At 41.0% G+C, this 57,671-nt stretch carries 38 protein-coding genes, 1 other RNA gene and 1 pseudogene (1 of these 40 running past the window's edge); 23 read left to right on the top strand and 17 right to left on the bottom strand.

Annotated elements, in window-relative coordinates:
- The 10 genes and pseudogenes from BGP78_RS22940 to BGP78_RS14270 form a co-directional block, all read left to right on the top strand.
- Positions 1-148: pseudogene (locus BGP78_RS22940) on the top strand (IS5/IS1182 family transposase); the annotation flags it as partial.
- 474 nt (positions 149-622) lie between these two features.
- Positions 623-1,891, top strand: coding sequence for a DEAD/DEAH box helicase (locus BGP78_RS14230; protein ID WP_119861994.1), 1,269 nt, complete (start codon positions 623-625; stop codon positions 1,889-1,891).
- A gap of 267 nt (positions 1,892-2,158) precedes the next feature.
- The gene (locus BGP78_RS14235; RefSeq protein ID WP_119861995.1) at positions 2,159-2,539 is read left to right on the top strand and encodes a BlaI/MecI/CopY family transcriptional regulator; all 381 of its coding nucleotides are present in this window, start codon (positions 2,159-2,161) and stop codon (positions 2,537-2,539) included.
- A gap of 42 nt (positions 2,540-2,581) precedes the next feature.
- Positions 2,582-4,141, top strand: coding sequence for a M56 family metallopeptidase (locus BGP78_RS14240; protein ID WP_119861996.1), 1,560 nt, complete (start codon positions 2,582-2,584; stop codon positions 4,139-4,141).
- Between the two features lie 200 nt (positions 4,142-4,341).
- Positions 4,342-5,754 (top strand): MBOAT family protein, encoded by a 1,413-nt coding sequence (locus tag BGP78_RS14245; RefSeq protein ID WP_119861997.1) that lies wholly within the window; start codon positions 4,342-4,344, stop codon positions 5,752-5,754.
- Positions 5,729-6,958, top strand: coding sequence for a hypothetical protein (locus BGP78_RS14250; RefSeq protein WP_119861998.1), 1,230 nt, complete (start codon positions 5,729-5,731; stop codon positions 6,956-6,958). Before BGP78_RS14245 ends, BGP78_RS14250 begins: the two co-directional genes overlap by 26 nt.
- A gap of 198 nt (positions 6,959-7,156) precedes the next feature.
- Positions 7,157-9,289, top strand: a complete 2,133-nt coding sequence (locus BGP78_RS14255; protein ID WP_119861999.1) for a calcium-binding protein — start codon at positions 7,157-7,159, stop codon at positions 9,287-9,289.
- Positions 9,290-9,838: 549 nt separating this feature from the next.
- The gene (locus BGP78_RS14260) at positions 9,839-10,663 is read left to right on the top strand and encodes a hypothetical protein (protein ID WP_119862000.1); all 825 of its coding nucleotides are present in this window, start codon (positions 9,839-9,841) and stop codon (positions 10,661-10,663) included.
- A 34-nt stretch (positions 10,664-10,697) separates the two neighbouring features.
- Positions 10,698-11,492 carry a hypothetical protein gene (locus BGP78_RS14265; RefSeq protein WP_119862001.1) on the top strand — a complete coding sequence of 265 codons (795 nt, stop codon included), beginning with the start codon at positions 10,698-10,700 and terminating at the stop codon, positions 11,490-11,492.
- 34 nt (positions 11,493-11,526) lie between these two features.
- Positions 11,527-12,375 carry a hypothetical protein gene (locus BGP78_RS14270; protein WP_119862002.1) on the top strand — a complete coding sequence of 283 codons (849 nt, stop codon included), beginning with the start codon at positions 11,527-11,529 and terminating at the stop codon, positions 12,373-12,375.
- A 60-nt stretch (positions 12,376-12,435) separates the two neighbouring features.
- Here BGP78_RS14270 and BGP78_RS14275 read toward each other — a convergent pair whose 3' ends face one another.
- Positions 12,436-13,473, bottom strand: a complete 1,038-nt coding sequence (locus BGP78_RS14275) for an AraC family transcriptional regulator (RefSeq protein WP_119862003.1) — start codon at positions 13,471-13,473, stop codon at positions 12,436-12,438.
- 692 nt (positions 13,474-14,165) lie between these two features.
- Here BGP78_RS14275 and BGP78_RS14280 point away from each other — a divergent pair.
- From BGP78_RS14280 to BGP78_RS14300, 5 genes are read left to right on the top strand one after another with little or no spacing between them, the layout of a single operon-like run.
- Positions 14,166-14,999: an alpha/beta hydrolase gene (locus tag BGP78_RS14280; protein ID WP_119862004.1), complete on the top strand. Its 834-nt coding sequence runs from the start codon at positions 14,166-14,168 to the stop codon at positions 14,997-14,999.
- 23 nt (positions 15,000-15,022) lie between these two features.
- The gene (locus BGP78_RS14285) at positions 15,023-16,516 is read left to right on the top strand and encodes an FAD-dependent oxidoreductase (protein WP_119862005.1); all 1,494 of its coding nucleotides are present in this window, start codon (positions 15,023-15,025) and stop codon (positions 16,514-16,516) included.
- Between the two features lie 12 nt (positions 16,517-16,528).
- Complete coding sequence (locus BGP78_RS14290; protein ID WP_119862006.1) at positions 16,529-18,223, top strand: thiamine pyrophosphate-binding protein; 1,695 nt, start codon at positions 16,529-16,531, stop codon at positions 18,221-18,223.
- Positions 18,224-18,269: 46 nt separating this feature from the next.
- On the top strand, positions 18,270-19,199 hold the full coding sequence (locus tag BGP78_RS14295; RefSeq protein ID WP_119862007.1) for a twin-arginine translocation signal domain-containing protein: 930 nt from the start codon (positions 18,270-18,272) through the stop codon (positions 19,197-19,199).
- Positions 19,200-19,205: 6 nt separating this feature from the next.
- Complete coding sequence (locus BGP78_RS14300; protein ID WP_119862008.1) at positions 19,206-20,216, top strand: twin-arginine translocation signal domain-containing protein; 1,011 nt, start codon at positions 19,206-19,208, stop codon at positions 20,214-20,216.
- 240 nt (positions 20,217-20,456) lie between these two features.
- Here BGP78_RS14300 and BGP78_RS14305 read toward each other — a convergent pair whose 3' ends face one another.
- The 7 genes from BGP78_RS14305 to BGP78_RS14335 form a co-directional block, all read right to left on the bottom strand.
- Positions 20,457-23,219 (bottom strand): ankyrin repeat domain-containing protein, encoded by a 2,763-nt coding sequence (locus tag BGP78_RS14305; protein ID WP_119862009.1) that lies wholly within the window; start codon positions 23,217-23,219, stop codon positions 20,457-20,459.
- A gap of 171 nt (positions 23,220-23,390) precedes the next feature.
- The gene (locus tag BGP78_RS14310) at positions 23,391-24,767 is read right to left on the bottom strand and encodes a DUF3526 domain-containing protein (RefSeq protein WP_119862010.1); all 1,377 of its coding nucleotides are present in this window, start codon (positions 24,765-24,767) and stop codon (positions 23,391-23,393) included.
- Positions 24,754-26,196: a DUF3526 domain-containing protein gene (locus tag BGP78_RS14315; RefSeq protein WP_119862011.1), complete on the bottom strand. Its 1,443-nt coding sequence runs from the start codon at positions 26,194-26,196 to the stop codon at positions 24,754-24,756. Before BGP78_RS14315 ends, BGP78_RS14310 begins: the two co-directional genes overlap by 14 nt.
- Positions 26,197-26,255: 59 nt before the next feature.
- Positions 26,256-26,978 (bottom strand): ABC transporter ATP-binding protein, encoded by a 723-nt coding sequence (locus BGP78_RS14320; protein ID WP_119862012.1) that lies wholly within the window; start codon positions 26,976-26,978, stop codon positions 26,256-26,258.
- Between the two features lie 157 nt (positions 26,979-27,135).
- Positions 27,136-27,588: a hypothetical protein gene (locus BGP78_RS14325; RefSeq protein WP_010361667.1), complete on the bottom strand. Its 453-nt coding sequence runs from the start codon at positions 27,586-27,588 to the stop codon at positions 27,136-27,138.
- 15 nt (positions 27,589-27,603) lie between these two features.
- Entirely contained in the window at positions 27,604-28,866 is a 1,263-nt protein-coding gene (locus tag BGP78_RS14330) for an MFS transporter (protein WP_119862013.1), read from the bottom strand.
- Between the two features lie 5 nt (positions 28,867-28,871).
- The gene (locus BGP78_RS14335; RefSeq protein ID WP_119862014.1) at positions 28,872-29,693 is read right to left on the bottom strand and encodes a nicotianamine synthase family protein; all 822 of its coding nucleotides are present in this window, start codon (positions 29,691-29,693) and stop codon (positions 28,872-28,874) included.
- A gap of 165 nt (positions 29,694-29,858) precedes the next feature.
- Here BGP78_RS14335 and BGP78_RS14340 point away from each other — a divergent pair, with 165 nt between their 5' ends.
- Positions 29,859-31,028 carry an efflux RND transporter periplasmic adaptor subunit gene (locus BGP78_RS14340; protein WP_119862015.1) on the top strand — a complete coding sequence of 390 codons (1,170 nt, stop codon included), beginning with the start codon at positions 29,859-29,861 and terminating at the stop codon, positions 31,026-31,028.
- Positions 31,025-34,129 carry an efflux RND transporter permease subunit gene (locus BGP78_RS14345; protein ID WP_119862016.1) on the top strand — a complete coding sequence of 1,035 codons (3,105 nt, stop codon included), beginning with the start codon at positions 31,025-31,027 and terminating at the stop codon, positions 34,127-34,129. Before BGP78_RS14340 ends, BGP78_RS14345 begins: the two co-directional genes overlap by 4 nt.
- Before the next feature lie 180 nt (positions 34,130-34,309).
- Here the strand turns inward: BGP78_RS14345 and BGP78_RS14350 are convergent, their stop codons facing one another.
- Positions 34,310-36,448 (bottom strand): TonB-dependent siderophore receptor, encoded by a 2,139-nt coding sequence (locus tag BGP78_RS14350; protein WP_119862017.1) that lies wholly within the window; start codon positions 36,446-36,448, stop codon positions 34,310-34,312.
- A gap of 363 nt (positions 36,449-36,811) precedes the next feature.
- Between BGP78_RS14350 and BGP78_RS14355 the strand changes: the two genes are divergently transcribed.
- From BGP78_RS14355 to BGP78_RS14370, 4 genes are all read left to right on the top strand, one after another.
- Entirely contained in the window at positions 36,812-38,182 is a 1,371-nt protein-coding gene (locus BGP78_RS14355) for a hypothetical protein (protein ID WP_119862018.1), read from the top strand.
- Between the two features lie 260 nt (positions 38,183-38,442).
- Positions 38,443-40,329, top strand: a complete 1,887-nt coding sequence (locus BGP78_RS14360; RefSeq protein WP_119862019.1) for a PKD domain-containing protein — start codon at positions 38,443-38,445, stop codon at positions 40,327-40,329.
- A gap of 535 nt (positions 40,330-40,864) precedes the next feature.
- Complete coding sequence (locus tag BGP78_RS14365; RefSeq protein ID WP_119862020.1) at positions 40,865-42,658, top strand: immunoglobulin-like domain-containing protein; 1,794 nt, start codon at positions 40,865-40,867, stop codon at positions 42,656-42,658.
- A gap of 146 nt (positions 42,659-42,804) precedes the next feature.
- Complete coding sequence (locus BGP78_RS14370; RefSeq protein WP_119862021.1) at positions 42,805-43,065, top strand: carbohydrate-binding protein; 261 nt, start codon at positions 42,805-42,807, stop codon at positions 43,063-43,065.
- A 329-nt stretch (positions 43,066-43,394) separates the two neighbouring features.
- On the opposite strand, the gene BGP78_RS14375 is transcribed toward BGP78_RS14370, so the two are convergent.
- From BGP78_RS14375 to BGP78_RS14400, 5 genes are all read right to left on the bottom strand, one after another.
- Positions 43,395-46,478: an efflux RND transporter permease subunit gene (locus BGP78_RS14375; protein ID WP_119862022.1), complete on the bottom strand. Its 3,084-nt coding sequence runs from the start codon at positions 46,476-46,478 to the stop codon at positions 43,395-43,397.
- A complete protein-coding gene (locus tag BGP78_RS14380) occupies positions 46,475-47,530 on the bottom strand; it encodes an efflux RND transporter periplasmic adaptor subunit (RefSeq protein ID WP_119862023.1) in 1,056 nt (351 codons plus the stop codon). The genes BGP78_RS14375 and BGP78_RS14380 overlap by 4 nt, the downstream gene beginning before the upstream one ends.
- 753 nt (positions 47,531-48,283) lie before the next feature.
- The gene (locus BGP78_RS14385; RefSeq protein ID WP_119862024.1) at positions 48,284-49,420 is read right to left on the bottom strand and encodes an alpha/beta hydrolase; all 1,137 of its coding nucleotides are present in this window, start codon (positions 49,418-49,420) and stop codon (positions 48,284-48,286) included.
- A gap of 1,460 nt (positions 49,421-50,880) precedes the next feature.
- An RNA gene (gene ffs / locus BGP78_RS14395) (signal recognition particle sRNA small type) lies at positions 50,881-50,977 on the bottom strand.
- A gap of 122 nt (positions 50,978-51,099) precedes the next feature.
- Positions 51,100-52,047 (bottom strand): DUF3014 domain-containing protein, encoded by a 948-nt coding sequence (locus BGP78_RS14400; protein WP_119862025.1) that lies wholly within the window; start codon positions 52,045-52,047, stop codon positions 51,100-51,102.
- A gap of 152 nt (positions 52,048-52,199) precedes the next feature.
- Here BGP78_RS14400 and BGP78_RS14405 point away from each other — a divergent pair, with 152 nt between their 5' ends.
- Positions 52,200-53,345, top strand: coding sequence for a patatin-like phospholipase family protein (locus BGP78_RS14405; protein ID WP_119862026.1), 1,146 nt, complete (start codon positions 52,200-52,202; stop codon positions 53,343-53,345).
- A gap of 36 nt (positions 53,346-53,381) precedes the next feature.
- Here BGP78_RS14405 and BGP78_RS14410 read toward each other — a convergent pair whose 3' ends face one another.
- The gene (locus BGP78_RS14410) at positions 53,382-55,355 is read right to left on the bottom strand and encodes a monovalent cation:proton antiporter family protein (RefSeq protein ID WP_119862027.1); all 1,974 of its coding nucleotides are present in this window, start codon (positions 55,353-55,355) and stop codon (positions 53,382-53,384) included.
- A 143-nt stretch (positions 55,356-55,498) separates the two neighbouring features.
- Here BGP78_RS14410 and BGP78_RS14415 point away from each other — a divergent pair, with 143 nt between their 5' ends.
- Entirely contained in the window at positions 55,499-56,395 is an 897-nt protein-coding gene (locus tag BGP78_RS14415; protein ID WP_119862028.1) for a GGDEF domain-containing protein, read from the top strand.
- A gap of 54 nt (positions 56,396-56,449) precedes the next feature.
- Here BGP78_RS14415 and BGP78_RS14420 read toward each other — a convergent pair whose 3' ends face one another.
- Both BGP78_RS14420 and tilS read right to left on the bottom strand, forming a co-directional pair.
- Positions 56,450-56,797, bottom strand: a complete 348-nt coding sequence (locus tag BGP78_RS14420) for a hypothetical protein (protein ID WP_119862029.1) — start codon at positions 56,795-56,797, stop codon at positions 56,450-56,452.
- A protein-coding gene (gene tilS / locus BGP78_RS14425; RefSeq protein WP_119862030.1) for a tRNA lysidine(34) synthetase TilS crosses the window boundary here: on the bottom strand, positions 56,787-57,671 show its 3' portion. It continues 441 nt past the right edge of the window; the window shows 885 of its 1,326 coding nt (coding positions 442-1,326); its start codon lies beyond the right edge, outside the window — the gene reads right to left on this strand; the stop codon is at positions 56,787-56,789. The genes BGP78_RS14420 and tilS overlap by 11 nt, the downstream gene beginning before the upstream one ends.

Here is a 57,671-nt window from a genome sequence, read left to right on the forward strand (position 1 = left end):
GACAGCGATGTATCGTTTTAAACAATTAATGGGTGATAAGCTAAAAAGTCGTCAATTCAATAGTCAGCATACTGAAACGATGATTAAAGTGAAGGCAATAAATAAAATGACTGGGCTAGGTATGCCCAAATATCAGCAACAGAGTTAAAACTGAGAAGTTGATTAGGAGTTAGCTATTTGATCAACAAGGCCACTCGTATCTTAAAAAACGATGAAATTTAGGTAGTTAGGCAAACAAAAACCTGCATACATTCACGATTTTCAAGGGAAATACATACCGGGGTCAATGCTAACTATCCGCAAGTAGTAAGCTGTTATGTAAAAATAAACAGCTGGCCTAATTCAAAGAGTGATTTTGAAGCAGAATCGCTAAGTACTCTATTAGTGAGAAATGGCTGTTGGTACACCGACTGTTCCGCTATCATAAGGCTAATATTTCGTTGCAAGTTCTGTGCTGTTCACACATGGTTTTCACCTCACATTAAGCCACTTCGCGTAGTTAAAATATCAAAGTGTTGTCTTAGGTTTGTTTTGATGAAACCCTATACCCACTTTGCTTCTTGTATACACTGTTACTCTACTAACCAACTGATCCCTTACTCAGTTCAAGGAATTTATCGCTATGTCATTTAGTTCTTTAGGCCTATGTACCGCATTGCTCAAAGCTATTTCTGAACAAGGCTACACAACACCATCACGAATACAGCAAAAGGCAATCCCAGCAATACTTGATTTAAATGACGTTATGGCAGTAGCACAAACGGGCACAGGTAAAACTGCGGGGTTCACATTGCCCGTCATACAACGCTTATCTGGTGGCTCCCAAGCACAAGCAAATCACGTCCGCGCATTGATCATTGCCCCAACCCGAGAACTTGCAGCCCAAGTTGCCGAAAGTGTTGAAAATTACAGCAGCCATATAAATTTAAGCTCTGCAGCGGTATTTGGTGGCGTGAGAATTGAGCCACAAATTGCAGCACTGCAAACGGGGTTAGATATTCTTGTTGCCACACCTGGTCGACTGATTGATTTATACAACCAAAACGCCATTAATTTTGCACAACTGGAAGTGTTGGTATTGGATGAAGCCGATCGTATGCTCGACTTAGGGTTCATCGAAGACATTACGCATATTGCATCTTTATTGCCAAAAAAACGCCAAACTTTGATGTTTTCTGCCACCTTTTCTGAAGAAATTAAAACACTGGCAAGTGGCATGTTAAGTAATCCCCAACTCGTTGAAGTCACTGCCGTAAACAGTACCGTCGATACAATCAGGCAGAAGGTATACTCGGTCGATAAAGCACGTAAAAGTGAAATGCTGGTCCACCTAATAAAAACGAACAACTGGCGTCAAATCTTAGTATTTAGTCGTACCAAAAAAGGCGCTGATGAGCTGGTATCACAATTAGAGCGTGCAAACATTCCCGCCGCATCTATTCACGCCAATCGAACGCAGCATGCTCGAACTCATGCATTAGAAGGGTTTAAAAGCGATAAAATTAAAGTCCTAGTTGCGACCGATATCGCCTCACGAGGCATTGATATTGACCAACTTCCTTGTGTCATAAACTACGACCTTCCTGATATTGCTGAAGATTATGTGCATCGTATTGGTCGTACCGGCCGTGCAGGTACCAAAGGGCTTGCGATTTCATTAGTAAGTACCAGTGAAGCAAAACAACTACTCGCCATTGAACGTATGATTAACCGAACATTTAGCCAAGAAGTTATTCCTGGGTTTACACCCACTAAAAAAGCCACGGTCGCTAAATATGACGATGATGAATATGGTAATTTCGAAGCAGACCCTGCGCCTCGCCGCAATGGAAAATCTTCTGGCCGTAAGAGCCGCTCAAATATCACATCGAGCCGTAAGCGCAGAAAATAAGACCGTTGTAAGTTTGGCTTTCTTAGCAGCCTTTTGATCAATCGCGTAAACACCACTTTCATGAACTCATACTGACTTAAACAGTATGAGTTTATTGTACCTCGGTCACCTTTGAACTCGCCTTCCCTGAGCATTTATTAAACAGCTTGCTAAAAGAGTCTTCACTCCCCTCATACTTTTCCTCTCAAAGTAAAAACTAATTAATTAGTTGATAAACTTTTGAACTGTCGCTATAGTATTTAAAACTAATTAATTAGTAGGAAAAATATGGCCCGTAAAAAATCGACTCAACTCACCGACAGTGAGCAAAGCATCATGGAGGTACTCTGGCAAAAGGAGCACGCCTCAGTACGTGAAATTGCAGAGATACTCAGTGAAGAAAAAGCCACGGCTTACACGACCGTGCAAACAATGTGTAAAATTTTAGCAGATAAAGGCTATGTCGACTTTCGTAAAGAGGGAAAAGCCTTTATTTACACGCCTAAGATATCTCAAAAAGAAGCTCGAAAAGGCGCTCTTACATCCTTGTTGAACAAGTTCTTTGGTGGCTCGCCTGAAGTACTCGCTCAGCACTTAATTCAGGAAACTGACATTGAATTAGATGATTTGGCTGAATTGCAAAAACGAATAGATCGTGCCGATGATTAATCAGTTTTGCATTAAATATAGAGCTAAATAAAGGACTTTCAGATGATAGCGCAGTACACCCTATTAACTACATTAGCATTACATCATATCGTTATTGGTAGCCTATTAATCAGTATACTGTTCGTGCTGAACAAAGTGCTGCGCTCTAGCGCAGAAATGCGCAGTTGGGTCTTAATGAGCGCATTTATCACCGCTACAATTGTGCCTATTACTTTACTATCTAACAGCTCATCAGCTAACAACAAAGTTATCAATGAACCAACCTCCATAAATGCAAATACCAGCCCAGTCACTAATTTACTCAATAACGACGCAGCTACATCAACAAGCACCATGTCCTCACCGTGGCATATACCCAGTAAAATTGTTTTTCAATTCAGTACAATACTAACGCTGTTAATTTACATGTGGCTGGCAGGATGTATATGGCGCAGCATTTCGGTATTAAGCGCTTTTATACGTACTCGTCGACTGATCAAAACATGTAAAAGCATAGAACACGCTCGCGTGTGTGAGTTAATCCACAACACACGAGTTGAACTCTGCAGCTCAGAGCAAGCAACTTCACCTATGGTTGTGGGCCTAATAAAGCCAAAAATCATTATTCCTAAAAATATTGTGACTCAATTATCAGCTGAGCAGCTCAGCCCCATCATCTTACATGAGCTTGCACATATTCAACGTAACGACATATGGTTTAACCACCTTCAAGAATTTATCGCCATCGTTTTTTGGTGGAGCCCCGTCATTCGCATACTAAATAAACGTATTCACATTGACCGAGAATTAGCGTGTGATTTACGCGCAGTAAAACAACTTAATAACAATAAACAATATGCACAATCCCTGATTGATTGCGCAAAATTAATGATAACCCAAAACAGGAGTATCTTAGCTATGGGATTATTTAGTCAGAAAAAAGAACTCAACAAACGAGTTAATGCGGTACTTCAAAGTAAGTCTATGAGGATGCCTAACATCCTCAGTATTCTAACTGTTTGCTTTGTTGTATCAGCATCAACTATCAAGGTATCACAAGCATTTGTCCCGCAAGTGAGCATTAATGACACACGACAAAACGCATTGCATTATTCATTACTGCCCCCCAGTGAAGGTGAGCAATTAATCGCCGCAGTTATGCGTAATGACATTACCCAAATTCAATACCTACAAAACCAAGGCATTGATATTAACACTCCTGCTGTTGGTGACGGGACGGCACTCATTATTGCCGTAAAGCAAAACAACAAAGCGATGGTGCAAGCATTGATTGATTTAGGTGCCAATGTTAATCAATCATCTAATGGTGATGGCAATCCCCTCATTAATGCAGCGATGACTAACAACCTTCACCTTGCGCAGTTATTAATTGATAACGGTGCAAATATCAATGCCATCGTACGACGCGATGAAACGCCGTTAATTAATGCCACGCGAAGAGGCTTTTTTGACATGACACGCTTACTTGTGAGCCAAGGTGCTGATGTGAACTTATCGGTTAAAACAGGTGTATCAGACGGTAACAAAATTCGTAGCCCATTGAATATGTCTCGCAACCAACAAATCACCGATTACCTGATTGACCAAGGTGCTATTCAATAACGAGAGACGTTATTTTACCACTAGCATATACCCAGTATGTCACTCAAATACTGAGCTGACTTAGCACCCAATTAAATCTAAAGACGAGAATTCTTTTCCTAACTTATGCTTGGGTTCAGCAGACTCGTCTCTAAAAAAAGAGACTCGTATGTATTTCCTCTCAAATAGTCTTAACCAGATGCAACAAAATGGAGGCCTGTATGATTTTTAACACTCCACTCTTTTTCTGGTTTTTTTGTATTTTCATTTTATTTTATGGCTTTGTGTTTTTGAAGCAAACGCCCAAACTTTACTGCCTTCTAATTAGTAGTTTACTTTTTTACGGCGCTTGGAATTATAGCTTTATCCCTTTACTTGTGGGCAGCGGTATTGCCGACTACTTCATCGCTCAAGCAATGGCTAATTCGCTTGATAAGAAAAACAAAAAGCGCTGGTTAATGCTTTCAGTAACCATTAATCTGGGTATTTTAGCGGTATTTAAATATGCCGACTTTGCCATAGGATCCGTCGCCGCCCTTCTATCTCATATTGGCTATAACGCATCACTTGAAACCCTATCATGGGTATTGCCAGTGGGTATTTCTTTCTATACTTTCCAAAGCTTAAGTTACACCATTGATGTATATCGAGGCGACTTAAAACCACGTAAAGGCTTAGTTGAGTTCATCGCTGCGTTATCATTTTTTCCACAGCTTGTTGCTGGCCCGATCCTCAGAGCTAAGCATATCTTGCCACAAATGCATAAAATTTCTTTACCCACATGGTTTGAAGCAAAGCATGGCTTTTTACTCATCACCGTTGGATTAATTAAAAAAACCGGTGCTGACATTCTCGCCATCCCCGCCGATAAAGCATTTGCTGCTCAGGAATCTTTAAGTACGCTAGAGATGTGGACCGGTGTACTTGCCTTTGCTGGGCAGATTTATGGTGACTTTTCAGGCTATACCGATATGGCCATAGGCCTTGCCATCTTACTCGGTTTTAACATTCCCCTTAATTTTAGAGTGCCTTACTTTGCCCTATCACCTGTTGATTTTTGGCGACGCTGGCATATTTCTTTATCAAGCTGGCTTAAAGATTATTTATATATTTCCCTCGGTGGTAACCGACATAACCAACGCACTCGCAATGTATTTATCACCATGTTGCTTGGTGGTTTATGGCATGGAGCAGCCTGGACTTTTGTAGCATGGGGCGCATTTCATGGCGCAATTATTACCTTAACCCATTACTTGGCAAATCTAACATTTTTTAGGCGCTTCAATCACAGTAACCTATTAGCCATTAAATTTATTAAATGGGCTATCACCTTTTACTTAATATTACTTGGTTGGGTATTTTTTAGAGCATCTGATATGCACAGTGCCATCACCATTATTGGTAACTTGCACACCATCGGCAGTGCTACGGAACTTGGCGCACATGCATGGCTTATTTTCGCACTAACCACCGTATGGGTTTTACTGGTTCATGTTATGGACCACTATGTTATTAAATCAGCTGACAAATTAGAGAGTAAAAACGGGCTATTTTGGCTTGTTATCATCGTAGGCCAAGCCCTGTGTTTATTAATAGGAGAACCGAGTAATGAATTTATCTACTTCCAATTCTGATCGAGATAACTCAAACACCGGTGCACCTAAACAAAGCCGACGTGTTTTTATAAAAATCACCTTAGCTATAACGTTAGTTATGGTAACAGCTATGGGGTTAGTACGCGTTTTATTGGATGCTAACGGCGCAAATCAACAAGGTATTTTAGGGCGTGTCTTACAAGCAAAAGTAGCCCTTCCAAACATTATTGCCGAACCCAATGACCTTGTTATGTTCTATGGCTCCTCTATGGTAAGGGCTGGCTTCTCGCCCCGAAAATTTGACCGCGATTTACAAAGTATGGGGAAAAACATCACGTCTTTTAATTTTGGTTTTGGCGGCTTAAACCCCTATTACCAAGATTTACTTTCAAGGCGTATTGCGGAGCAGTTTATCAATGAAAATAGGCAATTAAAACTGGCACTCATTGAGTTTAACCCCTTTCAAACCACCACAACTCGATGGGAGCGCGCGCAATTTACTGTTGACTCTTACATTACAATGTTGGCAAACAATGCCGAATTATGGCAAATATTACGTGAGGACTTAAAGCAGGGGGTACACTTATACAATATCAAGTATCTTCGTAACCATGTCTCTGCTGAAATGATCACTAGCTACTATGCACGAGAAATATTCCCACCATACAAACGGAATGTATTTAAAGACCCTTTGCAGGTGAGCGCTGAGCGTCGCAAATTAGGTCGTGAATTAAGGACATTATTTAAGAAAGAATACCCTAATTACCAAGATGAAGAGTGGTATTACCCTTGGCAAGGCGCGGGCACAATTCCTGAGGAGCGTTCTGCACATACCCTTGAAGTATTTGATAAGTATTACGCTGTTACACAAACTGACGCTCAGATGAAAAATGACCGCCTCAGTCGTATTCGCACCACCGACATTGAAGATATGCATTTTGAGCCACACTTAATTACAAGCTTTATCAACATTGTGAAAAACTTCCAGCGCTTTTCAGACACTGTTGAAGTGGTGATGCTACCAAAAAATAGCCGCTATATTACTTATTCAGCAGCAGGAAAATTACGATTATCGCAAGCCATTCAGCAAATAGAACACGCTACTGGGATTACGATAAAAAGCCATCAAGACATTAAAGAGGTCACCCCAGATATGTTCAGAGACACCACACATCTATCCCGTTACCGTGGTGATATTGCCTATACCGATTTCTTAGTAAAAGAATACAGCGATAGTTTGTAAACGTAATAAGTCGTCGTCTTACCGTTACTTCCTGGATAGCGGTAAGACGCTTTGTTTAAGAAAATAACAACGACTACGATTGCATATTATTTTTAGTATCTAGTTGGCATTTTCCCATAATATTCAGAGTGCTCCATATTATTTTCATAGTTCCCCCTTATCTTCTCAGCTCATTAATTCAAGACTTCAAACAACTATATGATATATAAAAAACTACTCGTGGTATCGCTCTGTGCAATGGCATTAAACACCACATACTCTCATGCCATGTCTTGGAATTTATGCCCTGGCGGTATTGATAGAAGTGCCATGACAATTGAAGAAACACACTCAAATCAACATATGAAGTATTTGTCTTTCAGCCCTAAGTTAGCGGGGCAAGCGCTCAAAATTCAGGGTGTACAAACTTCTATCATCGCGATGTATAATGGTAGCTGTGAAATATTCAATGGCGCGAATGTTAATGGTGTTCAAGTTAACTTACTCGACAGTGGCGAAAGCTACGATGGATCAAGTCTGTCTTTCCACCAGCTTGTTTATGGTGGCGATGGTAATGATATAATTATGACCGGAAAAGCAACGGACTATGTTTATGGTCAAGGCGGAAATGACCAGATATTTACCAGTGATGATTACGAGAGAGTTGATGGTGGCGCAGGTGCTGACTGCGTAGAGCAAGGTAATCAAGGCCAAATACAAAGTGCCATTACTACAGTAGAAGCAACAAGCTGTGCTGGGTACGCTCCCTCAAACTGCACAGGTTTAGGCAGTAACATAACGCTTGCAACCAACACCAGTTACAACCCACATATGACTTATTTATCAGTTACCCCACAGGATAGCAGTCTCTCACTGACAGCCGAAGGTAGCGCACAACAAGTTATTTTATATTACGATAATCAATGTGAAGTGATTGAGGCTGATGCATATTCTGGTGTGATGGTTAATCTAACCGACTCAGGTGCAACCTACGACGGCAGTAACCTCAACTTTCATCAATTGGTTATTGGTGGTAGTGGAGACGACATCATACACACAGGTGACAAAGTAGATTATATATATGGTAACGGGGGCAATGACTCGATTTACTCCAACGCCGATTACGACCGTATTGATGGCGGCACTGGGGTTGACTGCGCAGAAGAAGGCACAGGTACAAATATCACGAGCCCTATTTCAAACGTTGAATACCAAAGCTGTGCCAATACCATAGACACCGTTGATATTGACGATTTACCCACAAACCTAGCCAGTCAGTATGCCAAATGTAACACGCAAAATTATGGTTTTTATGCACAATTAAATAGTGGAACTTGGCAGCTAGAAGCTATGGACTCAAATGTGACTATACACATGGCGGAGTATGGTGATTATACCTTTGCTTATAGCACCAACTACCAACACTGTGAACTGCATGACCGCGCAACTGACATTACGGTTATCTTATCTGATGGCAATGACAAACTATATGCATCCTCGCTCTCCAAAAATATGACCGTTTACGGAAAAGATGGTAAAGACACCATTCAAACCGGCAGTGGTCATGATTTGATTTTCGGTGGTAACGCCAGTGACTCGATTTCGTCAGGCAATGGCAATGACTGGATATCGGGGGGATCTAAAATAACCACTGACCACGATGGCCTCGTACATCGTGCAGCACACGGCGGCGCTGCAAGTGATAGCAGTGACAACATCAACGCAGGTAATGGCGATGATGTGATTTTTGGCAATGACGGCAGCGACAAAATTGAAGGCGGAAATGGTGATGACGTGATGTTTGGCAACGATGGTAAAGCCGACCGACTTTATGGTAATTCTGGTGCTGATTTGATAGTTGACTCTGGCGGTTACTCTTGGGGCAATCGAGCAAAAGCTTGGGGAGGCAGTGGTCAAGACATTATTATTTGTGAAGCAGGTCAATGTGAGTTAAATGGTGGCAGCAGCAAAGATTTCTTAGCCGCGATTTCAACCCATTCAAATACGGGTTTGTATGGCGGCGATGGCGGCGACATTTTATTTGTTCGTGGTGACTTATATCCTTTAGGTACGGGTGGCAGTGGCAATGATTTTTGCTACAACGAATGGAATGATAGAGATGTCTGTAATTACCTGACAAGTTCAAAAAAGAGATCGGGTTACTTTGATACCGCGGTTCGAAAAGCCGCAAGAGGTATGTCATCTCGCCATGAGCAAGCGCTTAGAATGTCACGTTTTTCTGAGCCAAAAGGCTACTCAACTTTTAAGCAACGAATTGCTGAGTTAGTCAATGCCAAAACATTTAACGCTTGGCAAAGCAATCGCAGCAAAAGTATTTACGACTTGCAGTAAATCGCACAACTCAGACACTGTATTCTCAGCTTCCGAATTGTAGAATACCCCTAAGACGTTATATGCAGTGTTGTCATTATAACGTCTTAGATTCAATTACACTCACTGATCTTGGTTTACGTGCCTTGCCTTATGTGTCTGACACACAGTTAACAAACCTAGTGCCCTTTATGTATTTAAAATGAGGTAGTATTTTAACCCCCCTACAACCCCACTATTTTGTTGCTGATGATTTTATTCGCGACATTAAGAGGCCTACATACTCAAACCACTCCCTATTTATTGCTCAGTAAAACCAAAAAACGTCTCAAATAAAGTCTACTCAACGTTGGTCTCGCCACAATAAAATATATAACGAATAAAATCACAGACTTAAAAGTCTCTTCAGTTAAAGGGTCTTATCTAATTTAGTTGGGCGTCAAAGCCTTACCTTTTCGTTAAATTTATTCCTGTGTCAACGAGAATACGTTTTCACATCGATACAACATGGCCTCATTAACTAAGCACAATTAATGAGCACCTTCTAAAGGAACGATAGGAATAATAGATATGACTAAGTTTACTAAATACACAGTTTTTGCAGGACTTGCTTTTGCATCGCTTAATGCAAGCGCCGATCATTTAACCCCTGAACAGCAAGGTAAATTAGATGCTATTTTAGGGTGTATGTCGCAATCCAATGCCACCATCCATATACATGGCTGTAACTTGCAAATTGTAAATGGCTCTGGTGATACCAATACCGGTAACGGTACAGGTAACCTCATCATCGGGTATAACAATGGTGCAACTGCCCCATCAGCCCCATCACCACAGGCAAGCGGTTCACATAACCTCATTTTAGGACATGGCCATACTTATACAGGTAACGGCTCATTTATCGCTGGCAGAAACAATTTCGTTTCAAGCGACTCAAGTTTTGCCACTGGTGCGTCGGGCACAATCGATCACGCTCATTACCAGCGAAGCACCATCGCAGGCGGTCTAGGTAACGTCGTTAAAGGCGCACTAAGCGGCATTGCTGGCGGGAATAATAATACAATTTCTGATTTTAGCTCTGCGCATATGGTGATACTAGGTGGCAACCATAATGAGGTAAGAGGTCAATACAGTGCTATCTCTGGGGGTGTTCGCAATAAGGTAGTCAATGCATTGCAAGCCAATATCCTAGGCGGTGAAGACAATGTTATTACCAAGCAGCAAGTGGTGATTGCGGGTGGTCGATTTAACTCAGCGTCAGCAGAAGCTGCTGTTGTACTGGGCGGGCAAAACAATGCAGCTGATGGGTTCCAGTCTACCATCGCAGGTGGTGCAGACAGACAGACCACCGAATGGCAAGAATTCAGAGCTGGCCATTTTAACGCAAAAAACTAAACACCGTCACTGACCACATTAAAGGAAAATATCCATGATTAAATTATCAAAATTAGCGGCTGTTATTACACTGTCAACCAGTTCAATGGCCGCCAATGCCGCTCTTACAGAAGCAGAGCAAACAGCCCTGATAGACATTCTTTCATGCTTAGACCGAGTGCATAACACGTTGGTCGTTACAGGCTGTGATGTGCAAGTTGTCAACGGCTTGCATGGCAACAATGAAACGAATAGTAGAGGCAATGTCATTTTAGGCTACAACCGAGCAGACAGCCCTTACGCACAAAAAACCGGCTCTCATAACCTCGTCGTTGGTGATTTTCACCAATACACATCTGTTGGTTCAGTTGTCGCAGGCGATAGTAACAACGCACTTGCGGAATCGGTTACTGTCGCAGGCCGATTTAATTCAGCAAAAGGCTTTCACAGCGCCGTTTGGGGAGGGGAATCAAATACAGCAGAGGGGCTTTTCTCTGTCATTTTAGGCGGTCAAGAAAACCACACGCCAGACCTGCATAACTTTGCCGTCATTGCAGGCGGTAAGCGTAATACAGCCAGTAATTTCTTCTCAATGGTACTCGGAGGTGAGCAGAACATCGCAACTGGACAAAGCTCGGTCATTTTAGGCGGCACATTAAACAGCACAACAGGGCCAAGCTCTAGTATTACTGGTGGGATAAGCAATAAAGCGACAGGCGAACTCAGTGCTATCTTAGGGGGAGAAGCGAACCAAGCTAATGGCTTCACATCAACCATTGGTGGCGGTCTAAAACGCGCAGTTCATGGCCGAGATAACTATCAAGCCGGTTATTTCTTTTCTGAAAAGTAATGCAACGAAATAAATAAAATTTAAGGAAAACACTATGTTCAACCTACATAAAATCGCAGTACTTATTGGCCTCGGCATCACAACTGGCAGTGTAATGGCTAACTCACATGACCATGGCCATGACCCGATACAAAGCGAGCACGCGTTACGCGCACTCTTACAATGTATGACCAAAGTAGATAACACGCTTGTGATCAATGGATGTAACTTGCATTTAGCCAATGGCAGTAATAAAACCCATCAAAACTCTGACGGCACAAGTTCAGCCAATGGGCTGGGTAACCTTATTCTTGGCTATAACGTTATTAATAGCTCCACTGGCACCCCTGCATACTCTCATACAGGCTCTCATAACTTAGTTATTGGAGATGGTCATAGTTACCAGTCAACGGGTGCCATTATCGCAGGCGCAAATAACCGAGTAACAAGCCGTTCTGCCGTGGTCGCAGGGGTCTTCAATCAAGTCAATGGAGTTGCTTCAACAGTGCTGTCAGGTTCTTACCATGAAGCACATGGTGACTACAGCACCATTTTTGGTGGCGCAGCGAATACCATTGCCGCTGGCGTGAGCTGGGGTAGTATTTCTGCCGGAGAATCTCATAATGTCGAAGCGCATTTAGCCAGTATTGTTGGGGGTCGTCACAATACAGCAAAAGCCCGCGCGTCGGCGATTAGCGGAGGCCAATTTAATGAAACCTCTGGTGAATTTGCCGTTGTTGTTGGTGGCTCACTGAACAAAGCCACAGCCCGTGCAGCAGTCGTACTGGGTGGCCGATATAACGAAGCAAACGGTGAAACATCCACTGTCGCTGGTGGCCTAAAGCGCAGTACCACAGGCAAGCACGACTATCGAGCTGGGGCGAACTTCTTCTCTAATCAGTAAAGTGTCATTAAATCCTAAAACAACAAAGCCATGCTCTTTAGTATGGCTTTGTTGATATGTTTAATGAGACAGTGATGGACTTTCAATGGCACAACTATGCTTACGATATTCACTCGGAGTAACACCAGTATGTGCTTTAAACAACCGATTAAAGTTAGATTTACTATTAAAGCCTGCATCATATGCCACTGCCAAAATTTTACTTCGGCTTCGGCATAACAACCGTTTAGCTTCATCAATACGATATTGATTTACAAAATCATAAAAGCTCATCTGTAGACACAAGTTAAGCGTTGTTGAAACATCTGTTGTATTAATTTCTGTATGCTTTGCGAGCTCAGACAGACTTAATTGAGGATTTAAATATAACCTATCAGATTGCATCGCATGAGTGAGCTTTTTGACTAAATCGACATGCTCAGAGCACTTAAACTTTTTTTGCGAACTGAGATTCTCTTCAACCCGTGATAACACACCTTGTACGGTACTAGGCTTTACAAAGTTAAGATAAGTAAGAATAAACAAGCCAACACACATGGGGATATAACTGGCTAGCGACACCCATTTACTCAGTGGGACTGGTAGCGTGTTATCGATACAGAGCACTGAAAAAACAATAACCCAAGCACTCAGCTGATACTGGCTAAGCCGGCGCAACCAAATAACATTTTTGCGATTACCTTGCGTTAGCGGCTGTTGATTAATATACCTGAGCGTATACAGTGCGTAACCCAAAGCACATACAACACCAAAACAAAATGGCCACGTTAGCATAAATAAGTAGCATGCCGAAATGGGCAGAAAATGAAACACATCATTGTGAGAAAGCGGTGTATCTTGAACTAGCGTTCGAGCATACAAATAAAAGATTGGGCCATAAAATGGATCAAAGGTAATGTAAGACTCATAGTGTATGATGTTAAAAGCAATCAATGTAACTTGAACCAGCTCTAAAATAAAAAATATGACCCACACACTTAGCAAACTACACGCCGAGGTTTTGTACTTATTCGCGAGCAATAAAAAGCACAGTAAGCAGCCCAACAATAATGTTAATACATAAAAGTTACGCGTGATCTCTATAAAAAACTGTAACACTTCAATATTCCTTATTTGAACTTGTTACAGAAATAGACCGAAACACCCCAATTAAATTACAAAAAGTCACAAAAAAAACCAAAAACCAACATTGGCATTCTAAACGCATGTTGAACCACTATCTTTTACTTTATGTATTGGTCAGTAAAGCACCGACATTCACTCTTTAAAACAGTGCTATTTTTCGTTAAATATTGATCGATATAATCCCTTTTGTATTAGCCCAATATGCAAGGAGATCGCATTCAATTGCCGTCAATATTAGCTACGAGCCCAGCTTAACTAAAAGCAATCTTTGGTCTACAAAAAAAAACATAAAAAAAATCATATCCATTTAAGCAATAACCACTGTGTTACACCGTGGATAGTAATGCACAAATAAAGACTAAAAAATCACAGATAACGGCCCTTTATTAAGGTTATCCTTCCCCTTAACCCTTTTAATATGAAGCCTTCAGTTGTCGTCTGTTTTTACTAAAAGCGCATAGGAATTTTGAATAAAAAATTACATCATCCATAAAAAACCAGAAAGCCAGCAATTCGCTCGTTATTTAATTAAGCATTATAAGACGGCACCTAATGTTAAAAAAAGGATAACAAAAAGCCAGGCTTGTTTTTTTAATGTTATTTTTAGGTTTTATTTTTGGTACAATACCTTTTATACAAAAAGCTTGTTTTTAAAAGGAATCATTATGAAACTAAAAGTTTGTTGTGCTCTATTCTCTACTGTTATTGTCGCAGGGTGTAATACAACTGAGCATAAGCCTATACAATACAAAAGTCTAATTGATAATAGTTCAGAAAAGCACAACTCTGTGGTTTTTATCCATGGCGCACACCTAAAAGGCTCTTCTTGGTCACTGGTGCAGGAAAATTTTGCCAAAATTAATATTCCAACTCATATCATTGATTTACCGGGAAGATCACAACCTGTAAGCCCTGAGAGCATTACCATCACATATGCTGCACAAACAATGTGTCATGAGTTACAACAATTACCACAACCCCTTTCTCTAGTCGTGCATAGTCAAGGCGGTGCCATTGCACATAAAACATTGACTTTGTGTAATGACATTAAAGTTAATGACATTGTTTATATCAGTGCCGTTGCACCTATCAATGGCGCAAAACCATTTTCTTTATTAAGCAAGGAAGATGAAAGAAACTACTTTGCTGGCGTTAAATATGAAAATGGTTGGATGAAAATATCTGATAAACCCGCTTTTCTATCCACTTTTACTGACACCCAGTCAGCAAAACTACAAAAAATGGTCATGACTAACTCTGTCGATGAACCCGCAATAACGGGTGAAGGCAAAGTTCAATTAGAAAAAGCGGCACTTAATGAGATCAGCAAAAGTTATATTTACGCCAAAAATGACAAAATTATTTCTTTTGAATCTCAGCAGCGCATTGCCCAATCGATCGGTATAAAAAATACTTATACGATAAATTCGGGCCACCTCCCCATGATCACTCAACCAGATGAACTGTCAAAAGCCATCGTCGCCGCTTTGAAACTATAAAGACTCGCTAAAGGATTTAGTAAATGGAAAGTCATGCTTTAAATACAGCAGCTTCACCACTTGAACTGCTCAAGCGTGTAAGAAGCCTTACCAGTAAGAATCTACGAAACGCTCCCTCAATTACCATTATTGGGGCCGGAGTCGCGGGCTTAACTTGTGCTTATGAGCTTAAACGATTAGGCGTCAACATTACGTTACTCGAAGCGGATCAAGGTCATATCGGAGGACGTGTTAGAACCCTGAGAGAATCTGACAGATTATATTCTGAATTAGGTGCGATGAGGATCCCAACCCTACATCATTTAACGCGCCATTATATTGAAGAAATGGGCCTAACATTGCGACCATTCGTTCAAGAGAACACAAAGACCTTCACCATGATTAGAGGTCAAAAAGTACCACGAAGCCAAGCTGGGTATGAAAGTCTAAAAGCGCATTTTGCTCTCAGTGAGAAAGAGCAAAAAATGTCCGCTGATGATATGTGGGATCTTGCAGTGACGAATACGCTGGCATCATTAAATGATGAAGAACAACAGTCTTTGTATCATAAGAGTTTCACCACAAAAAAACTCAAATCACTGGATGAAATGTCCCTAAAAGATGCTTTTAAAAAAGCAGGGTTAAGCTTAGAAGCATTAGAGTATGTATCTGCCATATATGGGGTTTCAACATTACTGCATACTGCCTTTACTGAACATTTAAGAGAGCAGTTAGAACGCGTATGGTATGAAGGGTTTGATGAAGTTGTTGGTGGCACAGATTTATTACCCAACAAACTCTTCGAACAGATAAAAGATAACATTGACTATAAGTCTGGCGCAAAAGTGGTTGCTGTCAAAAATCACCACAACAAAGTAGATGTTACTTACCAACTAAAAGATAGATCTAAACATACCATCAGTTCCGATTTTGCCATCTGTACTTTACCTTTTGGTGTGCTTGGTAAAGTTGATTTCAAAAACTCCATAGATCACAAAAAATCCAGAGCTTTTGCCCAGGTTCATTATGACTCAGCAACCAAAGTATTGATCAGAACAAAGAATCGTTTCTGGGAACTTAAAGAAGGCATTTATGGTGGAAGTACCATTTACGATGTGGGTCTGGGGCATACATGGTATCCCGCTGATAACGCAAAAACGAAAGATTTAGAAATCTCTCAATCACCCAGTTATTTATTGGCATCATACACTTGGGGTCAACATGCTCGCAGAGTAGACACACTCAACAACTATGAATTAAAAGAGCTCATTTTCACTGAACTTAAAAAGGTTCATCCATACTTAGAGTCTGATGATATTTTGAGCGTTTACCGATGGAGTTGGAGTAATCATACGCACTCTGCTGGTGCTTACGCCTTCTTTAACCCTCGCGATCACCAAGATTACTTTGCACTTATGACCACACCTGAAAACCGTTTGTGTTTTGCCGGTGAGCACTGCTCTGTTTATCACTCTTGGATACAAGGCGCTTTAGTATCGGCGCTTGAAACAGTTCTATATATAAATAAAAAAGTATAATAAGGAAATAACATGTCTTATACCGTCGCTGAGTTTATAACTCTTAGACTAAAACAACTCGGTTGTTATCACGTATTCGGAGTACCAGGCACTTCTTGCTCCGACTTTATCGACAGCCTTGTTGTCGACCCAGATATGAAATTCATTAACAGCGTCAATGAATTAGAAGCCGGCTATGCCGCAGATGGTTATGGAAGGCAAGGCTCATTAGGTGCCGTATCTGTGGCCTATGGTGTAGGTACTCTGAGTATGGCCAATGGCGTTGCCAGTGCCTTAACTGAAAGAGTTCCTCTGGCAGTGATCAATGGTGGTCCAACAGACAAAGACCTGCGTTTAGAAGCTCAATATGATGTTTTATTTGCACACTCTACAGGTTTTGGAAAAACAGACCTCAATGTATTTAAAGAATTAACCCTCGCAGCAGAAGAGATCCGAGTTGTCGAAGGCGCAGCTGATCGTATTGATCACCTGTTAATAACAGCCATAGAGCAGTCTGGACCTATCTATATTGAAATCCCTCAAGATATGTGGAAAAAGCCGATCGGCGACTTCTCTCCAACCCTCTCTTACAGCGCTAAACGCTTTGACTTAGGTGTGAAGCCATTCATTACTGCTGTTGTTGATAAATTAGAACAAGCAACAAGCCCAATCGTGATACTTGGTGCTGAGTTAGTGCGCTTTGGACTCATCGACGAGGCACTGCAATTTGTTGAATCTCAAAACCTTCCATTTTATACCACCCTCTTATCCAAGTCCCTGGTAAGTGAATCCCACCCATTATTTTGTGGGGTATATGACAGTGATCTAGCTCCATCAACTGTCACCCGGGGTGTTGAGTCATCTGATTGTGTTATTGCTTTAGGGTGTTTGTTCGGTATAGATCACCGATACATGGTGACATCACTCGCAGACAAGTTAATCCGAGTCGCTTTTAACAAAGCGATGCACGGCAGTAAAGTGCTGCCTAAGCTGTCTTTAGGCACGAGTTTAGAGGCACTTAATAAGCTTCCTAAAATCGTTGTAGAAAACAGAGAGATTTCATCTGTAGCTGGGCTGTCTTATCAAGAAAGACGCGCTAAATGGGGAGCCAAATTAGCACCTGATTCCTACACAGGGACACTAGGCCATGATGGCATATTTGCGGCAATTGGGGATTTTTTAGATGAGGTTAAATCTCCCTACTATATTTGTTTGGATACATGCTTAGCCAGCTTCCCCGGCGCAGATATTCCCGTTACCGACACTCAATGCTTTTTGGCAAACCCTATCTGGTTATCTATCGGTCAAGGCACCCCTGCTGCAATTGGCGCTTACTACGCTACACAGAAGCGGCCGTTAATTGTTACAGGTGATGGCGGTTTCCAAATGGTGTCTCAGGCATTTTCTTCTTTTGTGCAAGATAATATACCGGCTATTGTGGTCATTATTGATAATGGCTCATATGCAATTGAGCAATTTCTTATTGATGGTTCATTCTTTACCGAACCCGGTACTCCCCCTCTAGATTATGTCATGTTAAACGGATGGAAATATGAAAATATGCCACATGTTTACAATGGCGGTATTGGCCTGCGAGTAACAACTTACCAAGACCTACTTGGCGCGCTGCAATACGCTCATGCTCGCCCTGATCAGCCCTGTGTGATTGCAGCACAGATCCCTATGACTGACCTTCCCGCAGAAAACCGCGAGTTCTTAGGTATTTAACATGTACTACTAGGCGAAATGCCACTTTGATTACAAGGATGAAAAAATGATATTGTCGCGGCGCACATTTTTAAAAAGCAGTTTAGCACTTGCAGGAGTCACCAGTTTGAGTGCTGCTGCATCGCCATTGCTTAGAGCCGTATTGAATGAGGATAATAGCTATCGCGCTGTCTATCTCAATAAATATCGCCAAACCCAATTAATTGAGTTATTGGCAAAACAATTACATATTTATCTCGACTCAGACATTCATGACCGGGCAATTGACTGTGTCGAAATGTTTGATGACGAAGGTGTAATTTATCAGCAGCTCGCTAATTTACTTGCAAAAAGTGCTATCAATCTGAATTTAACAAATATGCACCGCTACCAAGACCAACAAGTTCTGTTGACGACTTTTTTAAATGACTTAACAAGTAAAACCCCCATTGACGGATATGTAAGTTTTGGTCTTCCCAGTGGTAACTTCGACCCTATCAGCCATGTTCCTAAGGTAAACGGCACAAAGTTTACTGTTACTCAAACAGTGCCCACCCTGTTCACTCCGCTAGAACGTGCAGATTTTGTGGGCATATCATCTCCAACTGAAGTAAGCCAAGATGATATAGGCATCGTAAATCAGCATCAAACCCAATTTGCAGCACTTTACGACGGCCCACATAACTACTCCCAAAAAGAGTTTAGTGCGTTAATGCAACGTTTAATAAGCACGATGCCTAATAATGGGTACTTAGCAATGCGCTTGTTCGATGTAAGGCAGCCTATTGATAATCATTTTGTGTCTGTCTTTAACGACTGGAGCAACTTATTAAGTGGAAAGTCTTGGCAAGAAGCTAAAGCGCAAAGAGCGCGACTGCAATCTATTCAGGCATGGCACAGTGAAGTCGCCAAATTTGGCTTTCGTATTAAAAACACGCACTCCTTAGCCCCTGATAGCGTTCTTCCTGAGTACTTGGCAATCTATGAAAAGGTTTAATAATAAATGCAAAATATAAAAGAGAATGGTCTTTCTAGACGTTCATTTCTGAAAACAACCGGCTTGGGTGTTGGCATTTTAGCAGCCAGTGCACCGAGTATGGCTTTACATAACACTGTACATACACAAAAAGGTGCTGTCGCCACTGGCACACTCAAAAATGCGGGGTTATTAGAACACGCACAAGTGTATGAGCAGTATGCGACTCTGGCAAATGCGCTCGAGTTACCCAATATGAACCACAGTAAAGTATTAATCGTGTTGGGGGCTGTCGCCTCTCTTCCTTATCCTCACAGTGTGGATAATAAATTGCTATTTGCCAGCTTAAAGCATTTAGCGATGCAAGGTATACAAGCCAAGGATATCACCATTGCCTACTCAGCCCCCCATAACTTGGAGACGTCGTCAGCATTCTTTCATGCAGCTCAACAAGCTTTTGGGGCAAAAAATAATTTACCCAATTATATAAATACACGTGATCTAAAAGAGTGGCATTCACTCAACTTAAATAACGCATTACCTACTATAAACGTGTTGCCTCAGGCTGCTGCCGCTGATCACATTTTGTACTTAGGACAACTCACCGATGAAGCTGGGTTATTAACTACCCCGCAACACGTCATCGCCAATGTATTGCTCGAAGACAGATCCGTATCTCAATACGCAGACCACCTAGATAATTTAATTGAATTACAAGCCGTATTTGATGCGGTTTATGCCAAAGTGAGTTTGATTGCCAATAATACAACACGCTTTATTGCTGAATCTTTGACTGGAAAACGTGAAACAATACAAGTCCACCCAGGTATACTCAATATGTCTAATAGCATGACAAGTCAGCGTATTTTTTCACAAAGCTACTTTAATGCTCTAATGAACAAGCCAACTAAACGAGCCTCTATTGCATCTGAGTTGACTTGGTTACAACACGGTAAAACCCGGGATCCATTAACAGTGCAAACGATTGAGTCAGCACTCGCTAAATCCGGTGTCGAACTAAAAACAATACAAATATAACTGTCATCTGCATCATGGGCTTACAGGTTCGCCTAGATGATGTGACATAAATAAACGATAAAACAATATGAGCGCATAAATGCGCTCATATTGCTTATTAGATCTTATTAAGCGGGTCGAAGTTGCTTTAGCCGCAACATTGCTACCAAAGCGATAGCAAACACGAAAATAGAGTCTCCACATTCGTATAAGTAAGATAGCGAAATGGCGAGTCAATGAACCAATCATATTAACACTTGTTTATCGCAATACCGTCTTGGCGCATTCTTGTGCTTTCAATTGAATCGGGGAATTTGAAACATCAACCATAAATGTTGAAACCTTATAGTTATCAACCAAAAAGATAGAGTCTTGTAACGTCAAATTTGCATTTATACTTTGCGTTTCTTGTATAGCCAAAGCCGAAAACTGAGCCGGTAAGTCAGCTTTATGTAGTAAATGTAGTTTACCCGCTTTCTTAAAATAACCTTGATAAACTCCATCTTGTAAAGTACATGTAGATCCACTTTTTGCCTGTAACGAAAAAACTTTCAATACCTTTTTGGCTCGATAGGTAGTCGGGTATATCTCATAAGATTGAATAAAAAGTTCTAATGGTGCTCTAGTGCAAAAACTAAAACCACTAACCTGTGTATACCCTTCACTTTGACACACCAACGCCATATTAAAATAAGCTGATGCCTTTTCCTTTACTGGCGTGTCAAAATCAAAAATGACACGTCGTATGATGAGTAACGCTTCATTAAATTTACCCAGCTTCATAAGGGTTAATGCATAATTATTGAGCGCTCTAGCATTATAAGGTTGATACTCAACTGCTTCTTTAAATACACTAGCGGCAGCATCATAGCTCTTTTTAGAGAAAAGCTGCTCACCTTTTAAATTAAGCTTTTTAGCTATGTCTGCCACTTTACCTGGTGACGGTAAACCTAATAGAGTCACTAGCTCGTTTTTATCAGCTTTCGTTAAATAATTATTCTCAAATTTCGACAACCAATCTATTGGATATTCAATTCGTTCAGCTCCTTTGCTACGATCAATTGCATTGTGATGTTTCTTCGCACCTTCGCTTACTAAAAGCTTGATCACTTCTATACTTGCATACCTTACGGCGTAATGCAGGGCGGACATATTGTCTGTGGAAAGAGTAAAAAGGCAATCGTCAGTGGGAATTATAGTGCCTGCATTAACATCAGCACCTGCAGCTAATAACATTTTTACAGCCTCTAAGTTATTATTTTGAGCCGCATACATCAGCGCAGTTTTACCAAACATATTTGCTGAATTAGGATCAAAACCAGATTCTAGTAAATACTGCAATGCCTCAGGGTAGATTATCGCCACATTCAACACACTCTCTTTAAGCTTATTATCATTACGCTTTTGAACTTTTGAGATATTAATTTTTCTGATCTTAGCCATAGGCTGACGGAGTAGAATAGCTCGTCGTAATGCAACTTCTTCTGATGTGTTATACGGATTATATGTACTAAAATAAACTCCTGAACTTACTGCTTGCTTTACTGCTAAAGATGCTTTTTCCTTTGCATCCTCAACGCTCAATTCAAAACGGCTTTCGTAGTAACGAGCAACCTCTGAGATCGCGACTTCAACCTCCGTAATATATTTATTAAAAGATGCATGTTCACTCACTCCCTGCAGCGCCCAAATGTCTAAAAAAGCATAATCACTCTCAAAACTAGAACCTCCGGTCGAGTAACTATCTCCTTGAGTACTGGCAAGTTGAAAAGGTAATTTACTTATTGCACTGGAAACACTGTCTTTTCGCCAATCAACATAGTGTGCGCTGCCACAGTTACCTTCCTCTTTTATCAAGTTATTTGTGCGTCTTTTTAAATTACTTAACGTCTTTACCAACCGCCCATCTGGCTTTATATCCTTCACAGAAAGCGCTGCTTTCATCTCATTACTGGCCTCTGGCCTAAAATGGGTTAGCCAAACATATGGTATGTCGCTTGGAATATTATGTATATTACGGCCAGAATTTGGACCTTTATAGGGTACACCTTTCAGTGGCAGTTGCACGCCATTCGTTACCGTTTTTAATGCACCTTTTTCCACCAATAGCTCTATAATATCTAAAGATGCAAAACGTGCAGCGTAATGCAAAACAGACACGTCATATTGAGATATTTGGTAATACCCGCAGCCTTGGTAATTAAGCTTTTTGGTTTTTGCATTTACATCTGCACCATATTCTAATAACAGCGCAACAGCTTGATATTGGTTTTTTTGTACTGCGTACATGAGTGGTGTTTTGTTAAACCGGTTTTTGTGATTTGGGTCAAAACCAATATTAAGCAAATGCTTGAGTGCCTCAGGGTATTCGACCGCAATAGATAAAATACTCTCCTCGTCAATAAATGAGTCATCATCTTCATACGTGGATTGACTGTCTTTCAAGGCATTTTTATCTTTAAATTGCTGTATTTCAGATAGTGCACCGCTAGATAAAATGAGTTTTCGTAAAATATACAACTGCTGATTATGCATCGTATCGCGCGTGAAAGCATTTAAGTTACTGGTGATAACAATATTAATAGCTTCTTCTGATATTTTGGCTGCCACCTCTCGTTTATAGCCCATTTTTTTCTGGTAATAACGAGATAAAACATCTATGAGCTCTGCCTTTGTTTGTAAAAAGCTATGATAATCTTTATAGTCATCTAAATTATATAAAGACCATATCTCCATCCCGTCGAGAAATTGAGAATAAGCAATGTTTTCGCCTTGCTTTATATGTCTATCAATCAATTCACGCGGATCGTTTTTTAATAGCTCTAGCTGATTAGAAATCGGATCTAATCTAGCACTATAATCACAGTTCTCTCCTTGCTTGACGAGAGATTTTGCACCTTGAAAAAACTGAGTGAATTTCATCTCAACTTCATCTAATAGAACATGGTGTGTACTCGCACTGGCGTAAGAATTTCCATTATAAAAAATAATAAGTACAAATAAAGAAAACGAAAACTTAAACAAAAACAACCCCTCAATATAAAAACTACAATAAAGTAATCATTCTAACAGGAGGTTTATTTATTATTCCACAGTTTTGAAATTCAAGAAAAAAAGAATTACAAGCTAAAGTTAGGAAGTCGAAAGAAAGCAATATGAGCGCATAAATGCGCTCATATGGTTTATTAGATCTTATTAAGCGGGTCGAAGTTGCTTTAGCCGCAACATTGCCACCAAAGCGATAGCAAACACACACAACATACTAATAAACAGGGCCCACAGACTCTTTGAGGTACTATTCGTTAGCGCCGATGTTTTTGGATCAAACAAAATAAAGTTATCAACATCCTCTTTGCTAATGGCTTTATTGAAAAACAAATAGTCATAAAAGAAATGTCGTATTTCACTGTGATAATTCACTATCTGTTGCTGATACTGTGCCTGATCACGACTGCTGGTATTCGCTAATTGGTTCAACTTAAGCTGAAAATATAACGCAGGAGACAACGCACTTAAAGCTTGCAGTTGTGCGTGCCGGAGTGCATTGTTTTCAACATAATCTTGCCACTGCTGCTGCACCGCTAAGTCACTCATATGCTGTTGAGCATAATACCACTTCCATTCAAATGCATCGCCCAACGGAGCCGTGTCTTGCCAATGTGGTTCATGCTTTAAAAACTCATCCAAAATCGCTTGCTTGTTTTGGTCTTGCTCCCACCCATTATTAAGCACCATACGCTGCTCTAAACTCATTTCTAATGGCGCTTCGCTGTGAAACTGACTCGATAAGTACAAATGCACAGCACCAGGGATCAACATTGCAAATAACACCCAGCTACTTAAGTATGCCAAGCTATTCACCACACTGCTTTTACCAAAGCTCATGATCAACCCAGCGACTGAAAACCAGAACAACATGTATACACTGGTTGCAAGCAATACTACCCAAAAAACCGCATCAAAGGGTAAAGATAACAGCAACGCGGCACTTACGAGCAAGCTCAATACCAGCAACCAAATAACAACGAACCGTAATGCAATTTGCTTACATACTTGACTAAATGCGCTCTTTGGTAATGCATTAAGCAATCGCCAACGGCCCGCATGTTGTTCATCCGAAATTAAAGTTACGGTCATGATCCCAATCACCAAAGGTAATAGGTAAACCAATACAAAACCTAAATCGAGCCCACCCGTTCGTTGCTGAGAAGGGTTCACTATCTCTCGGTTAAATATTTGGCTTTGTAATGCCGTAGCACGAATTTTTGTTGCCACCATCGAAGATTGACTTTCTCCAACGAACAAAGCAGCCCAAGGACTTAACTGCCATTTCGTTGGCGCGCTGGCATAATAGGCCAATGAGCCTGCTTCCGGTAAAGATTCACGCTGAGTGACATGTTCTCGCTCTTTTTGAAAAACAATTTTCGATTTGTATTGATCAATACGAATGTTTTTATAGCCTTGCGCACCTTGGTATATGGCAAACACCCCAGATATCACAAAAAGGATCAGCACCAACTTATTGATTTTGCCTGAGAAGAGTCTCATACATTCAAGTTTAAACAGTAGCATAAATCCTCCGCTGCATAATTTTGCTATTTAACGTGATGAACATAACCACCACCACGCACAGCGGCAGTAACCATAACCAAGAAAAGGGGTTAAGCGACCAATTTAAATTAGGTGCTTGATAATGAAAGGGCTTAAACTCTTGCCAATAAGATTTATGTACCTTTTGGTCTCTATCATTATGAAGGTGGATCTCATTGGTATGAAGCTTATTCAGTTTTTGAATTCTTGCATAACGGTGCGCTTCAGCCTGTTGCTCAAAATCTAAAAAGTGCTTTGCATCAGTTCGGGTTAATGCCATTGAGAAATCACGCACAAACAAATAAGGGTTTAACCAATAGAATTGACGAATAAACTGCTGCTGAGCAGAAAACTGTGCGAGCTGCTTATCATAATGCTTATTGTGGATCTGCGCGTTTAACTTTTCGCCCTCTTGCATCACCAATCCTTTATAATTGATTGGCAGTTCCTCAATAGAATCAACCCCGTATTTTTTCAACGTGTCAGCTCTAAATTGATTAAAGTATGGATCATCTGGATTATGACTATTCCCCACCTTGCGGTTGTCTAGTTTTACCGTCAATTCAAAGTCATTTCGTTTTTGATGCGGATATTGATTATGGGCAAATTCAGCCAGCATACGCGGCATTAATATGGTCAATATAAACCATATTGACGTCAATAATACCAACGCTTGTTTTGGTTCTTTAACATAACTTGAAATGAGCAGTGTTAGGCCTATCCAAAATAAGCAATAGAGTAAATACACACCAAATAAAAGGAGTAGCCTAATAACCCCTTCAGAGGAAAATGCAGCGCCTGCATTCGTCGCCAATACCAATGAAAATATAAATACCGGTAAAATAAACAACACAGATAAAAACAAGTAACTGAGACTTTTACCTACGATGAGCGTTCTAAACGACACCCCCATCGACATTAATTGTCGTAACGTGCCGCTCTTTTGCTCGCCACTAATACTGGCAAATCCTAAGCCAATGATCAGTAGTGGCCAAATCGTTAACAATATATTGGCACTACTTAACTCTGAAAAGCGTAGCAATGTTCCGCCGTCTTGATCGTTGGCAAAATTGGCACTGTTTTGTTTATGTGCCTCTAAAAAAATACTGTCTCCTACCCATGCGTTAACGCCTAAATCAAAAAAGCTCAGTGCACTGGGTGGACGAAATGCAAAATGTCCAAAATGCGCCACGCGATGTGGGTGCCTATCAGGCTGAGCTTGCCACTGTTGCTCTACTAAAGTTTGCGCTGCGGTTTGGGTTTGCACACTGTGTTGAAATTGCTGCCAACCCGTATACAAAGCAACGGCCAGTAGCAATTGGATCATGATGAAGAGTAGCCATAAGCTGGGGCTTTTGCGCTTACTGGCCAGCTCATGCCGAAATATCTTCATTACTTTTTTATTAATCATGTAGATGTACTTCCTGTATGAATACTTTCACAATCATGTAACGTACTAATTAAACTCGATTAGCTTGCCTCTTGGACGACGCTTGTTCCTGAAATCAACTCGTGATATTTATTTTCTAATGTGTTGATCGAAAGCTGCTTATTATCTAGCAATGTCAGAAGTTGACCTTTATCCATAATGCCTATTTTGTTGGCTAAGGTGTGCGCACAATAAAAGTCATGCGTTACCATCAAAATCGCGGCACCCTTATTGGCCAGTTGCTCAATAATTTTTATAAACTCGCGTGTCGCACTTGGATCAAGGCCTGAAGTCGGTTCATCTAGTAGTAACACTTTTGCTTGACGAATAATGGCAAAAGCAATCCCCACCTTTTGTCGCATGCCTTTCGAGTAACTTTTCAAAGAGTGTTTACGGGCACTTTGCTCCAACCCAGTTTCATCTAATGCGGCATTTATTTGCTCATCTGAAACTTGTAGACCCGATAAGCTGGCAAGATACTTTAAATTATCTATGGCATTAAACTCTTGATAAAGGTTAACTTGTTCTGGCAAGTAGACCAATTTGTCTTTGCTGCTGTTATTACTATGAACGTCTGCGCCATCGATTAAGGCTTGACCACTGTCAGGGTGCAAAAAATTAAGGAATAAATTAAGCGTGGTACTTTTACCGGCCCCGTTTGCGCCCAATAGACACATAATTTCACCGGGCGCCACAGTAAAACTCAGGTTATCGAGCACTTGTTTACTGGAAAATGATTTACTTAAATTTATGGCTTCTAACACAAAAACACTCCTTTAACGAAAAATCCGCTTGCAGCTAAAGTCATGTACGTTTAAAAAGAAGCACATACACCTCTCGCTGAAGCGGGATCTTGGGAAAAATGACTAACAACGTTTAGTTATAACATAACAACAGTTGTTTAAATAGAAACAATTTAAATTACATAGTAGGTACTAAAAAGCTAGCCGTGCCAGTGAAAGCACCGCCTTCAACGTGAATTTGCGCATTCTTATAATACACCAACCCTTCTGAAAGCTGCTTTTTACAATGCTTTGGAAAAAAACCCTCAAACCGAACAGCTTCAGTGGTATTTATTGAGCGCTTAAATTTAATATCTAAATCACGTAAGTACACTTCCCCTGCTTTTTTGGTCATTTTGTTATCCCAGCAACCGTAAATAATGCCGAGCTGAGAAATCCAAATCATGGCGCTTTGTGCACTAAAGTGAAATTGACCATCACCTGGCATTTGAAAGTGTTCAACATCAATACGGCCATCGATATATCCAGGCTCTAATGAGACAGAGCTAAATGACATTCTTTCTTCACGCCAGCCATTTTCTAAATAGTCTGACATATACGCACGCTGCTGATCTGAAGTAAGTTGAATCATAATGTGTTCCTTAACTTAATGGGTAGATGGGTTAGTTAACTGACTGTCTTCTTGCTCGACATGTTTGGGCATTAGCAACGTATGTAATACTGCGGTTACTAGGCCAGTCGCCATTAAGCAATACCATGCTAACTGTTCGCTAATATCAGCAAGGTCAAATGCAAAACCAACGATACTGCTGCCCGCAATAAGCCCAATGCCAGCAAATAGGTAGAAAAACCCATAATGTGTGGCCACAGACTTGTTGTTTGCCAGATCAGATATCTGGCTCATAATAAAGGGAAAACTCACCATAGTACCGACAGTAAAAACGACTGCAAGTACACTTAATGGGACGTAATAAAGTAAGCCAGTTTGAAATGGCCAATTGGGTATTAAAGTAGCGAAAGATAAGCCCATTAATGCAATACCAATACTGATCCAATGCTGCGGCGTTAACCAACGCTCACAAATTCGGGTCACTGGAAATTGTAAAAAAATAGAGATAATCGCACACAAGGTAAGTACCCACGCAACATCCTGTTGCGCACCCGCTTGATTAACAATATGAATTGGGATCGCAAACGAGATTTGATTGATGAGCATAAAATATCCCATCATAATGGCTGAAAACTTTAAAAACCCTCGGTTGCTAAGGACACCCGACACCATCGTTTTAATATTACTTTTTTCACCTGTATTAGAGGCTGGCTTAGCGCTCTTTGCTTTCGATGCGCTAGGTAATAAAACACTAAAAACAATGGTAAAAAGTAAAAATGGCAGCGCAGCTGCGACGCATAAAATGTCAAACCCAACATTAAGAAGCAATAAGCCACACACAGGTCCCAAGAGCTCACCACCATTTCGTGCAACCCCCACCAGCGAAAACATTTGTGCTCTGCTTAACGTCTCTTGTTTAGCAAAATACGCTTGAGCTGCAGGGGTAAATAATGCACCCGCAAAGCCCGTTAAAAACGCTGCAAGAAATAGCACCGGGGTAACATCTGCAAATAAAAATAAGCAAAAGCCAATCGCACGCAATAAGCAACCAATGACAATCAGTGGCTTAGCACCATATAAATCAGCGAGTAACCCTCCGACTAAAAATAGACCTTGCTGACAAAATGAGCGAACGCCCAAGACAATACCAACCAAAGTGGCACTGAGCAGCAAGTCTTGCTTTAAATAACCTGCTAGAAATGGGATCAGCATGTAAAAACCCAGATTAAAAATAAACGCCGCAGATAACATCCAACGGTATTGGCTACTGAGTTTTAAATAAGATGAAAAAATAGACATTGAGGTCACTCAGGCTTTTGAGCTATCAAAATAGAATGAAAATTATCTGCGTAAGTTTGTACTTTCAATTTTAGCTGAAATGGCAACAGAGCTTGTTCATTGGTACTTGGATAAAGCAATGTACGCAAATTATACGCAGTGCGAATGACTAAATGCGCACCAGGACGCATGTTTTCAAATAAGTGCTGAATAATTTTGCCTTTGATTTTTTCATCACCCACCAAAGCAGCAAGCCATATGACGTCATACTGGTCTAGCTGTTCTTGCACACATACGTCGTTGTGAATAAATGCCATTTGATTGTCTGGCTGTAACGCGTCACACACAGATTTGCCTAATAACAAATCAGGTTGATTAATATCAAGGTTATCTACGGCTAACCCAGCATTAAACAAAGCCAAAGATGTTAATGGCAAAGCGCCCGATCCAACCATAAGCACCCGATTCACAGCATCACTAGATAGTGAGTTAATCGCACTTATCTCAAGGGTTGTAGCTCGCTCATAATGCTGATAATACGGGTATTCTTGTGTTAATAGCGCGTGTGCATCTTCGCTTTCTACCAGTCGTTCAGCCCAGTGCCTTTCATACAAACTCGACGCCTGGCTAAACAACTGCTGGATCCCTGGTTTAATGTCTTGAATTTGCGGTTGCGCCAACACATGATCTGCAAATTCGCTGCCGTGTTCATTCGACAGTAAATCTAAAAATCCATGAAATTTAACCATGCTGTCTGGCGTGATTGAAAGTGCAGACATCGCTTTAATATTTTTGTACCCATCGGCTATCAAGGCCGCATGGGTAGTTACAGAGTGAGGTATGTTCATAAGTTAGTTGTTACTGCATTGCCCCTATTTTTATGTTATAACATAACCCATGAGTTACCTATATGTAAATTGGTTTTTATGATTATTTTCATTAATCTTAGCGCCTTAAATTAAAATGGTAACAACCTGTTTACTTTTAACATAATTAGTAATAGAGACTTAGGCATGACAATTACAAAAAACACGTCATTTTTTATGCGCTACAAACGCGTTTGTATCCTGCTGTTGGTGTTGCTTAGCGGCGTTATCGCTTGTGTTGGGCTGTTTACAATGGCAAGCGACACCGTACAACTTAATCCCGAAGTAGATACTCGGCCAAAAGTCTCTGCGCGCACAATTCGCCCTATTGATTACCAAACAACACTTAGTCTATCTGGTGTATTTAAACCCGCAGAACAAACTGATATTGCCTTCGAACTGTCAGGTAAGGTGGCGTCTCTACATCCAAGCTTTGTCGTTGGAGGCATTGTTAAACAAGGCGATTTACTGGCGACGCTGGATCCGTTTGATTATAAAACACAAGTCTTAGAAAAACAGGCAAGCTTTGCCTTAGCACAAGCCCACTTATCTGAAGAACTCGCCAAGGCTGAAGTCGCTAAAAAAGAATGGGCTAACAGTGCACATATCCCCGCTTTAGCCCTAAGAGAGCCACAAGTAGCAAGTGCACAAGCACAGCTAAAAGCTGCAAAAGCCAGTCTGTCTCTGGCTGAAAAAAACCTCTCTCGAACTCAATATTTCGCGCCTTATGATGCCCTCATAGCAGCACGTAGCGTAGGCCTTGGGCAAGTTATTTCAAAAGGAGAAATGCTTGGACAAATCGTGAATTTAAGCTTCGGAGAAATACATATCCCCATAGCGGGATTTGAACAACCCTTTATCCCTGCTCTCCCAGCAAATAACGTGCAAGTCCACAGTGACAATGTGCAACGACAAGGTATTTTAACTCGCCACACAGGTCAGTTTAATGATGTAACAAGAATGGCTTACTACATCGTCAAGGTTAACGACCCCTATGCACTCAACAGCCAAGAAGAGCCACTCTATTTCGGCCAATTTCTAGCCGTAAATATACCAGGTAAAATCCTTAAAAATGTTATCAAAGTGCCACAAGAGTGGGTCAAAAACCAAACACTGTGGCTACTCAATACGGATGGCACCTTAGTAAAAAACTCAGTGACAGTGGTAAGAGAAGAGCATGGCTTTGCATTGCTTAAAGCACCAACAGGTATCAACCACCAAATCGTTACTCAACTCCCTGAGTACCCTCAATCAGGCATGCAAGTTAAACGCTGGCCTCACGATACCCAGCTAGCCGAGCGAGGAGAAAAACAATGACCCAGCAACACGGTCTTATCGCCTATTTTGTGCGCCACCCTGTCGCGGCAAACTTGTTAATGTTATTGATAGTATGTATGGGCGTATTGAGCTATCAGAGTATACAGCGACAAACCTTTCCAGTCTCTGACAATCATAAAGTCACCATTCAAGCGACTCAGTTAGGGGCATCCGTTAAAGAGGTTGAAGAAAATATACTATTAAAAATAGAGCAGGCCTTAAAACCTCAAATAGGAATAAAGCGGGTATTAAGCAGCGCAACACCGTCACAAGCCAAAGTAGAAGTTGAGCTCAATAGCGGTGAAAACATTGCCGCTAGACTCGATGAGATCAAGCTCAAGTTAGACAGTATTGCCAGCTTCCCAATTGCAATGGAACCGCTACTTATTTTTGAAAATGCGCAACAGCAGCGTGCCCTCAGTATTGTGGTATCAGGCCTGTCAGATCCCCTCTTACTTAAAAAGCTGGGGAATGAGATCAAAACCGAGCTACTGCAGCTCAAAGACATTTCCCATGTTAACTTATCTGCAATGCCAAACTATGAAGTGTCTATTGAGATTTCCCCAATAAAGTTGCGAGAATTCAGCCTTAGTTTGTCACAAGTAGTCCAAGCCATACAGTCACACTCAGACAACCTGTCCGCAGGACATATTAAAACCTCTAACGGTAATATTTATTTAAGATTAGAAGAGCGTCGTTACCATGGCGATGACCTGTTAAATCTTCCTGTGGTTTCTGGCTTACTAGGCGAGACCATTCGTTTAAAAGACATTGCAACGATTAAAGATGGGTTTACCGAAACCTTAGATGAAGGTCGGCTCAATGGCGAGCGTGCCGTTTACATTATGGTCGATGCATCAAAAGAGCAATCACTCACACATGTTGTTACTACCGCGCAAGCTTACCTAGCTGAAAAGCGCCGCTCGCTGCCCAGTGAAATTGAACTCTATGAGTTTGTTGATGTAACATTTTACTTAGAGGGCCGTTTAAACATGATGCTAGAGAACCTTGCTCAAGGTGCCATTTTAGTATTCATTCTGCTGGCTGTCTTTTTACGAACAAGACTTGCGATTTGGGTCATGATTGGCCTGCCAGTCTCAATGCTTGGCGCTTTTTGGTTAATGCCATGGCTTGGCATAACGATTAACTTGGTGTCTTTATTTGCCTTTATTATGGTACTGGGCATCGTGGTTGATGATGCGATAGTCATAGGAGAAAGTGTCTGTGACCAAGTTGAAAGCCATGGCCATGACAACGAGCAAGTAATACTCGGCACGCATAAAGTGGCTATGCCAGCCACATTTGGGGTATTGACCACCATCGCCATATTTATGCCATTTATGTTAAGTACGGGACCTAACTCAGGGCAATTTATTGCTATCGCGGGGGTCTGTATTTTATGCTTGCTGTTCAGCTTAGTAGAATCTAAATTGATTTTACCCGCGCACCTCGCCCACACACGTATGCCTAGCCTTCCTAACTCACACTGGCGAGTACGTTTTAATAATCGTCTGCAACACCTATTAAACAGCCGCTTTAAACCAGTATTAAAGTCATGTATTCATCACCGATATGCAGTTATTTTGGCGTTTGTTTCACTGCTCATTGTTACTGTCTGTTTAATCGTTACCGGGTTAGTACGATTTGTGGCAGTACCCAAAGTGCCGCACGACTTCCCTTCTATTAATATTCAAATGAACCAAAATGTTTCTGAAGCACAGACTTTAGCTGCCGTAAAAGAGATTGAAGCGATGATCCAGCGTGTTGAGCGTGACACCATTGCACAAACTAACCAGCCTATGATGAGAACGATGTACACCCGTATTGATCACCTAACTGAGGCTGAAATTGTGGTGCCATTGGTTGCAGAAGCAGACCGTCCGTTCGACACATTCGAACTCGCCAGACGCTGGCAAGCTGAATTGCCAAACATACCTGGTGTGAAAAAGTTCACCATTGAGTCAGACGTTATTGATATTGCAGAAAAAGGAGATTTGGAATACCGGCTGTTTGCAGACGACATACAAACATTACAGCGTGCCAGCCAAGACTTTATTGCCCAGCTGACTCAAATAAAAGGCGTACACAGTGTTTATTCTTCGATGGACAGTGCGCAAACAGAATACAAAGTAAAACTCAAGCCCATTGCTTATCAGCTACAACTGGATGCTAAAACCGTCACAGAACAAGTCGCAGCAAAGTTTTACGGCCTTGAGCTGCAACGCGTTATGCGTGAAGGCCAAGAAGTCATATTTATGGTACGAGGCGCACGCACCGACAGGGAGAACATCAGCGCGTTGGCGCAAACCCTTATCACCTTGCCTAATGGCGAGCAGGTGTTTTTTGGTGATATTGCAAACACCATCGAAGCGCCAAGTGTCGCTAAAATAGACAGAGAGCAAGGCTTTCAAGTGGTGACTATCAGCGCAAACGTTGATGCACAACAAGCGCAGTTAAGTAACGTATCGAACAAGATAGAAGCCGATATTCTACCTGCGGTGACAAGTCGTTATACTGGTGTGACAACTCAGCTCGGCAGTACCTTACTAGATCAGCGCAACGAACGCAGTCAAATGCTGACTTTTGCGTTAGTCGGTTTGCTGGTTATTTACTTATTACTAGCCTTACCCCTTAAAAGCTATGTGCAGCCATTGATTGTGATGTCTGTTATTCCGTTTTCAGTGATTGGTGCGTTATGGGGGCATTTCTTGTTCGGTTATACATTAAGCATCATGTCAGTTTTTGGGATTGTGGCAGCCGCAGGTGTGGTAATAAATGATTCATTGGTCATGACTGATGTCATAAACCGAAACCGCGCCAAAGGTGTCGCATTAAACGACGCCGTCGTACAGGCAAGCATTTCACGCTTTAGGGCAATCCTACTGACATCATTGACCACCTTTTTTGGGCTTGTGCCCATCATGTTCGAATCAAGCTTACAGGCACAATTTGTGATCCCGACCGCCATCTCTTTGAGCTTTTCAGTGCTCTTTGCAACAGTAGTAACCCTTATCATGGTGCCATGTTTATATGCGGTACTAGAAGATGTAAAACGCCTGCACTTACCCTTGATGCGCAAGTTCAAAATACAAAACGCTTAGTCGTGGGTCAATGTATAAACTACACATAGGCGAATGTTACAAAGAAGCGAGAGTTAAAAGTTATCAGCGACCATAAAATGAAGAAAACAAAAAGGTAATAATACTAAAGCTTAAGAACCCGTAAAAAGACATGCCTTGGTAAATGAGTTACCAAGGCATGTTTATATTAGAACTTATAAATTAGAACTTATAAGATGCTGAAAGCAGTACCTTACGTGGCTCACCCGGCTGAACCCACATTTGCGTATATGAGTTAGTATAGTGTGTACGGTCAAACGCATTATGTACTTGCGCTTTTACGGTCCACTCTTTATTTACTTCATACTTAGCAAACAAGTTAAATACCACATACGACGGCAAGTAAAAATCACTGCCGCGTTGACCTAAACGCTCATCAACATACTGGAAACCCAAACCTGCTGATAGGTCATTACCATACACGGTGTAATGTTGACTCAGTTGTAAACTCGCTGAATGCTCAGGAATATTCAGTAACTCATCACCCGCTTCAATACCCACATAAAGGCCAGTATCTAACGCGTCCTTTTCAACTTGGGCATCTAAGTAAGTATATGAAAAACGAATTTCAGCATCCGCAGGTAACTGGCCGGCAATATCTAATTCAATACCACGGCTACTTGCTTCACCAATCGCAGTTTCAAATCCTAAGTTTTGCATATCAGCCACAATAATATTGGTCTGCTCACTATCAAAATAAGCAAGAGTAATATCTAATGCGTTATCTAATAATGACCACTTAGTACCAAGTTCAATAGACTCAGTTTGATTCGGCTCAAAGCCATTACCTTGATAGTCAGCACCAAAGTTTAAGCGGTATCCTTCACCATACGTTGAATATAAAGAAAAGTTATCAGTGAACTGATAGACCAAACCTAACTGCGGGCTAAAGTGTTGCTCAGACTGATCTAAGGTAATATTACGCACTTTGTCATTCGTTGTTTGCTTTAACCAATCAAAACGGCCACCAATACGTATTTGTAACGCATCGGTCAGTGCAATTTGGTCTTGAATATACAAACCTGTTGCTGATTGGTTTTGCTGACGTACAATCACCGGCATTGGCGTTGGCGGTGTATGCAACCCATATACAGGGTTATGAACATTCAGTGCGTACAACTGCGCATCAGTTGGATTAGTGCTAAGTTTAGGTGCACGTGCTACGCGGTAATCTCTGTCAAACTCAAATCGGTCATAGTCCACACCCGCAATAATATTATGCTTAAAGCCACCTGCTTCAATATCACCTGCGATTTCAAAGCGCGCTACATATTGGTCTGTATCATAGGCCCTTTCTCTGTGCTGACGAGTCAATGTTTGACCATCATAGAACAGCTTTTGACGTGAAGGCGACATATCGGCATCACTTGATAGACTGTCTAATTCAGTTTGCCTAAAGGCCACAGCAGAACTCAACTGCCATACCGAATTTAGGTCATATAGCCATTGTAATTGATGTCCGTGAACCATCGTCGTGGTAGGGCCATCACCTGGTTCACCTAAAAAGCGCTCAATAGGCATAAAGTCAAAGTTACCACCGGGTGCAATAACGCCTCGGTCAAATGGGATCTCTTGCTCGGCATATTCTAATTCATATGTCCAAGTAGAGCGGTCACTCTGATCGAACAAAAATGAGGCAGTAACACCTTGTTTTTGCGTTTCTATGGTGTCTCTAAAGCTATCTTCTTGCTGATAAAAACCAATAAAACGACCCGCTAAGTTATCAGCTAGAACCGTATTCACATCGGCTTCTACGCGCTGATGCTTGCGACTACCTAAGGTTAATTCTAATTCACTTGATGACTCAAAAGTTGGCTTTTTAGTTACCAGATTAATTGACCCACCCGGCTCACCACGGCCAAATAACGCCGCTTTTGGCCCTTTGAGTATTTCAACACGTTCGATGCCAGATGCATCTCTTGGCCCAGAAAAACCACGGCCAGCATTAAAGCCATTCACTAAATAGCCGCTGGGTACATTCTCATCACCAAAAAAACCGCGAATGGCGAAGCTATCCCACAGCCCTCCTAAACTATTTTGACGGCTTACTGATGCCGATAAATCTAGAACCTGTGTTAATCCAGTCAAACCGGTATTTTCAATTAGGTCAGCGTCAAGTTCGAGAATCGCTTCTGGAGATTGTAAATGAGTAAAATCGCCACGGTAAGCTTGACGCTCACCGGTTACTTCTATTTTCTCTACGTCTGAGTCTTGAGAGTTTTGAGCTGCGTGAGAAGAAAAAGCCGCAGCCAATGAAAGAGATAATACGCTTAAACGACAAGCATAAACTAAGGGTGTCATTATCAATCCTTTATATTTGATATGTTATAACGTTTTGGGTACTTTACCATGAGTATGAGAAGCTGTTAAGAATTAATCCGCTTTACTGAATAAATCACAAACCACCTGAAATAAAATAAATATTTGACAATGTCAGATGCTAGACCTGCTCAATTGGCGACATTTCGGTTACGTTGTCACCTTTTACGATCGCCACAAAAACCTCTCGATACTGCACCTCACCCTTCTAGAATAAAAAGATATGCAATAATGAACAGCTCGCTTCAACCAAAATAAAGCCGTGTTACTCAACATAAACCGATGTAACTCAAGCATTTGTGCTAAACTATAAGAGACATTTAACTCAGGAGGCAGTTACCAAGAGTGAGTAGAGCAAAGCTAAGCCAAGATGAAAATCTATCCTTCAAGATCAACTATCAACTTCTTCCTAAAGAAACCAATCAGCTCGACCTGTATTTTTCAATCCCGACAGACATGGGGATCAATGCAAATACACTTAATGAAGTTGATTTCTTTAACGCCAATATAAAGTCGCACAGTGCCTATTACTCTGAGCAGCTGCATTTACCCTTGGTTCAAAGTCGCTTTATTAGCCAAACCAAACGAGAAAAAACCGGCTACCGACTTAACCTAAACCTATTTTGCTACCAGCTCAGGATCGCGCTTGATGCCGACGTAAAAGCCACACTGCAACTTAAAGAACCCGACGAGTTCTTCCCCGCAGCAGCATTATTAGTAGAACAAACGGAGCGCTTGCTGAAAAATTTAAGGCGCTACACGCCGCCTGATAACAAGCTCAAATCCTACTTTCAAAATGCCGACAACTACCTGAGCTGGCATACCGAGCAAACATTCTTAAAGTTACTATCGAGAGGTCCTAAATCGAGTGAATTTAGTGATGAACGCGCAGCGCTGATTGATTTTTGTCAGCAAGAAAGTCAATATCGCACTGGGCAAACATATAACTCGCAAGTGACATTAGACGACCCAAATCGCATCACCAATAAAATGAAGCTACTCGAACGGCTGATTGAGTATGGGGTGGTATTTAATAAACAAACCACTGATCTAACCTTAAATTTAAAACGATTAGTTAAAGGGCTCGTAACCGGTGTGATCATGGCGTTTGTCATGTTTATTGTGCTTAATGCCCGATCTAATTTTCAAGAAATCACCGTTGCCCTTATCGCCCTACTGGGGGTTATTTACGGGTTAAGAGAAACATTCAAAGAAGACTTAACCCAATGGGCGTGGCGTAGGATCCAGCGAAAACGCCCTAAATGGCGTAATAAGTTTAAAAACTCAGTAAACGACGATATCGTCTGTACACAAACCATTTGGCTTGAACACATTCGTAAAAAAGACGTCCCCCCTGATGTAAATAAATTACTTAAGCAACGCAGGCAGCAAAATAAGCAAGCGGCGCATTTAATGCACTTTAGTAGTAAAAATCAGGTTCATGTTAGTGAGTTTTTACCCGGTTATGATGAAGTACAGCAGCGTATTACTTTTAACATGGCTTCATTTGTTCGCTACCTTAAAAAAGGGGCTGGAAAGCTCTATGCTTTGGAAGGCCAAAAAATATCAAAAAAATCGGTAGAACGGCGCTATCAAATTAACCTTGTACTGCGTTTTTCAACCGATCACAGTACACAAATAGAACGCTACAAACTGACTATGAACCGTTCTGAAATTGTTGCGATAGAGCTGATGGATGAGGCTGCTGCAGAGTAATAGATAAAAGAGTCAGTCACGTGACACACAGACAAGCATCGCTTAGTGCCAAAACCCTCGGACTGACTCGCTGAAAATCGCTGGAAAAAAGTCACCGTTTAAAGCTGGTAAGCGGGTAAAGTAATCACCTCTATAAGATAAATATAATGTACCCGCCCTGTTAAGTCACACTTAAAACACTTGATCGCAACCTTTAATTAACATACATTTGTTGTGTTTTGTTCAAAAACACAACAACTAAAATTAAAGGATAATAACTTATGATACCGTGTAAAGTTCGTAAGGCCGTGCTTCCTGCATGTGCATTACTTTTGTCATCAGCGACTTTTGCTGGTGTATTAGACGCTTCAGCGCAAAAAACAGACATTGCTAAAATTGTCTCTCATCAGCTCTCGCTTAATGCGGGGCACGCTGGGATCACCACCCAAGATGTTAAAGAGCATATTATTAATCACCCGGATGCACAGTTTATTAAAATAAACTTTGCTCAGTTGTCGTTACCTGAAGGCGCATACATTGAAGTCAGCAATTTAGAAGGCACAGAAAGCTATCGTTATGACCACAATGACAGCGATGTCAAAGCATCAATGTCGGTATCATCCGATACAGTAAAAGTAACTTTGGTTTCGCCTAACTCAGTACTGTGGGACGAAAATCATGGCGTTGAAATACAAGATTTCTATGCCGGCTTCTCTGATTTTGAATTGGCTGAACGCGCCGCTATATTTGAAAGTGGTGATATTCAGCCTAACTCAACTTGCGGTGTTAACGAGCGCCAAGACGTCGCCTGTTGGGAAACATCTCACCCTGTGGAACATGAGCGTAGTCGCCCAGTTGCACGCCTGCTAATTGGGGGCCGCAGCCTCTGTACAGCATGGCGTGTTGGTGCCGACAACCATATGTTTACCAACAATCACTGCTTTAGTAGTGCAGCAGATACCAAAAATGTCGAAGTGTGGTTTAACTATCAGCGCACAGGCTGTGGTACTGGCACAACCAATAGCACAGTAAAAGTAAACGGCGACCAGCTTTTGGCCACCGATTATGCGCTAGATTACACCTTATTTACTGTGCAAGAATTTGAAAAAATTAAACAGTTTGGCCACTTTGGGCTAGATGCTAACGCACAGATTCAAGGTGAGCGTATCTTCATCCCTCAGCATGGTGCAGGTAACCCGAAAGAGTTAGCAATTGAAAGTGACTTGAACTCAAATGGGCTGTGTCAGATTGACCAAACCGTCACAGCGGGTCGTGGCAGTAATACCGACATGGGTTATAAATGTGACACCACAGGTGGCTCTTCAGGTTCACCTGTACTCTCAGCAAAAAATAACAATGTAATTGCATTACACCATTATGGTAATAGCACGCAGTGTACAACTAAATTAAACCGCGGCACACGCATTGAGTTAATTTGGCCAAAAGTAGCCACCCATTTTGGTGGTGTGTTACCAGTAGGAGATAATGGTAACACAGGCAATAACCCGCCAGTTGCTCAGATTACGACACAGTGTACCGAATTAACCTGTCGCTTTGATTCAAGTGGCTCGTCTGACTCTGACGGTAATATTGTCGCGACTGCGTGGAATTTTGGTGATGGTACAACAAGTACGACTGCTGGTTTAGTCACACATACCTATCAGCAAGCAGGGAAATATAATGTCTCGCTGGTCGTTACAGATAACGACAACGCGCAAGACAGTGCCGTAGTTGAAGTGACAGTCACGGCAACTGGTAACCAAGCCCCTGTTGCTGACTTCACGTATTCAGCTAATGGTCTGGCAGTAAACTTTACCGATGCTTCAACAGATGACTCAGGCGTAATCGGGTATTTATGGGCGTTTGGTGATGGCAATAGCAGCCAAATGCAAAACCCATCTCATGCTTACGTTGCAGCAGGTACTTACCCTGTCACACTCACAGTGACCGATGCACAAGGTGAACAATCCACTAAATCAAGTTCAGTCGTCATTTCGGATAGCAACTGTAATGTTGGCGCATGGGATAGTTCAACTGTTTACCTCACCGGTGATCAAGCGTCTCAAAATGGCAGTGTTTATGAAGCGAAATGGTGGACACAAGCTCAGTCTCCAGCGGATTACTCATCTACATGGGCAGTTTGGAAGTGGTTAAGAAACTGTAATTAAGCGATCTAAACCAATCCGTTTGAACCAAGTTAAGGTACTAACCTTAACTTGGTTCAATTTTGTTATTCTTTTATTTCTCGAATAGATGTCGCGGTTAGTGGCTAGATATAAAAAAGAGTACAAGTCGATGGCTTCATAGCATGATATTAGCCATTCATCGTTCATCGTTCATCGTTCATCGTTCATCGTTCATCGTTCATCGTTCATCGTTCATCGTTCATCGTTCATCGTTCATCGTTCATCGTTCATCGTAAGAAAATAGCCTCTAGCAAAACAGCAAGCACTTATTTATTTAAGTGAATGAGATTGTTTAATAATGCAAAAATCAAACCCGCGCCCCAAAAAACAGTAAGATCTGCGGTCTTTCTGCCTTTAATAAAGAACGAAAAGCAGTCAAAGTGAAGATGTAGCACTTTATCTTTTCTAGACTTGGGGTATTTAATTCATATTTTATCTAAAACCTTCGCTTTATATAATGGTAAAAACTATATAGTCAGCCATCTCTAAATTGTAAACCTAAAAAAAAATCAGTACCATGTCCCCATTAAAAATACTACACATCAACAAAAAGAAAATGCGACATAAAATAAACATCTTTATAGCCTTGTTACTTTGTAGCACATTTATTGGTTGTGGCGGGGGATCTGGTGAGGGTACTCACGTAAATTCAGATGCTAACACTAGTTTGAACACAATTGACGGCTCAGTAATAAAAGATACGACAGCACCAAACATTACTATTACTGGGGAAAATCCAGTCACTATAGACTTTGGCACAAAATATAACGATGCAGGTGCTATAGCTACAGACTCAAATGATGGCGCTGTCTTTGTCACAGTTACAAACAATGTTAACGTAAACAAGGTTGGTGAATACTCCATCGAATACACAGCCCAAGATAAAACAGGGAATACTGCAACGGCGGCTAGACAGGTCATAGTTAAAGATATCACACCACCAGCCATCTCTATTTTAGGTGCTAACCCAACTATAGTTGAGGGGGGCAGAAAATATATCGACGAAGGAGCAACGGCCACCGATCTAAAAGATGGTGCCATCTCTGTTACAACACAAAGCGATGTCAACATGCTATTAATTGGCGAGTACTCTGTTCATTACACGGCTTCAGACACATTGGGTAATACCAGTACAGACACAAGAACCGTAATAGTCCAAGACTCAAAGCCACCACAAATTACACTTCTCGGTGACGATCCATTAACCATAAAATACGGCTTTGAGTATATTGAGCCTGGTATAATCGCAGTGGATGTCTTGGATGGAGAAGTGCCTGTTACCACAACTAGCAACTTAAACATAGAAGTAGCGGGTGATTATTCAGTAGAGTACACAGCAACAGACGCCCAAGGTAATATTGCAATCGCTTCGAGAACAATTACAGTGGTCGAAACCTATCTAACAAGTATCATTAAAGACAAAAACTTATTGAATTGCTTACTTGAGCAAGACTTAACGTATGCATCTCAAGTGACAGAGGTGATTTGTAGAGATAGAAGAATTCAAAGCACATTAGGTATTGAATACCTCCGGAATATGACAAAACTGGACCTTGGTAACGCAGACTATTATGAATCTTTGGTCGACATCAATAAGTTTTCGCCGGGAGAATATGATCGTTCTAAGTTCAACTCAATCACAGCGATAGACTTAACAAAAAACGCAAAGCTTGAATATCTTGATCTACAATATAATAATTTTGGACTATCAAAACAAAGCCTGGATTTAAGGAAGAACACGAACCTAACGTATCTGAATTTAGCTCTTAATAATATTTCTCATATCGATATATCCAATAACACCAATCTAGAAAAGCTTGATTTGGCAGCAAACAACTTTACAGCGGTTGACGTAAGTAAAAATACACAGCTTGTGGAGCTTAGTTTATCCTTTAATCAATTAACTGATTTAGACATTACGAGCAATATACACCTTACGGGGCTTGATATAAGTTACAATAGTTTAAATGAGGCAGATTTAATTCATAACCAAAATATCGAAACAATATTATGCTCGCGTAATAACTTTACCAACATTGAAGTAAAGCATCTAATCGATCTAAAGGCGCTTTACTGCTCATCCAATCAATTGACTAGTATTGATGTAAGTGACAACTTAATGCTTGAAAACGTTGTACTCGATGATAATAAACTAGCGGAACTGGACCTAAGCAATAATGTTGCACTAAGAGTTTTATCTTTATTTTTAAATCCTTTAAAATCGATTGATTTAACTAAAAACATTCAGCTTGAACGTCTGTTCCTAGATTCTGACGTTATATGCTATGGTGAAAAATGCGAGCTTAAATAGTCATTTACATGGTTTGTTAACACCCGATGGTGCTAGCAAACCAATAACGCTACTCAAAGCACTTTGTTTTAGTAAATAGTAATTGTCTGAAACAGGCACTCTACGACTCAACATACCTAGAATCAGTGAAAAGTCAGTAAAATGTTATGTTTACAACATGCCGACGTTATAGCAGGTACTTACCCTGTCACACTCACAGTGACCAATCTACTAAATCAAGTTCAGTCGTCATTTCGGATAGCAACTGTAATGTTGGCGCATGGGATAGTTCAACTGTTTACCTCAAAGGCGACCAAGCGTCTCAAAATGGCAGTGTTTATGAAGCGAAATGGTGGACACAAGCTCAGTCTCCAGCGGATTACTCATCTACATGGGCGGTTTGGAAGTGGTTAAGAAACTGTAATTAAGCGATCTAAACCAATCCGTTTGAACCAAGTTAAGGTACTAACCTTAACTTGGTTCATACAGTGTATTCTTGGGTAATTTAACTAGGCATCTATATCAGCAATAAAATGGCTCTCGGTGAGTACTCATCACAAACAAGTAACTCTTTATACATAGACCCTGACCTTCGTCAAGGAGACGGCCACAGCATGTCGCTTTATCAGCTCAGGAAAATAGTCACCCTCTTCCCTACTTTAGCGGCCACTAAATGTTATTTGGTGTGGCTAAAAGTTAAGGCCTCTGCACTAACCGACTCAACTTGGAGGTCGTCACCGCAGAAGCCATACTTCCTTTATTTGCTTTCTAATAAGGGCTTGTTTTCAGCCTCAGAAGCCCCCTTCAACTGTGGTTGCCTATTAAACACAGGCTGTGATAATAGAGCTGACATAAAGCCCAAACTAAATAAAGCACTGAACAACATACCACCTACGATCACGGCAGCTAAGCCACGATAGATCTCAGAACCGTCTCCAGGGCTGAGCATCAGTGGCAACATACCAAATACACTTGTTCCGGTACTCATGTAAATAGCTCGCATACGATAGCCAGTAGACTGAATAATGGCTTGCTGTTGGTTTTGTCCAGCCACCATCGCCGAACGATATTGACTCGCAAGTAAAATGGCATTATTGATTACTAATCCCATTAAAATAATAAAGCCAATCATGGTGACAATATCTAAATTTTGCGGTGCAAAGTAATCGACCACTTTTAGACATAACATACCCCCAAGTAACGCCAACGGCATCGACAACATCACAGCAACAGCTAACGACCAAGAGTTAAGCGCTATCCGTATCAATAAAAATAAAATCAGTAATGAAACTAAGAACATTTGGAAGAACTCAGCTAAAAAGCCACTCAACTGATCGGCACTACCACGGTAATTTATGAATAAATCTTGATTTGGTCGTTGCGCTAAATATGCAGCAACCTCCGCCTTTACTTGTGTAATAAACGGGCCAACTGCTTGACCGTTCGCAGGTACTAAGTTAATTGACATGCTTACTTCGCGATCAGTGCGATATATCGCACTTGGTGCCAAAGTCAGTTGAGTGTCTACCAAGGAGCGCAGTGGGTGTAGCCCTTGATTTGGTACCATGATTTCTGTTTCTAACAACTGCTCAAGGTGTTCAGGGGTCTGCCCTTTTAAGTAAAAAGGCAAAGTATCACCGTCTGCATAAAACTGACCAAGGTAAGCGCCATCTGTTAAAGTCACTAAAATCTGATTCAATTCAGCTTGAGACATGCCCATAAAGGCGAGCGTATCAGCTTTAGGTTTAAACTCGACTCTTGCCACCGTATCTCGCATTGGAATAACTTCAGTGATCCGAGCATCCGGGAAGGCTTTGATCAAGTGTGCGAGCAACTCCTGACCTACGAGTTGTAACTCTGGCATGCTCAGCCCCTTTAAATCTAGCTGACTTGTACGCGCATCTGGTAGCGCTAACCTAAGTAAAGTCCCTTGATACACATAGGTTCTCGCGTCTGGTAAATCTTGGACTATTTCACTATCGACCCACTTTTTAAATTCAGGAAAGTCCCAATTGCCTTTAGGGTAAAAATAAAGCAAGCAGTAAGCACGGTGACAAAAAGAGCCGTGAATATCGAAGACAGGGTGATCACCTACCTGTTGTTGGGCAGCAATACGTTGCTCTATTACGTTGCCAATCTGTTCTTTCGCCGCACTAACAGAAAGCGGTTCATCAAAAGCGGTGTATACCATCACAATATTTTCTTTCGGATTGGGTAATAAATCTAACTCAGGCTTCATAAACCAACTGGCAAGCAAGGCACCAGGGATCGCTAACACCAACCAACCCCACCCTTGAGACTTAGAACGAGATGGTGCCGTGACAAACATAGTCCATTTATCAGACAGCTCTTTACCTGTAGCGACTGTCTGCCCTGGCAACAACTGTCGCGACAACGCAGGTAGCAAAAACAGCGCAACTAAGATTGAGGCGACCAAGGCACTAGAAATAGTATATGCAAGATCACCAAATAGCTGACTTACCTCCGAGTGCATTAAAACAATAGGGACAAAAATGACGATGCTTGACAAAGTAGAAGAAATTAATGCAGCTCGTACTTGCAATACACCTTGACGACAGCTTTCTAAAAGTGATAGCCCTGTACTTCTCAACCGCTGAATATTTTCTACTATGATAATGGAAGCATCGAGTAGCAACCCAACGGACAATGCCATTCCTGCCAAAGAAATTAGGTTCAGGCTACGCCCCCCTACTTGCATACCCAACAGCACTAAAGACAAACACACAGGAATGCTAACAAATATCAAAAACACGACGCGTAAATTACGTATGAAATAATACAAGAAAGCACAAGCAAGCAATACGCCTAACAATAAATTACCATAAACCATTAGCAATGCTTGTTTAATTGGCAGTGAGTTGTCGCGACTCATCACAACCTTAAGGTCAAGTGACGACAAAGGCCCTTGATTGAGCTCGGCTAAAGTCTCTTTGATAAGATCAATCGTTTCTAATACATTGATATCTTTATCTGGCTGTAAAAAAAAGTAAATTGATTGATTACCCTTAAAAGTCGAGTATGACCAATCATAGACAAATCGTTTATGCACGGTCGCTACTTCACCTAAACGCACAACCCGAATGCCAGTAACCGCAATCGGTAAATTGCGTAACTCATTTAGTCCCATCTGGCCTTTAAAATGCAAATCGTACTCTTTCGAACCCAATACTAGACTGTCACCCGAGCGGTCAATCAACCCTTGTAGCTTACGAGTCACTTGATCTATTCTCAATGAAAATTGAGTTAACTTTTGTGGATCAAATTCAATATCTACCCGTTGTGCCAATCGATTGTTATCCATATTAATGTTAGTGATACCTGGAATATCAGTCATTGCAGGTTCAACATAAGCGCGATAGGCATGCATGAAATCTTCTTGTGACTTTTCTGTCTCAGAGTACAAAAACAGCGAAGCCAGAGTAGAACCGGCACCATTACTAAAGTCTATAACTCTGGGTTTAGCAACCTGAGAAGGCCAGTCTGAAACTTGGTTTATTCGTGCCAAAACTTCCATATAAATTTTTTCCATATCAGCTTGATAATGGAAGTTTAAGGTAGTCCAAGCTTGGCCGTTTGAAATATTAGTTTGTAAGTTTTTTAATTGACTCAAACCTGCCAATTGACGCTCAAGGGGAGATATTAGGCTTTGCTCAATCTCAGCGGCGGTTTTACCCGGCCAAGCTGTCACGACGGCAATTTGTGCTCGATCTATTTTAGGTAATAGTGCATTCGGGAGCTTTAAACCGGCTACAACACCTAATACGACAAGTAAAAATGAAAAGGCTATAATAATAGAGCCATATTTCTCAACTAATCTCATAGCTTAACCTGACTATTAATGGTGACTTCAGCATCATCTTTCAGTGCTATTTTTCCTTTGATCACAACTTTGTCACCAGCTTTGAGCTGCCCTTGGATCACGGAATAAGTGTTTCCAGTATCAACTATTTTTGCAGCAACTTTACTCACTTTGTTATCTTTATCCACTCGCCAAACGTAATATTCATTGTTATTAATGGTCAAGGCATCATAAGGCACCTTGGTTAAATTACTGGCAGCCACAGACACATCAACGACATAGCGTTGACCAATAAGAAATTTTTCAGGACGGTTCTTTTTAAATTTTAAATGTAAATTAATGGTCTGATCTTGGCTACTAACCAATCCTGCGTGGCGGTCTAAATACAGTTCTGTGCCGTCGGACAGTGATAACTCCACATCTTTAAACTGGTTGAATTCTTGATATAAGTCCAATGCCACACGACAAGTAACTTCTTGCTGATCCGCTGGCAAAAACACTAATATACTTTCGCCCTCTCCAACCCATTGTCCGGGTTCACCAGACAAAGAGAGAACGACACCATCAGCAGTCGCTCGATGCATTAAATTATTTAACTGGTGCTGAACGACACGGTATTGCTCAGCATACATTTTATTTTGCTCTGCTGCGGTTTGATAATCTCTTTTGTGTTGCTGTAATTCTGAACTAGAAACAACCCCTCCTTCATCTAATTTGCTCAGTCGCTCATATTCATTGAAAGAATAAACATAGTTTGCATGTGCAGCTTTAGCGTTCGCATCTAATTGAGCAAGCTGACGTTTTAAATAAAAGTCATTTTGTTTCGCTAATAATTCACCTTTTTTAACCTGACTCCCTGCAGGCAATATCCAAGTTAACTCAGCAGACACATGACTGGAAATTTGCTGACGAAAAGGAACATCTGCATGACAAAACAGAGGCTTTTGAATACCTTGCAGCCAAGGCTGAGCTTCGCTCACTCTCACAGTTGGCGTTGAATTAGCCTGCACTGATAAGGTTGGGGCTCCAATTACCATAGCGACGACAATAAAGAATCGACCAAAATGTAGCATTAGAATTAACTCCCTTGTTAATTTTTAAAATTCAAGATCTGCTATGGGCTTACTTCCTAAAAAGCAGCATGCAGATATTTGATATCACTGACTTTTTATTAAAGGTTACGTGCCCTCAAATTTATCCATTACATACTCTGACGTAACAGATAAAAGTAATAGCGTCGATTATATAACCGTTCTATCCAACGAATTCGAAGATATCATACTCAAGTAAACCTTGAAGAAAAAAGGGGTCAAGTGCAAAAAAGAAGGGTTAAGCTGCTTGTTTAACAATACAATTAAACGAGATTAATTATATAGAAATTATTGTCTATAAAATTAAAAATTACATTATAAATGCAGAATACTGAGCACCACCTTATTTTATTACCTACGCATGTCAGCATTGTATATTGTTCTTCTTTCACATTAGAAAGAACATAAGTGCATTATTTACTTTCAATAAAAAACCATTTTTAAACTTTTAACTTGGTGCTACTTTTTTCACTAGAAAAAGCCTGTGATTTATAGAGTTTCTCTGCTCGTAACTCAAGCACGTACTCGCTGGACGATTCATTAAAATATACGGTACTTTTTAAGTCCCCCCTGACGAGCTTAAGAGCATTACTTCTCTTTTTAATAACAATATTGCCTACTGGCGTTGTTTGCTAAATACAGTAACAATCACGACAACGAAAAAAGGGACTGAGTGACTTTACAGTATTAAATAATTAAAGGCTTAAAACCGAAAAGCCATAGAACCACCTAATTTTATTTGTTGGCTAGCTTAGCTTTTAACGTCGTATTTTGAGTAATAATTTCACTAATAAACAGAGAGTTATTTTTTTTAGCAAGGCTCAATGCCTTTTCAGATGCCTCTAGCGCTTTCGTTAGCTCATTTTCAAGCGAGTATGCCGTAGCTAAACTATCCCAGAGTATTTCTGATGACTTGAAACGCTCAACTCCCGTTTCTAATATCTCCACCCCCCAATTTGTTTTACCTTCATAGGCGGCTTTCAATCCGTAGACATTAAACTGGTGCACCGACATAGGAAATGAATAACCATACTCTACTGCTTTATCTGAATAAAACTTTTGCAAGCTTTTTAATGACATTACCTCTATTCCTGGGACAGCATTCCACCCACTAAAAATTGCTTTAAGTGCTTGAGCATTACCTATCAAAGGCGTGCTGTCGTGAGTTTCGTTAGGGAACTGTGCAGAGTGCCAATCTATATTCAAGGGAGGCGCTTTATTCAAAGCTGCTAGCATTGCATCAAACCCGCTTTTCATTTCACCAGGTTCATTGGCTAAGCTCAAGAACCATTTAGTCGGCTTTCTTCCCTTAAGTTTTTGATACGTTTCATATTCATCAGTAAGAACGGCGCTATCCCACCACAAACTAGGGCTTATTGAAATGGCTGCATTAAACTTCGAGTTACCACTTAACGCTAAGTAACTCGTATATAAGCCCGACAATGAATGACCCGAAATAACTTGAAAGGGTCCGATCCGGTACTTGTCACGTACTTTACTCAACAGTTCTTCTTGCAAAAATTTGCTATATAACTCCGCCCTTCCAGAACGATTTTTAAACGCCTCAAGTTCTGTATGGGTATAATACTTTATCCGTTCACTAGGCGTGCTTACCCCCACCACAATCATCTCTGGGATAATTGCATACGTACTTAAAAACTTAACACTTGCCGCGATATGATCAAATTGAGTCGAACCATCCAAGGCAACCAAAACCGGGTATTTAAAATAATCTGAGTGGTCGTATGTGTCTGGTAAGGATACTTGCACTGTCACACTTTCCTTGATGACTTCAGAGGGAAGTATAAAGCGCTGCACATTTCCATAAGAATATGATGAAAGAATTATAAGTATTAGATAAATTAGTCTCATTTATGACCCTAGTGGCAGGTTATTAAATATTTATGCAACATGATATTTGTGCGGCATAAATGCTTTTTGAGCTGAGCTACAGCCTAGGCAACTACATGGGGTTGTACCAGCCATGCTTTGAAAGCTTACTTTTGTTGGCATAAATTAAGCTCACTTGTCGAACCAATCACTTCAAAGCTATCCTTGCCTTACTCAGCGCTATTTATATATTTAATACAACGTAATTTTAAGCGGTGCATGCATCGGGTTCTGCTTTTATACATACTGCGCTTCTCCATGCGCAGATAAACAATTTAACACCACAAACTTACTGGCACACTCTTTATCGCGTCTGAATTTGATCAGCTACAGTACCTATGTGTATAAGTAAATAAATATCTATAAAAAAGAAAAAGCCACTCTGTCGATAATACTCCGCACCTAAAAAAGGGTCAGTTAACTTACTGAATAATGTAAAATCAGATGTATTCATATGCGAACTATTGTTTTAAATACTCAATAAATGGCATGGTAAAAAAGCGATCTGCTCCCTAGGTATCACTTTGCTCATCATAGCCGATGACGCGCTTTAATTAAGTGAATTCCTTCCGCTAAGTAACAACCTCCGCTGTTCACCCCCTGATAAGTATCTGATGCAAGACTATTACCTCAATTTGTTATACTCCACCGATAAATCATCCTTAGACCCAAATATCAATTTTCCAGATGCTTTTTGTCCACCCCTGTCGATGGTTTCGAATGAGCTCACTGCCTCATTAAAATATAAATACATCTTTTGTTCACCTGCATTAAGAATTACTTCACCTTTTTGCACAACTTCCCATTGCAAATTCAATCAATTTTTATTTTTCAGTTGGTTACCGAAAAAATATCGTGATTTAAAAGGCTAGCAGTGGAACACTGCCTTTGTACTCTTTATTTATTGCAAAGCCATCGCTGTTAAAGGTGTTTTATATTGAGCCTGCTGGCTCTAACACTAGGTGTAGTACAAAGTCATTTTGATTGCTTTTGCTAGCGATAGGGATTTTGTGAAATGCGCTAGTCTCTGTATCGTTCGGTACGAACGGTGGAATGTACTCCTAACCCCGAGCTTCGGCTCTGCGTTTTGCGCGCGTATTCAGCGACGCTTTTCATCCATAAACAACTTACCTTGGCGTTGGTCTCGGATAATGGAAACTTTAGGAGCATCAGCAGGAACTAGTTTGGTAGCAGAGGTCTTTAAATCTCATCAAAGATCATCTCTTCCCCGTATTTTTAGAGTTAGCCAATGATATGCATGTTGTCTTCACAGAATTGATTTAATTGCCTAATAAAAAGAGGCGTGAAGCGTTATAGAAATAGAAAAAACTTCAGACTTTTGATCAATCTTGCAGGGTTATAATTCAATTTTTATGCGGGGTTTTACTACAAATTTGCAGACTTACACTTCAAACAACAAAAAGGAGGAGATTGGGTGGTAGTCTTACCAGCCACATCTCGGCACACAAGTCACACGCTGTGGCTGCTCCCTTCCGGGCCTGACCAGGTTCACATGCTATTGTTGCGAGAGGACCAATAAGACCACCATAGTGGGCCTTTTTAGGCGCAGGAGGATTATCTCTAGATTTGTGACCAGTTACAAGAAAAAACTCATTTAATACGACCAACTGCTTAAACATCAAACAATTGGTCGTTCTGAATTACTCAGCTAATTGTTTTTGTAAGGTAACTAAACGTTGTTTTACCTTTTTCATATTGTTAGGTCCCATACGTAGAAATTGCTTTTGTACGTCGCTTAACTGCTCCCACTCAGGGTACGCATAACGATAAGTCACTGAGTTTTTGATCAAAGGTAAGGTTGTTTCGGGGACTGGTGTATCTAACAGTTCATCAATAGCTTGTAATAACACGCCATTGAATTCATCCCCTTCATACCCAATTTCTTCGTAGGCTTCTAAAATAAGTGGTTGAAATTGCTGATATAAGCGTACGATCTGTGCGGTACTTAGATTAGCAAACATGGTGGCATATGGGGTGTAACGCTCATAGCTATTGGGATCAGTGACGATAATATCGTCTTCTAACGCCATAAATGCCTCTGTGGGGCGATTTACTGGCATATGCTTTTTCGCGATAGTGCCTTTAGCAGTATTATCAACAAATACCACCATACGTCTTATCATGTCATCTGAAACAAACAACTTAACCGACTTTTCTGCCATGTATTCTGCAATACGATTACGTACCGCGCTATCACTGTCATCTAACATTAGCTTAGCTGGCGCATCTACTGTTGCCATAGCAACAGGCTCTGGTTGTTCCGTTGGGCGAGGTGTAATTAGCTGCGCGCTATTTGCTGCTTGCTGTGCTGCAGTGTCTACTTCACTTGAGCCACCAAGTTCTGAGCTAGAGTTTTGTTCAGAAGCGTTACCTGCACTTGTATCTGGTTTTAACCCTGCGGTGTTCACTTGTGGCACTTGCTGAGTAATTGGGGCAACAACATCTTGCTCAAATTTTTCATTTGCTTTGGGATTATCTTTTTTCATCGACAATACAAAAACAACCACCACAATAAGCGCCATAGCAACAATGGCCGCTAACAACATTTGGCTTTGAGAAGGCTTTGATGGTGAGGAACGTTCTGACATAGCAGCTCCATAAATTGGTTTAAAAACAATATTCTTTTGAATATTCTAAAATATAAACATAAAGTAAAGGTAACAAACTTTAATTACAAGACGCCACACATACATTACTGACGATGTTTGTACCAAAAAGTTCATTCTATTAAAGGGGATCTATGAGTATAAAGCAACGTAATTCAGATAAAGTGAAAGTCGCCCTGCTCCTCACCGGTGGGGGTGCCCGCGCAGCTTACCAAGTGGGAGTGCTTAAAGCCCTTGCGCAAAGTATGCCTCGCACAGCGCCGCTTCCCTTTCAGATCATCAATGGTACATCTGCTGGAGCGATAAATTCAGCGGCGTTAGCCTGTTATGCGTCATGTATGCATTTGGCTGTGCGAAAAATAGAATGGGTTTGGAAAAACTTTCATACACACATGGTATATAAAAGTAACTTTTCGGGGGTATATGGCCGTATATTTTCAAATGTGATGCGTAGCTTTAAAGCAGACTTTTTAAATTTACCACCAGCCAGCTTGCTCGATAATACTCCGTTGCGGCAACTCCTATCAGACGTACTCGATTTATCTCGTATTGACCGTAATTTACATCGTCATTATTTGGAAGCGGTTTCAATCACGGTATCGAGCTACTCTACAGGTAAATCTGTGGCATTTTACCAAGGGAACAACATTACACCTTGGCAGCGCTCCAAACGTGAAGGAGTTGCCGACAATATCACCTTAGACTTACTGATGGCGTCAAGTGCCATTCCGATGGTGTTTCCCAGTGTACGCGTTAAACACCATTACTACGGTGACGGCTCAATACATCAATTGTCACCACTGAGCCCCTCTATTCATTTAGGCGCTGAGAAAATATTTATTATTGGCGTAGAGCAACCAAAACAGCATCAACCTTTAGGTTATGAGCCGCATTTTCCGGGCATGTCGACTGTAGCAGGCCATTTGCTCGATAGTGTCTTTAGCGATACGTTACAGTCTGATTTAGAGCGCCTTGAGCGAGTAAATCGTACTGTTGGGCTACTCCCAGCCCGAGATAAGCATAAAGAGCTCAAGCAAGTGTCTACATTACTGGTTAACCCTTCAGAGAACTTCACATCATTAGCAGCAGAATATTACGACGATATGCCAATAGCTATTAAGCTACTCTTACGGGGCATTGGTATTAAGCGGCATTCACAATCGAGTTTAGCCAGTTACTTGCTATTTGAAAAAGCCTATACACAGCGCTTAATGGAGATCGGGTTTAACGACGGAATGAAGCAACTTGATGAAATAAGGCACTTTTTAAACCTTGAATAACAGCGCTTTGTACAACATTAGTTTTAACTTTACAAACTACACAAAGCCTTCGAGTAAATACTGTTCAGCACGTTCAACACGACGAGGTTTGCCTTTTAATAATAAAACATCGCTGACTAACAACATAGTGTCTATGGGAGGCGAGTCAATTTCTTCCCCATTTCTGCGTAAAGCCGTGATCACTACCTTTTGTTTATCCAATGCGAGCTCGGCTATGGTTTTATTAGCCGCATAAGCAGATTCAGGCAGTGCAATTGCATGTAAATATTCAAGCCTGTCTGTTGTCTGTTCAGATAAGTCTGCACTGTCACCGGCAAAGAAGCCGTGTAAATACTCATACCTATTTTGCCGCTCTTTACTGACTCGCTTTAAAATCCGGCGCATCGGCACTCCCGACATGTACAATACATGCGACACCAGCATTAAACTGGCTTCTAACGCCTCTGGCACCACTTCTGTTACACCCAATTGCTTAAGCGCTTCTAGGTGAATATCATCGCGCATACGCACTAAAATTTTAACGTTAGGGGCTGCTTGCTTAACAGAGTCGATTAACTTTTGGCACTGTTCAAAGTCACTACAGGTAATGATCAATAACCGTGCTTGATCAACACCCGCTGACTCAAGAATGCTCTTTTGCCCTGCATGACCAAATAATACTGGCTCTCCTGCGGTTTGTGCCTCTTGTACTAAGATGGGATTACGCTCAATAGCGACATAAGGGATCGCTTCAGGTTTTAAAAATCGAGCAATGGTTTGTCCTACACGGCCATACCCTAAAATGACCACATGATCATTGAGTGACTTGACCCCTAAACTATTCTGTAAGTCGTCAGCAAAGCGCTCCTTGTCAATGTTAAACCAACTTAAAATACGCTCTGTTTGCTCTATTAGATAGGGGGTAAGCGCCATAGAAAAAACCCCTAACGCAATTAAGAATGAGGCAATATTGGCATCCAATAGGTGGTGTTTACTGGCAAGGGCTACCAGCACAAATCCAAACTCGCCCATCTGCCATAATAAAATCCCCGTTGCTAGCGCATCTTTTTTTCGTTCGCCCATAAGTTGCGCTGAACACATAATAATGAGTAGCTTAAATACCAATAAAACAACCAATGCCAATATAATGTAGAAAAATGATGCGATCACATAAGGCACATCCAACTGCATGCCCACCGTAACAAAAAATAGTCCCATTAAAATGTCACGAAAGGGCCTAATTTCAGCTTCTAACTGATGCCTATATTGGCTTTCCCCAAGCATCATGCCGGCTAAAAATGCACCTAAGGCCATAGATAAACCAAACAAGTAAGTCAGGCCGCCAGCACATAATGCAACCACGATTGTCGTCAGTACAAATAACTCATCGGTTCGCACCAATGCTACTTCATTAAATATTTTTGGCAGTAACCACTTACCTACAGCCCACAAAAACACACATACTAACGCCCCTTTGGCTAAAGCAAAACTCAATGCCCCCACCAAAACTTGGTTGTCTGATTGGGCTATTAATGGAAATGCAATTAGTAAGGGAACAACGGCAATATCTTGAAACAACAGGACGCCAATAGCCAGTTGACCACTGCGTAAATTGAGGGAACCAGATTCTTTTAATAACTTCACCACCACAGCCGTAGACGACAAAGCAACTAAGCTAGCAATGACAAAAGCTTCCAGCCAATTAAATTGCAAAAACCACAACAGTGTAGTCCCTAACAAAGTGGTCAAAACCACTTGTAAACTGCCTAAACCAAACACCAAATGGCGCATAGCCATTAATCGGGGAACTGAAAACTCTAAACCCAAACTAAAGAGCAAAAATACAATACCGAGCTCTGCTATGAAATGCATTTCATAGCTTATTGTCATCCAACCAATACCATGACCACCAGCCAAAATGCCAGTCACCAAATACGCTAAGATTGCAGGCAAGCCAACGCGTTTAAACAGCCAAACTAATATCACTGCGGCAAGTAGTAGCGCAAACACTTCGGCAAATATGTTCTGCAAATAGCCTCCTGAGCGTCAAAAAGTTGGTAATAAGATTTACTAAGCTAACTTAACTATAGCAAGCAGCTGTTTTTCAGCCAGTTTAAATTTGTGGCACGGATCTGGCTTTATGTTACCTATCATTGTATTTAGGGGAACGATTTATGGAGAATGTCCATATATTAACGCAGCGAATACCAACGCGTGGCGACTACTTGCCGTTCAGCAACGAACAGTTTGTTGATAACATACCTGATCCTGCGCATCGCTTAGTTGAGCAACTACAAACCACATTGCAACTTGATGAACAACTTACTTTGTTTGCCGAGTTTGCCAAACGTATAATTAAATTGTCTGGCTTACAGTTTCATTCGTCATTGGGCGTGGCGCAAATGAAAGAAAGCGACAATCAACATACCCCCTATTCATTTGATCTAGAAGTCAATGGTGAACATTTAGGGCAATTGGTCTATTTTTGTCAGTATCAATTGAGTAGCAGTATTCAAGGTAAGCTGTGTCATTTACATAACGCACTGCTTTATCCATTGCGTAACGCATTGATGTACAATCGTGTACTGCAGCTTGCGACAAAAGACGCACTCACCGGTTTAAACAATCGCAGTCAATTTAATGATAATCTAGCACAAAAGCTAGAGCGTAGCCGTCGCCATCACCGTAGCTTTAGTTTAATGCTATTAGACTTAGATCATTTTAAAGCAGTGAACGATATACACGGTCACAAAGCCGGTGATGAAGTGCTGGTTGAATTTTCTCATATTTTGCAGCAATCAATTAGAGCTACTGACAGTGTTTACCGATTCGGAGGAGATGAATTCGCCGTATTAATTGATGATCCTGAATTCCCAACGAATAAACTCATTGCTGAGCGAATTATGGCAGCAGTAAAAAATTGTAGTTTACTCGCAAAGTTTGGCGTAACAGCCAGTATTGGATTTACATTGGCTGCCAGCCATGATTGCGAGAACGTCATTTTCTCTCGCGCAGATAAAGGCTTATACAAAGCAAAAGCGGCAGGAAGAAACTGCGCTCACGCGGTTTAACCACATCGGCTCAGCCCCCCTAGCTGAGCCTTTTTTCTTACGTATTTTCTGGTATTACTTAGCAAACTTACTTAAATAAATATGATATACGAGTAATGAAAACGCTAAACCAAAAAAGTACCCATTGATAACCCACGCCAACGACATAAAATTGGGTAATTCAGTCATAACAATCAGAAATAAAGGCATCAACACTGCGGCGATAAAAAAAATACCGCCTTTCCCATGCCAGTAAGCCAATAAGGTCGCACTGGTTAAATGACCAAACACCACAGCATACACAATGTTGCTGACGTTTAATGTATCGGTGAGCGCTAATCCCAAAAAAATAACGCCGGTCAGTAATACGCCCCAAGGCGACTGCTTTGCCAAAGATGCGCCAATTTTTACGTTATTTATCATTATACTTTTCCCAAAAAACACCATCACAACTTACTTTAAAATCGTGATTAAAATAATATCCGACTACTTGCACCAGCACATCATTATAATAAATCAATGGGATATGATCTCGTTGCCATACGGGGACCCCTGCATCTTTTAGCCAATGTTTAAGCGTATTTCTACCGGGTTTTGCATACGGCCTTATTTTATCTTTTGCCCGCCCGTATTTCACTGATACAACTTCATCACTTAAGGGCATACGTATACCCGCACCATAATTTACACTGAGTGTGTCTGTCGTATTCAATACGATATTACTCACCCCAATATCTTTATGCTCTATTGGTGCTGTTTGCGTTTTGACCCAGTATAATAACCCTCGATGTCGTCGAATAGACCCTGACTGTAAGTCAATTTTCAACTGGGCATCTATTTTACTGTTAAAGCTTTGCGTTAGTATTTGCTCTAATTGCGCTAAAGACGGCATGGCAACTTGCTGATGAGACAACCAGGCTCTGACCACATTTTTCTGCCTAATAACAGAGCGTTCTGCAAGTTTACTCAAATCAATGCAGTCATCATCATTATTACGATATAAACAGTGTTGTAGGTCTTCATCGGTGATTTCGTCAATCAGCTGCTGCTGTTGCTGTAATAGTTGAATGCTTCTTGTGGTGCTTGAGAGTAAACCTTTAAAGCGAGACTTTAATAAGGGAATAACCTGATTACGTAAGTAGTTTCTGTCGTATTGATCTTGCTGATTCGATTCATCTTCGATATGCGATAGCGTGTAATGCTGAGCAAATAATTCAATCTCTTCACGGCTACAGGTCAATAGTGGTCTAATACACTGGCGGCCATTAGCCAATTGGGTTGTTGCTTTCATTCCACC

Source organism: Pseudoalteromonas sp. MSK9-3 (genome assembly GCF_003590335.1).
Classification (GTDB): Bacteria; Pseudomonadota; Gammaproteobacteria; order Enterobacterales; family Alteromonadaceae; genus Pseudoalteromonas.

Excerpts from the sequence above, each read along its gene's own strand:
- BGP78_RS14350 (WP_119862017.1), bottom strand. The coding sequence starts at position 36,448 with ATGACACCCTTAGTTTATGCTTGTCGTTTAAGCGTATTATCTCTTTCA.
- BGP78_RS14380 (WP_119862023.1), bottom strand. The coding sequence starts at position 47,530 with ATGCTACATTTTGGTCGATTCTTTATTGTCGTCGCTATGGTAATTGGA.
- BGP78_RS14235 (WP_119861995.1), top strand. The coding sequence starts at position 2,159 with ATGGCCCGTAAAAAATCGACTCAACTCACCGACAGTGAGCAAAGCATC.
- BGP78_RS14295 (WP_119862007.1), top strand. The coding sequence starts at position 18,270 with ATGATATTGTCGCGGCGCACATTTTTAAAAAGCAGTTTAGCACTTGCA.
- BGP78_RS14240 (WP_119861996.1), top strand. The coding sequence starts at position 2,582 with ATGATAGCGCAGTACACCCTATTAACTACATTAGCATTACATCATATC.
- BGP78_RS14360 (WP_119862019.1), top strand. The coding sequence starts at position 38,443 with ATGATACCGTGTAAAGTTCGTAAGGCCGTGCTTCCTGCATGTGCATTA.
- BGP78_RS14255 (WP_119861999.1), top strand. The coding sequence starts at position 7,157 with ATGATATATAAAAAACTACTCGTGGTATCGCTCTGTGCAATGGCATTA.
- BGP78_RS14250 (WP_119861998.1), top strand. The coding sequence starts at position 5,729 with ATGAATTTATCTACTTCCAATTCTGATCGAGATAACTCAAACACCGGT.
- BGP78_RS14415 (WP_119862028.1), top strand. The coding sequence starts at position 55,499 with ATGGAGAATGTCCATATATTAACGCAGCGAATACCAACGCGTGGCGAC.
- BGP78_RS14420 (WP_119862029.1), bottom strand. The coding sequence starts at position 56,797 with ATGATAAATAACGTAAAAATTGGCGCATCTTTGGCAAAGCAGTCGCCT.
- BGP78_RS14260 (WP_119862000.1), top strand. The coding sequence starts at position 9,839 with ATGACTAAGTTTACTAAATACACAGTTTTTGCAGGACTTGCTTTTGCA.
- BGP78_RS14245 (WP_119861997.1), top strand. The coding sequence starts at position 4,342 with ATGATTTTTAACACTCCACTCTTTTTCTGGTTTTTTTGTATTTTCATT.
- BGP78_RS14340 (WP_119862015.1), top strand. The coding sequence starts at position 29,859 with ATGACAATTACAAAAAACACGTCATTTTTTATGCGCTACAAACGCGTT.
- BGP78_RS14315 (WP_119862011.1), bottom strand. The coding sequence starts at position 26,196 with ATGATTAATAAAAAAGTAATGAAGATATTTCGGCATGAGCTGGCCAGT.
- BGP78_RS14345 (WP_119862016.1), top strand. The coding sequence starts at position 31,025 with ATGACCCAGCAACACGGTCTTATCGCCTATTTTGTGCGCCACCCTGTC.
- BGP78_RS14400 (WP_119862025.1), bottom strand. The coding sequence starts at position 52,047 with ATGTCAGAACGTTCCTCACCATCAAAGCCTTCTCAAAGCCAAATGTTG.
- BGP78_RS14335 (WP_119862014.1), bottom strand. The coding sequence starts at position 29,693 with ATGAACATACCTCACTCTGTAACTACCCATGCGGCCTTGATAGCCGAT.
- BGP78_RS14280 (WP_119862004.1), top strand. The coding sequence starts at position 14,166 with ATGAAACTAAAAGTTTGTTGTGCTCTATTCTCTACTGTTATTGTCGCA.
- BGP78_RS14270 (WP_119862002.1), top strand. The coding sequence starts at position 11,527 with ATGTTCAACCTACATAAAATCGCAGTACTTATTGGCCTCGGCATCACA.
- BGP78_RS14285 (WP_119862005.1), top strand. The coding sequence starts at position 15,023 with ATGGAAAGTCATGCTTTAAATACAGCAGCTTCACCACTTGAACTGCTC.
- BGP78_RS14330 (WP_119862013.1), bottom strand. The coding sequence starts at position 28,866 with ATGTCTATTTTTTCATCTTATTTAAAACTCAGTAGCCAATACCGTTGG.
- BGP78_RS14365 (WP_119862020.1), top strand. The coding sequence starts at position 40,865 with ATGTCCCCATTAAAAATACTACACATCAACAAAAAGAAAATGCGACAT.
- BGP78_RS14385 (WP_119862024.1), bottom strand. The coding sequence starts at position 49,420 with ATGAGACTAATTTATCTAATACTTATAATTCTTTCATCATATTCTTAT.
- BGP78_RS14310 (WP_119862010.1), bottom strand. The coding sequence starts at position 24,767 with ATGCTACTGTTTAAACTTGAATGTATGAGACTCTTCTCAGGCAAAATC.
- BGP78_RS14290 (WP_119862006.1), top strand. The coding sequence starts at position 16,529 with ATGTCTTATACCGTCGCTGAGTTTATAACTCTTAGACTAAAACAACTC.
- BGP78_RS14405 (WP_119862026.1), top strand. The coding sequence starts at position 52,200 with ATGAGTATAAAGCAACGTAATTCAGATAAAGTGAAAGTCGCCCTGCTC.
- BGP78_RS14230 (WP_119861994.1), top strand. The coding sequence starts at position 623 with ATGTCATTTAGTTCTTTAGGCCTATGTACCGCATTGCTCAAAGCTATT.
- BGP78_RS14265 (WP_119862001.1), top strand. The coding sequence starts at position 10,698 with ATGATTAAATTATCAAAATTAGCGGCTGTTATTACACTGTCAACCAGT.
- BGP78_RS14300 (WP_119862008.1), top strand. The coding sequence starts at position 19,206 with ATGCAAAATATAAAAGAGAATGGTCTTTCTAGACGTTCATTTCTGAAA.
- BGP78_RS14375 (WP_119862022.1), bottom strand. The coding sequence starts at position 46,478 with ATGAGATTAGTTGAGAAATATGGCTCTATTATTATAGCCTTTTCATTT.
- BGP78_RS14370 (WP_119862021.1), top strand. The coding sequence starts at position 42,805 with ATGTTTACAACATGCCGACGTTATAGCAGGTACTTACCCTGTCACACT.
- BGP78_RS14325 (WP_010361667.1), bottom strand. The coding sequence starts at position 27,588 with ATGATTCAACTTACTTCAGATCAGCAGCGTGCGTATATGTCAGACTAT.